Origin of the sequence: Kribbella sp. CCNWLW201 (genome assembly GCF_037203805.1) — a bacterium.
Classification (GTDB): Bacteria; Actinomycetota; Actinomycetes; order Propionibacteriales; family Kribbellaceae; genus Kribbella.
Genome location: NZ_JBBCBQ010000001.1, coordinates 1131138 through 1186056, shown reverse-complemented (window position 1 = coordinate 1186056; position 54919 = coordinate 1131138). Strand labels below are relative to the sequence as shown.

Genomic DNA, 54919 nt, shown 5'->3' with positions numbered 1-54919 from the left:
CCTGAATCCCGTTCTCTACTGATCAGAGCGTCCGCTTCTGCGGGTAGATCGTCTCGCCGCGAGCGAGTTGCTCGACCAACTGCGCGATCCGCCGCACCCTGGTCTCCGGGCGTTTCGGCGACGTCACCCGGTACACGACCGCGAACCGGTTGGCGCTGGTCAGGATGTCGAACATCGCCTGCGCTCTCGGTTCGGCGGCGAGTGCCTCGGCCAGGTCGGCCGGGACCTCGAGGTCACGGGAGCCGCCGTACGCTGCCTCCCACCGTCCGTCCGCCTTGGCGCGTTCGACCTGCTCGCGGCCGGCGGGAACCATCCGGCCCTCACTTTCCAGCCGCGCGATGATCCCCACGTTCCGTTTGGACCAGATACTGCGGGCGCGCCGCGGCGTGAAGCGCTGCAGGAAGGTGTGCTCGTCGCGCCCCATCCGCTGACCGTCGATCCAGCCGTGGCACAGCGCTTCGTCGAGAGCCTGGTCGTAGCTGAGGCTGGTCGGCGTCAGCACGTTCTTCTTCGCGAGCACCAGCCAGATCCCGTCGTTGGCCTGGTGATGCTCGCTGAGCCACGCGTGCCAGGCGTCCGCATCGGGGACGACGAGTTCGGCGGTCATGAGGCGGCTGTGCTGTAGCGGGTGGCCAGGTGGGCGGCGGCGGTTTTGAGTTCCTGGGGTCCGACGAATTCGAGGTCGCACTCGAACATGCCGAAGGTGGCGGCCAGGCCGGTCCAGGACCAGGCGGACAGGATGAGCCGGCAACTCGTCGGCGTGATCTCCTCGACGATCGCGCCGCGGCCGGCCCACTGGACGATGTCCGAGGCCTTCGCCTGCAGGATCGCCTCACCGCGGCACGCCAACTGCTGATCGGTCTTGAACTGGTTCGAGATGTACGTCGCCACATCCGGCGCCGGAAGCTCACGCGGGGTGAACCGCGGACCGGTCGGTGTCTTCGGCGTCATCCGGTCGACCCGGAACGTCCGCCAGTCCTTCCGATCGAGATCCCAGCCGACCAGGTACCACCTGCCGCCCCATGTCACCAGGTGGTGCGGCTCCACCTTCCGCGGCGGCAGCCACTCCTTCTCCTCGTCCGCCGGACGCGGTGACGCGTAGTCGAACCGCAGTACCTCCCGGGCCCGGACCGCCGTACCGATCGCGATCAGCTGGTTCGAATCCACCTTGGTACGACGGGTGTCGGCGTACCGGTCGACCGTCGTCACCTGGAGTGCGTCAACCCGTTGCCGCAGCCGGGCCGGCATCACCTGGCGGACCGTGGCGAGCGCGCGCAGCGCACCCTCCTCGATGCCGGTGACCGTGGTCGTCGCGGTCTGCAGGGCGACCGCGACCGCGATCGCCTGGTCGTCGTCGAACAGCAGCGGGGGCAGGTCCGCGCCCGCGTCGAGGCGGTAGCCGCCGTCCGGTCCCTTGGTCGCGCGCACGGGATAGCCGAGGTCGCGCAACCGGTCGACGTCGCGGCGGACGGTGCGCGGGCTGACCTCGAGTCGTTCGGCCAGCAGCGCGCCCGGCCAGTCGCGGCGGGCCTGCAACAGGGACAGCAGCGAGAGGAGTCGAGCCGAGGTTTCGGACATGAGTTCAGATTGCCATGAGTAACGGCCAGAACCTGTCCTCTTCTGCTGGAAATGTCTCAAGCATCAAGCCAACACCGAAGGAGACATCGTGATCAGCACCCGAGAGCTCACCAGGGACTTCGTGGTGAGCCGCACCGAGACCGTGCACGCAGTCCGCGGCATCAGCCTCGACGTCGAACCCGGCGAGCTGGTCGCCGTCCTCGGCCCGAACGGAGCCGGCAAGACCACCACGCTGCGGATGCTCACCACGCTCATCGCACCCACGTCCGGTACGGCGACGGTCGCCGGGTACGACGTGACCGCCCACCCCAGCCAGGTACGCCGCCGGATCGGGTACGTCGGCCAGGGCAACGGCGCCGGCCACAACCAGCGGGCCGGCGACGAACTGGTCGGCCAGGGCGTCATCTACGGACTCGACCGGCGTGCGGCCAAGCGTCGTACCGGCGAACTGATGGAGGCACTCGAGCTGACCGAGCTGGCCGGGCGCAAGGTGTCCGAACTGTCCGGTGGCCAGCGGCGCCGGCTCGATGTCGCGATGGGACTCGTGCACGCGCCGAAGCTGCTGTTCCTGGACGAGCCGTCGACCGGGCTCGACCCGCAGAACCGGGCGAACCTGTGGGACCACATCCTGCGGATGCGCGAGCAGTACGCGATGACGATCGTGCTGACCACGCACTACCTGGACGAGGCCGACTCGATGGCCGAGCGGGTGGTCGTCGTGGACCACGGTCAAGTGATCGCGGACGACACCGCCGACGCGCTGAAGACCAAGCTGGCCGGGGATCGGCTGGCCGTGACCGTTGCTCCGGGCAACCTGCCGAAGCTCGCCGAACTGGCCGAGAAGTTGCCCGGTGCCCGCGAAGTCGTTGCCGTCGGCGACGAGCTCAGCGTCCGGGTCGCGGACGGACCGACAGCCCTTCCTGCGTTGATCGCGGCCGCGCAGCAGAACGACGTACCGGTCGCGGCGGCCCAGGTGCACCGCCCGACCCTCGACGACGTGTTCCTCAACCTCACCGGCCGCAGCCTGCGCGAAGCCGAGACCAACGGAAAGGCAGCCTGAGATGACCACCCTCACTCTTTCGACCACGTCGGTGCAGGTAGCCGAGCAGCCGCGGCGGAGTCTGTTCCGCGACATCCGGATCGTGATGGCGCGCGAACTGAAGCCGGTGCTGCGGGATCCGTTCTCGCTGCTGTTCGGGATGATCCAGCCGCTGGTGTTCCTCGGCCTGTTCGGGCCGTTGCTGTCCGGGTCGATGGGCGGCACGTCCGGCGACGGCGTCTGGCAGTGGTTCGTGCCGTCGATCCTGGTGATGACCACGCTGTTCGGTACGTCGACCACCGGCGCGAACCTGCTGTTCGAGTTCCAGACCGGTGCCCACGAGCGGATGCTGGTGACGCCGCTGTCGCGGTCGTCGCTGCTGGTCGGCCGGGCGCTGAAGGAGATGGTGCCGCTGTTCGGCCAGGCGGTGGTCGTGATCGCGGTGATGACGCCGTTCGCGTTCGACCTGCATCTCGGCGGCGCAGTCGTCGGGCTGGTCCTGCTCGCGGTGTTCGGGGTCGGGCTCGGTGCGTTCAGCTACGCGCTGGCGATCGCGGTTCGCAAACAGGACTGGATGTTCTGGATGGTGCAGCAGACGTTCCTGTTCCCGCTGATGATCCTGTCCGGGATGCTGCTCCCGCTGGAGACCGGACCGGGCTGGATGAAGGTGGCGGCGAAGTTCAACCCGCTGTCGTACGTCGTCGACGCGGAGCGGACCCTGTTCTCCGGTGACGTGTTCTCCAGCGCGGCCCTGTGGGGCTGGGTCGCCGCGATCGTGACCGCGATCCTCGGCCTGACGGTCGGCATCCGGACCATGCTGCGCTCGGCGAACTGACCCAATTGAGCCAGTGGCTCTGCTGAGCCGCGCAAAGTGAGCCAGATCACCTACGGTAGCGGGCAGATCACCCACCGCCCACAAGGAGATCTGATGAGGCCCCGCCCTGCCTTGCTTTCAATGCTCGGTTCCCTGGCTGTCGCCGCGCTCGCCGCCACGAGCGCGGTGGCCGCCGTACCTCCGACCGATTTACCGTCGACGACCGCAGCACCGCTGGCGACCGACACCGACGGCGACTCGCTACCCGACACCTGGGAGACGAACGGGTACGACGCCAACGGTGACGGCACCATCGACGTCGACCTGCCCGCGATGGGTGCGTCGCCGACGAAGAAGGACCTGTTCGTCGAGATGGACTACATGTCCGGCCGACTCACCAGCACCGCCGCGCTGGACCGGATCGTCCAGGTCTTCGCCACCGCGCCGGTCAGCAACCCGAACGGTACCACCGGGATCAAGCTCCACCTCGACGCCGGCGCCGCCGCCGGTGCGGCGTACAACCTCGGCGGCGGCAACCAGGTCGCGTACGACGACAACCTGCAGCCGGCCGGCACGCAGACCACCGCGATCAAGAACGCGAACTTCGCCACCGCCCGGAAGGCCGTCTTCCACTACATGCTCTGGGCCGACAGCTACGACGGCGGCTGCAGCAGCGGTCAGGCCTTCGCGATCCCGAACGACACGTTCATCGTGACGGTTGGCCCGAAGTGCGGCTGGGCCGGTACCGACGACCAGGAAGTCGGCACCTTCATCCACGAGCTCGGCCACAACCTCGGCCTGAAGCACGGCGGCACCGACAACCTGAACTACAAGCCGAACTACCTGAGCGTGATGAACTACTTCTTCCAGCTCGGCGGCGTGCTGAAGTCCAACGGCACCCTCTACTGGGGCTACTCGAACGTCGCTCCGACGTCGATCAACGAGGCCCGCCCGAACGAGGCGGTCGGCCTCGGCAGTTCGGCGGCCGCGTTCAAGACGAAGTGGAAGTGCCCGGACGGCACCACGCGGACGACGGCCGGCACGGCCAACGCGCCGATCGACTGGAACTGTGACGGCGACACCGTGGACTCCACCACACCGGCGGACATCAACGACGACAACGTCACCTCCATCCTGATCGCGCAGAACAACTGGGCGAACATCGTCTTCGGCGGCGGCGCAGTCGGCCAGGGCACCACCATCCAGGCCAAGACCGCACCATCCGAACTCCAGGAGATGACCCACTCCGAGTACCAAGAGCTCCAGCACAGCCACCGCTGACGGACGCATCGCCCCGCATCCAGGTGGGCGCGGGGCGATGCGGACCTCCAGCACTCATCAATCGCCTCAGAGACGGTCGGCTGAGCGTGCTGCCGCCCGCGTGATGCTCATTGGTGAGTGCTGGCGGTCCGTCACCGGAGCTTCGCTGCGGTGATTTGGTGCAGGTGGATCAGGACGTCGTACGACTTGCCGAGGTTCACCGGGAGGTCGGGCCAGGGGTAGGCGGTGCCGATGTCACGGGTCGGGCGGGCGACGTCGAGCCAGTCCCTGGTCTGTCGGGGAAGGGTCCGAAGGTCGACCAGGTAGTCGCGGTACGGGACCCGGTCGAGGGTGTATTCGTTGTTGCCGGCCGGTGCGGACGAGATGGTGAAGGTGCGCAGCAGGCCCTGCGGGTCGTCGGTGTCGTTGGCGTTGAACGAGCCGCTGTCGAAGGTGAACCCCACGTTCACGTAGTCCTTGCCGAGCTGATCGCGGAGGAAGGCGCCCTGGATCCTCGGGTACTGCGACGGCATCGACGAGTCGTAGCCGACATGCCCGTTGTGCGCCGACAGCACCGCCTTGTCACCGGTGGTCCGGGTCCACCAGGCCGTGTTGTCGGCCATCGCCTGGTCCCGGAACAACATTGCCTTGGGCAACTCGTTGGGGTCCTGTACGTCGAAGGAGTACAGCTTCGCGGTCTGCCAGATCGCCCGTGCGTGCTGCGCTCGCCAACGATCCTCGGTCTGTTGCACCAGTTCCAGCGCTTGGCGGGTGGACGCTTCGATGGCTCGCCGCTCGCTGAGTGGTTTGGCGAAGTACGTCGTACTCCAGTCCTTGTACTCCGCGTTCGAGCGGATGCCGGCGTACAGGCGGGTGAGTCGTGGATCCGTCGTGGCCACTCGGTCGATCAGGGCAGGGCTCGCGTAGCCGACGTCGTCGCCGACGAAGCGGAGTTTGCGGGTGTGGGTGCGGTTGTAGTCGCGCATCCACTCGATCAGGTCGAGGTACTCCTGGGTGTTCCAGAATTTGTACGCGTCCTGGAACTCGCGGCGCATGATCTCGCGCGGGTCGCCGACACCGGTGACGACGTACCGGTCGAGTTCGAGGCCGGTGCTCCAGCTCGCCTCCAGGACGAACGCGCTGAAGCCCTTCTGCTCCACGAGCGTCTGGAAGATGCGGTGCTTGAGGGTGAAGAACTCGTGCGAGCTGTGCGTGGCCTCGCCGACGCCGACGATCTTCGCCGTACCGACCATCCTGGTCAGTGCGCGCAGGTCCCAGGCGTGCCCGGATGGTTCGGTGCTCGCGAGTGGATAGGCCGCTCGGGTCAGCGCCGGGATCGGGCTGGTTTCCTGCTGGACGGGCGGCGCCGCGGTCGCGGTGGACGCCGGCAGGGCGACTGCGGCGAGCAGAGCGACAGCGGCCGGAATTCTCTTCATCGAAGCCTCCTTGGTGGTTGCTTCAACCCTGTCCGGCTGCGCTGGCGCTCCCCATCCCGCAGACGCCCTGCTTGGGGGTGGTGCCTGCTCTACTTCGTCAGGTCCAGATGCCTGTCGCCGCGGTCTCGCGGGCCCAGTCGGTGAAGTCGTGCGGCGGGCGGCCGAGGACCTGCTGGACTCCGTCGGAGACGTACTCGGACCGGTGGTTGCGGATCACGGCGAACAGGTCGCGAACGGCCTCCGCGTCCTCTTGGTCGAGGCCCTGCTCGACGAGTTCGGTGACGTGGTCCTGCGGCGCGAGGTCGACGTACTGGATCGGCCGGCCGGTGGCGTTGGAGAGCTCGGCGGCGACCTCGGTCATGTTCAGGTGGCGGGGTCCGGAGATCGCGTACGTCGCGCCGGTGTGGGCCTCGTCGAGCAGTACGGCGGTCATCACATCGCCGACGTCGTTGGTGTCGATCCAGGCCTCGCCGCCGTCGCCGGCCGACACGCGGATCTCACCGGCGAGCACGTGGTACCGCAGGAAGTCCTCGCTGAAGCCCTGGGCGAACCAGGCCGGCTGAATGATCGTCCAGTCGGCGCCGCTCTCCTTGACCGCATGCTCGAGTGCGAGCCCTCCGTCGTACACGGCGAACTCGCGACCCGGGCTGCCCACGCCACGGCCGGACAGCAGCACGACCCGGCGGAGGCCTTCGGAGGCGGCCTGCTTGATGAACCGGCCGGCCTGGGCCAGTCCGGTCGGGCCGACCGGCGGTGCCAGGTACGCCGTCTCGGCGCCGGCGATCGTCGGGGACCAGGTGCTCTCGTCGTACCAGTCGAAGCGCAGCGCACTCGACCGGGAGGCCAGCCGGTAGGGGATGTCGCGCGCCTCGAGTTGCTCGACGACGCGGCGGCCGGTCTTGCCCTTACCACTCAGGATCAGAATCGGTGTCGTTGTCATGGCTTAACTTCATCGCGGTTTGGTGAGACAAACCATGGTTGTTCAGCGCAATTCGATGTTCGAGACGCTCAATCTGGCGTACTGTGGTTGCCATGGATGTGCTCGACGATCTGCTGGCCGGGACCCGTGCGCGCGGCGGGGTGTTCAACCTGACGATCATGGATCCGCCCTGGGCGCTCGACATCCGCGACGAGGCCGCGCTCTCCCTCGCGACGCTGGTCCGCGGTTCGGCCTGGGTACGACGCGACGGCGTCGAACCGATGCGGATGGAGCAGGGCGACGTCGCGGTCTTCACCGGTACGTCGCCGTACATCGTGGGTGACGCTTTGGAGACCGCGCCGCAGTTGCGGATCCATCCGGGCGGGTTGTGCGAACCGTTGCCTGGGGCACCTGTCGACTACAGCGCCCGGCTCGGGGTGCGCACGTACGGCGGTCGCGTCGAGGGCGAGGCGATGGTTGTCAGCGGCTCCTACCAGCTGGCGGGCGATGTCAGTCAGCGACTGCTCGCGGCGCTTCCGTCGGTGCTCGTCGTACCGGCTGCCGACGTGGCCGGCTCCGTGATGGACATCGTGCTCGGCGAAATCCAGCGCGACGAACCCGGTCAGCAGAGCGTGCTGGATCGGTGGCTGGACCTGGCCCTCATCACGACGCTGCGAGCGTGGTTCGCCCGGCCGGAGTCACACGCGCCGGGGTGGTACCAGGCACAGAGCGATCCCGTTGCCGGCCTGGCGTTGCGGCTGATCCACGAGAATCCGGCGCATCCGTGGAGCGTCACCGAACTCGCGTCGCGCGTCGGCGTCTCGCGCGCCAGCCTGGCCCGGCGCTTCACCGCCCTCGTCGGCGAGGCCCCGATGACCTACCTCACCGGCTGGCGCATCGCCCTCGCCGCCGACCTCCTCCGCGGCACCCGCGACACCGTCGAAACCATCGCCCGCCGCGTCGGCTACGCCAACGCCTTCGCCCTCAGCGTCGCCTTCAAACGAGTGCGAGGCACCACCCCCACAGCCCACCGCCGAACCACCACCGCCGCCTAACCTGCTCCACCCTCGCAGCCCCACCGTGGTCCCGCCGGGAGACCACCGGAGACCTAATGGCCGGCGGTTGTGGCTCGGATGAAGGCTAGGGCTTGGGGCCAGGCTAGGTGGTAGGCGTCGGCGTTGACCTTGTTTTCCTGGCGGCTGCGGTCCGTGAAGCCGTGTTCGGCGCCGGGGAAGTACTGCGTGAAGGTCGCGCCGCTCGGGCGTGACTGCAACGCGGTCTCCAGGGCCTCGAAGTCGGCGTTGGAGACGAGGGTGTCCGCGCTGGGGTAGCTCACCAGCACCGGCGCCGTGATCGCGCCGGCCTCCGCGATCGCGTCGTACGTGTGCTGCTTGGAGAGCTCCGACGGCACGGTCGGGTGGAACGCGACGACGTTCACCAGCCGGCGATCCCTCGCCGCCAGCAGGAACGCGAACCGCCCGCCGAGGCACCACCCGATCACGCCGACCTTGGTGCAACCAAGCTCGTCCGTCAGGTAGTCGAGCAACTCCGCCTGCTCGGCCAGCGCGGCGTCGTCATCCATCTCCTTCAGCAAGGCGCCGAGCTCCGCCCGGGTCGAGTTGTCGATGTTCCGCCCCTTGAACGGATCCCACACCAGCGCGGTGATCCCCTCACCGGCCAACTCATCCGCCCAGTCCCGGACCTGCTCCCCGATCCCGGTGATCATCGGCAACAACAACATCCCGGCCCGCCCCACCCGAGCCAGATAAGCCTCCTGCTCCCCAACCCGCACACTCACGCCCATACCCGAATCCTAGACAGCCGGCTTCATGGCGCGGAGCCAGAAGCGACGCTTGGTGAAGGTGACCGGTGTCGCCGCGTGGAGTTGCAGCAGGGTGTCGGCGTACGCGTCGACGCCGAAGTCTTCCGGGACGTCCCAGGGAACGAGCTTGAAGTAGTGGACGAGCGCACCGATGCCGTGGAAGGCCATGGTGCCGGCCCAGTCAGCCGACTCCTCGATGACAAACCCGGCGACCTTCAGCTGATCGGCGATGTTGACCAGCAGCTTTGAGCATTCGCGGGACGGCGGTGTTGACGAGGAGGAGGATGATCGCGGAGAAGATCAGGAGGGCTTGTTCGGCGGGGAGTAGGGCTATGCCGAGGCCGATCGCCAGGACTGGGATGGCCAGGCCGGCGTAGGCGATGAGGAAGAGGGCGGCCAGGACTTCGCCGCGGGAGGACGGGTCGGCGAGGGAGGCGGCGGTGGCGACGGCGCCGCGGAAGACCAGGCCGACGCCTGCACCGGCCACGACTCCGCCGATGACGAAGAGCGCGAGGCTCGGGAGCAGACCGCCGACGGCTACGCCGACAAGACCCGACGACATCAAGATGAGGCCTAGGCGGAGCTGGTGCCGACGGGAGACGCGCACGAAGATGACCTGACTCGCCGCCCCCGCGATGAAGACGGCGAAGGTCACCACGCCGGCGAGTAGCCGCGAGGTGTGGTGCAACGTCCCGGCCAGGAACGTCGGCGCCAGTGACGTGAACAGCCCGAAGATCGCAAACGCCGCGAACGCGCCGATCGCCGAGGCGAAGAACAGCGGCTTCGCGGACGACGGCAGCGCGACCCGCTGCGGCCGGTAGGCCGGCCGCTCCTCGAGCCGCTCGACCGTCTCCGGCACCAATGCGATCCCCAGCGCACTGAGCAACAGCAGCGCCAGGAAGATCTCGTACGGGCGCTCGAGCGGCGACGAGACGTACGACGCCAGCAGACCACCCACAAGCGGACCGAAAGCGAGCCCACCCAGGTTCACCATGCTGGAGATCAGCGCGGACCGACTCGGGTCCTCCCCCGGACGCGCGACCTGCCGCAGCTCGGACAGATGCGCCGTCGCAGTCGCGGTCAGCACGCCGACCCCGACTCCGCAGATGAAGCGTGCGATGAGGAGTCCGGGTACGTCCTGCCAGACCAGAAACACCAACGCCGACAGGGCTTCCGCAAGTACGGCGAGCAGCGCGACCCGCCGTCGGCCGAGCCAGTCGCTGACGTGGCCGGCCAGGTACAAGCTGGCCATTACGCCGACCGCGTAGCTGGCGAAGATGATGGTGATGACGTACGTCGGGAATCCGTCGCGGTGCTGGTAGATGGCATAGAGCGGTGTCGGGACGGTGGAGAACGCCATCGTGGTCAGGAAGGCCGCGGCGATCACCCAGAACCCCGGACCGTGGCTGAACCGCACCCGCTTCGATACGAGCGCGCGCGAGCTGGTCAAGGTGGACATACATCCAGGTTCGCGCGCTCGATCTATCGAGTCCAACGAAAGTTCTTGCATGCTCTTATCGAGAGATCCGATAATTGGCACTGTGGACAGTCGTCAACTGGAGTACTTCGTCGCCGTCGCCGAGGAGCTCAGCTTCACCCGCGCGGCCCAGCGACTGTTCACGGTCCAGTCCAGCGTGTCGGCCGCCGTACGCGCGCTCGAAACGGATCTGAAGACGACCCTGTTCGACCGGTCGACCCGGCGGGTGACGCTGTCCGCGGCCGGCGCCGCCTTGTTGCCGGAGGCAAAGGCTGCACTGGAGGCGCTCGACCGGGCCCGGGCCGTGGTCGAGGAGGCGTCGACCGGGCTTCGGGGCAACATCCGGATCGGCACGCTTGCCCGGCTTAGTCTGGTCAACCTGGCCGAGTTGCTCGGTACGTTCCACCGGAAGTACCCGCTGGTCGACGTACAGGTGGCCACGTCGCCGACCGGGTCGAGTGGGCTGGCGGACGACGTACGGCACGGCCGGCTGGATGTGGCGCTGGTCGGGCTGTCGAGGCCGGAGCTGCATGGACTGGAAATTCGCGATCTCGCGACAGTGCCTTTCGTCGTACTGCTGCCGTCGTCGCATCCGCTCGCCGACGCACCAGCGGTGAGGCTCGAGGAGCTGGCCGGGGAGCGGTTCGTCGACATGCCGCGCGGGTTCGGCAATCGCACCATGGTCGACCGGGCCTTCGACAACGCCGGGATCCCGCGGCGGATCCAGGTCGAGGTGCCGGAGCTGACGACGATCCCCGACTACGTCCGGGCCGGCCTCGGCGTGGCCGTCGTACCCGAGCTGGAGCCGGCCAAGGAGTCCGGCGTTGCTCAGCTGCCGATCGCGGAGTCCGACCTGAGCTGGACGTTGTCGGTGATCACGGTGAGCGGCAGGCGACCGAGCAGAGCGGTGACCGCTCTGCTCGATCTGATGGACGACTCGGTCCGACCCGGCGGACCATACTTCTAGGCGACCCAGATGGACTGCCAGTCCTTCTGCTCGTTGTAGCGGCGGAGCGAGGCGACGCCACTGAGCCAGCCGAGCCATGCGCCGTACGGCGGCTTGCCGTCGAAGCCGCTCATCGTGAACGTGAGCCGGGTCTTGCCACCCGACTCGGCCAGCTCCCAGGTGCTGATCCCGGCCAGCCCCCAGTCGATGGACATCTTCTGTCCCTCGACCAGGTCGATGATCTCCATCCCGGGCCCGGCCTCGAACCCGCCCATCGCGAACCGGCCGCCGACCCGCGCGTCGATGTCCACCGGGTACCCGAACCAGGCGGTCGCCTGCGCGGAGTCGGTGAGCGACGCGAAGACCTGAGCCGCCGGCGCGTCGATCAGTGCCTCACCGGACAACTCCGGCGAGGTGAAGTCCGGCCGGGTGGTGAGGTCACGGCCTTCCAGGTGATCGACCAGGTTCGCGAGCGCGAGCGACCAGAACGTCTGGAGTACGCCGCGGATCGTCGAATTGGTGACCGCCTCCGCCCACGTGAAGTGGCTCTGCGACAGCTTGATGATCGTGGACTCGTCACTCTCCTCGATCAGCGTGATCTCGGTGGTGGTCTCCACGCCGTCGAGGGTCCACCCCAGCTTCAGCGTCTGGCCGTCGTACTCGAGGACACGCTGGTGTGGGGCGTCGCCCTCGGGGATGTAGCGGCCCCAGAACTCGAAGGTGCCGGGCAGGTCGACGTTCGAGTGCTCGCCGAGCCAGAGGTTGAGGGTCTTGGGGTCGGTCAGCGCCTGGCGTACGTCGTCGATGCCGGCCTTGGCGCGGGCCTGGAGGATCAGCGGTTCAGTCATGGTCTTGGTCTCCCTTGGGATAGCAGGCCACAGCCAGCTTGAAGGCGTCACCCTCGGAGCCGCCGTAGCGCTCGAACAGGTCTTGCAATGTGCTCTGCAGGTCTTGGAAGAACTCCCGCCGCCGGTCCGGTGGGACCCGGATCTCACCGGACACCCCGATGGACGGCAGCTCCGGAGCTGTCCGGTCCAGCGCGGCGATGTCTGTCTGGACCTCTTCCATCAGGTCCAGCAGGTAGCCGAGGCTCAGCTCGTCCCGGGCCCGGCGCAGGCCGCCGATGCGGCCGACCAGCCTTGGCGACAGCCAGTACGAGCGGGCCGTCGCCTGGTAGATGCCCTCGTGGACGCCGCGCACCTTGCGCTCCTCCACCAGGGTCACCAGACCGGCCTCGACGAGGCGCTTGACGTGGTAGTAGACGCGCTGCGGAGTCTGCCCGAGCTGCTCGGCCACCTCACCGCAGGTGTGCGGCTCGGCCAGCCGCCGCAGCACCTCGATGCGCTGCGGCTTGAACAGCGCCTCGGCCTGCTCGAGCTGCTCCAGGTGCATCACGTCTCTCATCACACAAAAAAGTTTGTATATAAAAATCTCCTTTGTCAATGAGACCCGTCTGATGCGTCACAGATCCATTGGCGGGGAATGCAAATGGCCGGATCAATCGTTGGAAGGAGTGCTTCGGTGATGCACCACCGACCCAAGACCCTGAGGGCCTTTGCTACGGACCGTCCGGCACGTTCCTGCCGGCGAAGGAAGGAAGCGCGACATGGCAACTGTCTCGTTCAAGAGAGCCAGCCGGGTCTACCCGGGCACCGACACCCCCGCCGTGGACAAGCTCGACCTGGACATCCAGGACGGCGAGTTCATGGTGCTGGTCGGACCGTCGGGATCGGGTAAGTCGACCGCGTTGCGGATGCTGGCCGGCCTCGAAGAGGTCAACGACGGTTCCATCTACATCGGCGACCGGGACGTGACCGACCGTCCGCCGAAGGAGCGCGACATCGCGATGGTGTTCCAGAACTACGCGCTCTACCCCCATATGACGGTCGCGGACAACATGGGCTTCGCGCTCAAGATGCAGGGCATCCACAAGGACGAGCGGGCCAAGCGCGTCGCCGACGCGGCCAAGCTGCTGGGCCTGGAGGAGTACCTCGAGCGCAAGCCGAAGGCGCTGTCCGGTGGTCAGCGTCAGCGCGTCGCGATGGGCCGCGCGATCGTCCGTAACCCACAGGTGTTCCTGATGGACGAGCCGCTGTCGAACCTCGACGCCAAGCTCCGCGTCCAGACCCGGACCCAGATCGCCGAACTCCAGCACCGGCTCGGCGTGACCACGGTGTACGTCACCCACGACCAGGTCGAGGCGATGACGATGGGCGATCGGGTCGCCGTACTGCGCGATGGCCTGTTGCAGCAGGTGGACACTCCGCTGAACCTGTACGACCGGCCGAAGAACAAGTTCGTGGCCGGCTTCATCGGTTCGCCGGCTATGAACCTGATCGAGGCCGAGATCACCGACGGCGGCGCGAAGATCGGGGACTACGTGGTCCCGATCGAACGCAAACTGCTGGCCAAAGCCGGCGACGACAAGACGCTGACGCTGGGCATCCGGCCGGAGGCGTTCCACCTCGCCGACGAGGGGCTGCCGGTGAAGGTCGCGGTGATCGAGGAGCTCGGCTCGGACGCGTTCCTGTACGGCACCGCCGAACACACCAGCTTGAACCAGCAGATCATCGCCCGGATCGGCACCCGCCTGCACAACGACAAGGGCACGATCGTGCATCTCACCCCGGACCCGGACAAGCTGCACCTCTTCTCCACCTCAACCGAGGAGCGCCTCACCGCGTAATCCCGTTGACCACCGCCCACGCTGTCGCGTTTGCTCGGCTGCGTGACTATCGAGCGCACCAACCCCGTCGGCCTGCACACCACACCTGGCTACCACCACGTGACACGGGTGCAGGCCGACACCCTCATCTACCTGGCCGGCCAATGCCCGCTCCAGCCGTCGGGTGAACTGGCCGAAGGCGGACTCGAGGGTCAGACCGAGCAAGTGATCCGGAACATCCTCGTCGCGCTCGAAGCCGCGGGCGCTACGGCCGATGACGTCGTACGCACGGTCATCTACGTCGCCAGCCCGGTGCGCGAGGACCTCAGCGCGGTGTGGACACAGCTCAACGCGTCACCGCTCGCTCCCGCCTTCACCTCGGCCAGCACCCTTCTCGGCGTTGCCCAGCTGGGTTTCCCGGGCCAACTCGTCGAGATCGACGTCACCGCGGCCCGCTGATTTCGTGGTTCGGGGCCAACAGGCGGTTGGCGTCGTAGCGGTCCCTGAGCTCGGTGAGCCCGCGGTAGTCGGCCGAGTCGAACGCCTCGCGGACCTCGTCGGGAGTGAGTGGGCCGAAGCTGAAGTTGAGCGATCGGCCGATCGTTGCCGCGGTCCACGCCCCGAGGACCGTGCGATGCAGGTCTGTCACGTCGCCGTTTCCTGCGGATAGGACAGTCAGGGAGTACGACGCGTTGCGATGACCGATCGCGTTCGGGATCGACGGCGGGCGGCTGAGTGCGCCACCGAGGTGGCGGATGCCGACGATGCACCTCGATGCTTGCTTGGGCAGGGTCGCCAGCGCGTCGGGGTCGAGGTCGATGAGAAGGACGTTACGCGAGCGGTAGCTGTCGGGGCGTTCTGGTTCGGCGAAGATCTTGCCGGACTGTGCGTAGGGCAACTCACCGACCGTGTCGAGCACCGGCTCGCCTCTCAGCGGTTCGATCAAGTCCGCACCGTTCTCGCCGAGGATCGCGAGTTGGATCTGCGCGATGTGCCTGCCGCGCAGTGGGGCCGGCACCGGCGGGATGTCGGGGAACGGCACCAACCCGACCGCCGACGTCACCTCGTCGGGCACTGTCCGGGTCCACTCGCGCCAGACCTCCAAGATCGTCGGGTTCTCCGCGATGTCGAAGTACAGGCTGCCGCCGTACAGCGTCGGCACGTCGAACAGGTCCACCTCCATCCCGGTGACCACGCCGAAGTTGCCGCCACCACCGCGGAGCGCCCAGAACAGCTCCGGGTCGTCCTCGGCGTTCCGTCGTACGCCGTCCGCGGTGACGACCTCGATCCGTCGTACGTGATCTGCCGCGAACCCATACCGCCTGGCCATCAGACCGGTCCCGCCGCCGAGTGTGTAGGAGATGGCGCCGACGCCGGGGAAGCTGCCGGACAGCGGCGCCAGCCCGTACGGCGCGGTCGCGTCGATCACCTGTTGCCAGGTCGCACCCGCCTCGATCCAGGCCGTCTTCTGCTGGGCGTCGACCCGGACTCCGTTGAAATTGCGGGTCGCGATCAGCACGCCGCCGTTGTTACCGCGGGTAAGTCCGTGTCCGGAGGCTTGGACGCTCACGCGCGTGCCCTTGTCAGCGGCGTGCTTGACGGCTTCCTGGACCTCGGCCGCGCTGGTGACGTCGAAGATCACCTCGGGGCGGTGCGGGTCCAGCAGCTGGTAGCCGAGCCGCGCCTCGTCGTACCGGTTCGATTCCTTCGTCAGCATCATGCGGCCCACCCTAGGAACCCTTCCGGACACATCCTGTCCGCAAGGGGCATCCTGGATGGCATGAGTTCCCGGAAAGAGCTGCCCGGCCGGATGCTGCGGTTGCTGTCCTTGTTGCAGAGCCGCCGCGAGTGGTCCGGTCGCGAGCTGGCCGAGCGCCTCGGCGTCACCGAGCGGACAGTACGGCGCGACGTCGACCGACTGCGGTCCCTCGACTACCCGGTGACCGGGACGACCGGGACCGCCGGCGGCTACCGGCTCGGGTCCGGAACACAGTTGCCGCCGTTGCTGCTCGATGACGACGAGGCGATCGCAGTCGCGCTCGGTCTCGTCGGTGCAGCCGGCGGTGGCGTGACCGGGATCGCTTCGTCGGCATCGAGTGCACTCGCGAAGCTGGAGCAGGTGCTGCCGGCCCGGCTGCGTCCGCAACTGGCGGCGGTTTCGTCAGCTGAGGCGGTCCCGGTTGGCGGCGTTCCACAGGTCGATCCGGGAGTGCTCGCGACCCTGGCCCGGTGTTGCCGGAACCACGAGATCGTTGCCTTTGACTACCACAGCCGCCGGGGTGAGCAGACGCGTCGCCGGGTCGAGCCGCATCAACTGCTCACGGTCAGGTGGCACTGGTACCTGCTGGCCTTCGACCCGTCCCGCGACGACTGGCGGATCTTCCGGGTGGACCGGATCGACGACATCAGTCCGGCGCTGCATCGGTTCGTTCCGCGTCCGCTGCCCGCGGCGGACGCGGCGTCGTACCTGGTCGATTCGTTCAGCAATGCGCCGTACCGGCATTCCGTCCGACTCACGATCCAGCTGCCGGCTGAGGTTGTCGCGAGCAACTTCTACGGGTTCATCCCGGGGAGTGTCGAGCCGCTGGGTGCGGAGGCGTGCGTCGCGCGGTTCACCGCCGAGACGGCGTCGCTGGTGCTGCAGTACGTCGCCGGAGTCGTTGCCCTGGGCGCCGACTTCACCGTGGACGATGCGACTCCGGAGATCTCGGCGTTGATGGCCTCGGTGGGCGAGCGGCTCAAGCAGTCGGTTTCTGGTCTGCTTTCGGATTAGGCGACGATCAGGCCGATGCCCAAGGTGAGGACGCCGAGGGCGAGGGAGGCGGCGCCGGCCCAGAGGATCCAGAGGAACTGGTTCGGCTGGGTCCGGTCCTTGCCGGCGGACGAGGCGAAGAAGCCACCGGACATCAGGACCGCCGCGACCGGGATCGCCAGTCGCGCGACCCAGAGCAGGACACCGGTCAGCTCGGTCTGGTCGACGTACAGGAGCCCGACCAGGCTGAGGATGACCAGCACGCCGGCGTGCGCGTGACCGGCCCGCGCGAACGATTTCTGGAAGTCCGTCATCGGCACCTGGCCGCGGACGATCTTGGTCATGAAGTAGCCACCGAACTGGATCGTCACGATGGTGAGCAGAATCGCCCCGGCGATGATCCGTGAAGCGTCGGTCATGCGTGCACCTTCTCCTTGCTGTCTTGGCCGAGCAGCCGGCGGGTCGGCGTACTGTCGGACGTCCGGGCGACCCACAGCACCACGGCGATGTAGAGGATCTGTTCGGGAATGCGCTGCCACAGCGGCGTCGCCGGGTCACCGTTGAACGCGATGTCCGCGGTCGCCGCGTAGATGTTTGCCGGAAGCAACATCACGAACAGTGCGGCCAGCCCGAGCGCGGCCGGCCAGCGGGTCGCAGCCAGAACGAGCCCGGCCGCACCGAGGAACTCCAGTACGCCGGTCACGTAGACCAGCGCATCCGCGAACGGCAGGAACGGCGGCACCATCCGGGCCAGGTCGTCGCGGTTCGGCATCACCGTCACACTCGCCGGGACGAAGTGCGCGCTCGCGGTGAACAGCAGCATCACCGCCATCCCGTGCGCCGCGCTGACCGGCCAACTCGCGAACCGCCGGACCCCGAGCGCACCCAGCGCCCGGAACACCAGCGTCGCCAGCACCAGAACTGCGGGGATCATCAGGTACCTCCTTCTATGGATAGTCGCACTATCCGTTAATGGATACTGCTACTATCCATCACGTCGACAAGGAAGGCAAGTGAGATGCGAATCGGGGAACTGAGCCGAGCCACCGGCGTACCGGTGCCGACGATCAAGTACTACCTCCGCGAGGGCCTGCTCCCGCAGGGTGAACTGAGCAGCCCGAACCAGGCCTCGTACGGCGAACCACATCTGCGCCGGCTGCGACTGATCCGAGCCCTGGTCGAACTGGCCCAGGTCCCGGTGGCGCAGGTGAAAGAGATCCTCGAGTCACTCGACTCCGACGCCGTACCCCTGCACGAACAGATCGGCCGCGCCCACCGCGCCCTCACCCCGACCCGCAAACCGGCCGCCTCCGACGAGGCCCGCGCCGCCGCCACCACTCAGGTGACCGACCTGATCACCCGGCGCGGCTGGTCCGTCGAACCCGAGGCCCCCGCCCTCGGCACCCTGATCGAAACCGTCGCCGCCCTCCGCACCCTCGGCCAGGACAACCTGGTCAGCTTCCTCGACGCCTACGCCGAAGCCGTCGAACGCTTCACCGAACTGGAAATCGACGCCGTCTCCACCAACCCCACCCGAGACCAACTAGCCGAATCCGTAGTCATCGGCACCATCCTCGGCGAAACCCTCATCTCCTCCCTCCGCCTCCTAGCCCAAGAATCCATCTCAGCCCACCGCTGGAAGGCGTAACCCGCCACAGGTGTCACAGAACCCGGCCGGCTGGCGTCTTATGCCGACGTGTCGAAGCACCGATGGCGAGGAGACGACGATGACCAGCACCACGAGGATTCCGCCGACCGAGGTCACCGGCCTCTTCGGCATGGTCGCGAAGCGGATGAGCAAGAAGATGCTCGGCGAGGTGCCCGAACCGCTCGGGGTGATGTGGCACAACCAGCGGGTGCTCAAGGCGTTCTTCGGCTTCAGCGGCAAGGCCGAGAAGTGGGATGCCTGCGACCGGCAACTGAAGTCGTTCGCCCACATGGCCACGGCGTCCATGGTGGGGTGCAGCTTCTGTTTGGACCTCGGCTACTTCCAGGCGAACAACGAGCACCTCGATCTGGCCAAGGCCCGCGAAGTACCGCGGTGGCGGGAGTCCGACCTGTTCACTCCGCTGGAGCGCGACGTGATGGAGTACGCCGAGGCGATGACTCACACACCGCCGACCGTGACCGACGAACTGTCGGCGCGACTGCTGAAGCAGCTCGGCCCGAGCGGTCTGATCGAGCTCACCGCGTTCATCGCCGCCGCAAACCTGGCGAGCCGCACCAACGTCGCCCTCGGCATCACCTCGCAGGAGTTCTCAACCGCCTGCGGCCTACAACCCCTCGCCACCCCTCGCCAAACCTAGCCGCCAACCCGTCAGCCGTCGTGCGCCATATCCACAAACCGCGAGTAATGCCCCTGGAACGCCACAACCACATCAGCCGTCGGCCCGTTCCGATGCTTGGCCACAATAAAGTCAGCCTCGCCTGGACGAGTCGACTCGCGCTCGTACGCATCCTCGCGGTGGAGAAGGATGACAACGTCGGCATCTTGCTCCAGGCTGCCCGATTCGCGGAGGTCGGAGGCCATGGGGCGTTTGTCGGAGCGTTGTTCGGAGCCTCGGTTGAGCTGGCAGATGGCTACGACGGGGAGTTCGAGTTCCTTGGCCAGGAGCTTGATGGAGCGGGAGAACTCGGAGACTTCCAGCTGGCGGGACTCGACCTTCTTGCCCGACGTCATCAGCTGGAGGTAGTCGATCACGATGAGGCGGAGGTCGTGGCGCTGTTTGAGCCGGCGGGCCTTGGCGCGGATCTCCATCATGGTGAGGTTGGGCGAGTCGTCGATGAAGAGCGGGGCCTCGGAGACCTCGCCCATCTTGCGGGCCAGCCGGGCCCAGTCCTCGTCGGTCATCTTGCCGTTGCGCATGTGGTGCAGCGGCACCTTCGCCTCGGCCGAGAGCAGCCGCATGGTGATCTCGTTGCGGCTCATCTCCAGCGAGAAGATGCACGAGGTCAGGCCGTGCTTGATCGACGCGGACCGGGCGAAGTCCAGCCCGAGGGTGGAGTTGTGGGTCGGGATCATCGTCTTGCCGGCCAGGTACAGGTGGTCGGGGTTGTCCACCTCGACGCAGCGCACCGGCACACTCTCGACCCGCTCGAGCCACTCGAGCCGGCGGTCCCCCTCACCGGCCAGCGCGGCCGGGAAACCGTGCCCGGTGATCTGGCGCGGCGCCGACCCGGGGATCGGCGGTGTCAGCCCGGGACTCGCGGACATCGCCGTGTGCAGGTCGGCGGTCGTGCAGACCACCGGGCGGCCGCCGTCCTCGACCCGCCACTGGTGCTCGGCGTCGGCGACGATTGTGCTGCCGTCGGAGAAGAAGAGCCGGAAACACGGCCGGTCGACCATCACCTCGGTCGCCGCGACCACCGTGGTCGGCAGGCCGTCGGCGTCGAGGAGCTGGTCGCCGACCATCACCTCGGCCATCGTGGTCCAGCCGGTCGGGGTCGGCAGCGGGGTGTCGAGGGCGAGTGCCTTCCCCATCGCGGGACGGGCCGCGACGATGATCATCTGGCCCGGGTGCAGACCGTTGGTCAGCTCGTCCAGGTCGGTGAAGCCGGTCGGTACGCCGACCATCGCATCACCGCGGGAGTCGATCGCCTCGATCTCGTCGAGGGCGCCCTCCATGATGTCCTTCAGCGGCGCGTAGTCCTCGGTGGTCCGCTTCTCGGTGACCGAGTAGATCTCGGCCTGCGCCTCGTCGACGACATCGTCGACCTCGCCCTCACCGGCGTACCCGAGCTGGACGATCTTCGTGCCGGCCTCGACCAGGCGGCGCAGGATCGCCTTCTCCCGGACGATGTGCGCGTAGTAGCCGGCGTTCGCGGCGAGCGGGACGGAGGCGACCAGGGTGTGCACGTACGGCGCGCCGCCGATCCGGGCCATCTCGCCCCGGCGGTTCAGCTCGGCCGCGACCGTGATCGCGTCGGCCGGCTCGCCCCGCGCGTACAGGTCGGTGACGGCGTCGAAGACGATCTCGTGCGCCGGGCGGTAGAAGTCGGTGCCGCGCAGGGTCTCGATCACGTCGGCGATCGCGTCCTTGCTCAGCATCATCGCGCCGAGCACACACTGCTCGGCGGCCAGATCCTGCGGCGGCGTGCGGTCGAAGCCCATCTCCGGGTTGCGCTCTTCCTGACCGCCGCCCGGCCCCCCGCGGAACTCCGCCACGCTCACTTCGCCCGACCTCCTCGTCCGCCCACCGATTCACGCCAGGCCGAAACACTCCGCCCGGCCCGGAATCGAACACCTGATCGAACCGTAACCGAACCCGCCGACAATTTCCTCCCCCGCCCGACCACCCGATCGGACAGGATTCGCCGGCGCCATCCGCAGGCGGACTCGCCCCCGAGACTGCGGGCGGACAGCGTCAGTCACGCGACCGTACGCCGGTCCCGGCGCAGGGTGGTAGTCGGTCGTCCACACCCCCTGTGGACGAACTGTGGGAAACCCCGTGAGCAGGTGTGCACAGGTTGGGCATATACCTGTGGATATCTGGGGACAACGGTCCACAACAGGCCTCTGACCTGCGGATTCACCAATGCACAACTGTGGAGAAGAAAAAGTCTCACAACTTCTTCCGGACTTCCGGGTCCGCTGGTCTGTGCACAGCCTGAGTCAGGCACAATGAGCCTCATGCTCATGACAGGCCACCCGGCACGGTGAGGCCGGGGCTGCGACGACTCTTCGGCGAGCAGGACCGGGAGATCCTGCGCCTGGCCGTCCCGGCGTTCTTCGCCCTGGTGTCCGAGCCGCTCATGCTGCTGGCCGATTCGGCCATCGTCGGACATCTCGGTACGCCGCAACTCGCGGCGCTCGGTGTGGCCGGGACGATCCTGCAGACGCTGGTCGGGGTCTGCGTCTTCCTCGCCTACGGCACCACCTCGGCCGTCGCCCGCCGGATCGGGGCCGGTGATCACCGCGGTGCGCTGGCCCAGGGCATCGACGGACTGTGGCTGGCTCTGCTGCTGGGCGTCGTACTGGCTCTGGCCGGGCTCGTCCTCGCCCCGACCGCCATCGCGGCGTTCGATCCTTCGCCGGACGTCGCCGACTATGCGGTCACCTATCTGCGCATCTCCTGCTTCGGCATCCCGTCGATGCTCCTGCTGCTGGCTGCGACCGGCGTACTGCGTGGTCTGCAGGACACCAAGACGCCCATGGTCGTCGCGATCAGCGCCAACCTCGTCAACATCGGTCTGAACTTCCTGCTCGTCTACGGCCTCGACCTGGACATCGCCGGCTCCGCACTCGGTACGGCGCTCGCCCAGACCGCCGCCGGCGTCGCACTGGTCGTGGTGGTCGTCAGAGGCGCCAGACGCGACGGTGCCAAGCTGCGACCGGACCGCCCGGGCATCGTCGCGTCGGCACAGATGGGCGTGCCGCTGGTCGTCCGCACCCTGACGTTGCGCGTGGCAATCATCCTGCTCACCTTCGTCGCCACTGCCCTGGGTACGACGTCTGTCGCGGCACACCAGGTCGCCTTCACCCTCTGGTCGTTCCTGGCCCTCGCACTCGACGCGATCGCCATTGCCGGCCAGGCGCTGACCGGTCGCTCCCTGGGCGCCGGTGACGTGGCCGGAACACGGGCCATCACCCGCCGGATGATGTGGTGGGGTCTGTTCTCCGGAGTACTCGGCGGACTGGCGCTGTGGGGGCTGCGTGATGTCTACGTGCCGTGGTTCACCTCCGATCCAGAGGTACGACGCACGTTGGCCGCCGTACTCATCGTCGCAGCGCTCTGGCAACCGGTGAACGGTGTGGTGTTCGTGCTGGACGGCGTACTGATCGGAGCTGGTGACGGACCGTACCTGGCGGTTGCCGGCGTGATAGCCCTCGTACTGTACGCACCGCTGGCGTTGAGCGTGCTGTGGTTCGACGGTGGTGTGGTTGCCTTGTGGTGGGCGTTCGGCGGGTTCATGCTGTTGCGGCTGCTCACTCTGCTGACGCGTGAACGCCGCGACGCCTGGCTGGTGACGGGGGCTATCCGCTGACCCACCGGTGCGGCATCGTTTGGCAGGAACGGAAGGAGCCGCATGGCCGACGATGACGAGCAGACCGTTGCGCTAGAGCTCGACCAGCACGAGCAGGGCGACGACGGCAGCCCGGATGCGCTGAGCGAGCGACGCGGCAAGTGGGTACGCGAGGAGGTTGAGGACGCAGCGGTCCGCCGCGACGAAGACCGCGAGCAGCAACTCCGCGAGGAGGACGATCTCCTTCACGAGGAGAGGGTCGAGCGCGCCCGCCAGGACGAACGCGAGCTCGAGGAGATCCGTGAGCGGCACACCGTGACCGCCGAGACGGAGACCACCAGAGCCATGCGACTGGCCGAGGTCGACGAGGCGTCGCGCGATCTCCGCCGCCGCGACGCCGGCATCGAGCGACTGCACGGACGCATCGAGCGCGCCCGCGGAGACCATCTGCTTGACGAAGCGGCCGCACGCCCGGACGAGCCCGGAGCGAGCGCGACAGCGGCCGCGGGCCGCGCCCACCACCGAGCCGCGGCCGACGCGGACAGGCGGGCCGTGAACGACGAACGCGACGCCGACCGGTACGACGCGAGGGCGCGCGACCGGCGAAGCGAAGCGGCCCGGCAGCCCGGGCAGCCACCCGCCGGCGAGGCCGTCCGCAACCCTCCGAGTGAACCGCCGACCGCGCGCAAGTTCGACCGCAAGCGGGGCAAGAAGCAGCGGAAGACCCAGCCAGGCGAGCTGGGCGACATCGGCCTGGGCGACTAACGCTCTAGATGCCGCGCAGGTTGGGCTGGCGCTGGTCGAAGAACAGGCCGGCCGGGGGTTCCTCCACCGGAAGGGGCGGGATCGGGTAGTCGGTGTGCGCGCCCCGGCAGGCCGCGAACGGTCCGTCCGGGTCGAGCAGCGCCATCATGTGCGGGTCCGCGTGGTCGCGCCACCAGACCGACATGCCGGTGGCCGGGTCGAGCCGGAGGTGTTCCCAGGCGCGCCAGATCGAGTCCAGCCGGCTGAGTGCCTCCGCGTGGCGGTACCACTCCGGGCACCAGATGAACTGCTGCCCGATCCGCCGGGTGTAGAGGTAGATCAGCCGGTCCTCGACGAAGGCCGCGACATGCGGATAGAAGAGTTCTTGTTGTTCACCATCCACGGCGCTGCTCCTCACTCTGCTCCCAGACCGGGACGCCCGTCGGCCGCGCGGGTGGCTGCGGCTGCTGCGTGCCGGCCGCGACCCACGGGTTCGCGGCGGCGTGCGGGGACGTCGTACCGGATGCGCCCGGATCGTACTTCGCCAGCGACGCCTTCACCGCATCGGCGTCCGGCCGGGTGAACCACGGGACCGTCTTCACCATGGTGGCCGGGATACCGGACGGGAACACCACGGCCCGGCCCGGCGGCATCGACGCGAGGTCGGAGACCTCCATGATGTTGTGCCGCTGGGTCTGCTTGCTGGTGCCGCGCTCGCCCTTGTTGTACGACACCGAGCTGGACACGATGTCGTAGTCGCCGATCAGCTTGCTCAGTCGCTCGAGGAAGTTCGCGTCCGAGGCGCCACCGCCGTACACCCGGATGTTGGCCGCGGACCAGAGCTTCTCCATCCCGTGCTCGCCCCAGCACTCCTGGCCCTGCGCCCACGACTGCAGGATCGTCATCAAGACGATGCCGCGGGAGCCGAAGTGGCTGTAGAGGTCGGGCAGGTTCTTCCAGCGGCACACGTTCGCCGCCTCGTCCAGGACGCCGACCAGCGGGTTCGGCATCCGGCCCATCGGGCAGCCCTTGGCGTACTCCTCGGCCGCCTCCACGACGGCGACCGTCAACGCGGTGACGAGCGGTCCCGCCGTACCGGCGCCTTCCTTGGACAGGCTGTAGAGCGTGCCGCCCTTGCGGACGAACTCGTGCGGGTTGAACTGCGGGCGGGTGTCGTTCGGCCCCTGCGGGACGACCCAGCGGGTGACCTTGCGGTTGACCAGGAACTGCGCGCTCTGCTGCGCGGTGCCGTACACACCGGCGCGCTGCTTGTCCGGCGCGTTGATGACACCGGACAACGCGTCCGCGGACAGGTGCAGGCCCGGGGTGTTGCGCAGGATCCGCTCGGGCTCGTCGTTGCGCTGGTCCGCGAGCCAGCTGTAGACCTGGGTGATCGGGCGCTTCGCGACCGCCGCGGCGAGCAGCAGGCCGGCGAGCAGGTCGGTGCCGGCGGCATCGAAGAACGCGTCGGTCTGGGCGTTCACGTTGCGCTGCGAGGCGACGAAGTGCTCCGCCATTTCGCGCGCCTTCGTCTCGTCGGTGATGTAGCTGAGCGGGTTCCACCACCAGTTCGGCGGCTCCTCGCAGACCTCCTGCGGGTCGAAGACCCAGACCGGACCGCGTTCCGTCCGCGGCCCGCGGGTGGCGTCGACGATGTCCCGCTTGTTCGAGGTGGCGACCACCGCGCCGGGCGCGTCCAGGATCGCCGGTACGGCGCGGGACGTGGTCTTACCGGTTCGCGGACCCCAGATGTCGACGTGCATGTCCTCCCAGGACCCGAACACGTCGATGTTGTCGCGGACCGTCCGGCCGATCATGATGCCCGGACCGGCGTGCCCGGCACCGAGCCGGTTGGCGATCTGCTGGGCACCCTCCCGGGTGAGCTTGTGGATCTCCGACCGCTTCGACATCAGCTGCGCGGACCGGTCCACCCGGCCGACGCTGTGCTCGCGCCGGCGGATCAGGTACCACCCGGTGCCGACGAGCAGCAGCAGTACGACGAGCTCGAGGATGAACACCCCGGTGGCCTCGGGGGACCACTCGAGCCGGCCCTGGATCAGATCGGACACCGCCGCGATCGGATCGCCGACCGGGCGGGTGCCGTTGAGCCCGGCCGCGATCTTGAGCGCGCCCCACATGCCGCCGACGACGACCGCGAACAGTCCGACACCGACGAAGATGAGGATGGTCTCCGGGGACAGCCCGCCGGGACCGGTGCTTTTCCTACCCTGGGCCATTACTCGTCAACTCCCGTTCGGGCGACCACCCGGGTGGTCGGGTCGGGTGGCGGCAACAACGTCGGGTCGGCGAGGCTGTACTCCCCGACGACCTCCTCGGATCCGTCGGCGGCCACCTCGACCTTCAGCGGCGTACCGTCGGCGCCGGTCCTCCAGAGCTTGTTCGTGTCGTTGATCTCGCGCTCGACCGAGGTGAGGCCGACATGCACCGGGATGCCCGGGCGACCACCGACCTTGACCAGGAAGTTGCCCCGGCCGGGTGGCGCGGCCTCCTCGCCGGTGGCCGGGTCCCACGCGGGCGGGTCCTGCCAGCCGATGAGCATGTTCTGCTCCTCCTCGGACATCGGCACGACCTCGGTCAGGTTCTCCATCTCGGCCCGCGGCAGACCGCCGCAGATGACCATGCCGGACCGCTCGACGAAGCCCTTCGCCTTCATCCGGTCCTCCGGGTGCTCGAGCGCCAGCAGGTCGGACATGGTGTGCGAGATCATCGCCATCCCGACACCACGCTGCCGGTTCAGCCGGGTCAGCGCGTCGACGCGGTCGACCAGACCACGCCCGGCCCGCAGCACCCGCCACAGCTCGTCGAGGATGACGAAGTAGTGTCGCCGCGGTTCCAGGCCGGCGTCCGCGAGCGCCTGCGAGACCGCGACCGCGCCGAACCCGTAGGACCAGCAGGCCAGCAGTACGGCGGCCTGCAGATTCGTCTCGGAGTCGTCGATGTTGGACACGTCGAACACCACCGGACGGTCCATCTGCATCGGGTTGTCCGTCTGCTCGGAGAAGATCTCACCGAGCCGGCCACCACCGACCAGACCGATCAGCGAGGCCTCGAGCCCTTCGGTGATCTGCCGGTACCGGTCCAGGCTGCCGCGGTCCAGGGCAACGTTGCGGACCCGGTCCGGCGCGTCCTGGACGACTTGGAGCAGGTCGCGTAGTACCGGCGTACCTTCGTATCGCTCGTCGAGGACCTTGAGGGCCTCGTCGATGATGGTCTCCTCGCGATCCGTCGGCGGAGCGGAGCGCATGATCGAGATCAGCGCCGACACCATCGTCTGCCGACGCCCGTGCGCATCCGCCTGGATCGCCTGCCGGGCACTGCCGGTCAACCGAAGCGCAGCCTTCCGCGACTCCCCCGGATCGAGCACATTCAGATGCCCCCGCCCCCGCCCAAGCTCAATAACCTGCCCACCAAGCGCCTCGATCAGATCCTTGTAGTCAGGCTTCAAATCCCCAAGCACCAACGGCTGAATCCCATACCCAGCCAACCCCAACGCCATCCGCCGGGTGATCGTCGAGTTGTGAGTGGTGATGAACGTCCGCCCAGCCAGGTACAAGCCATCAGCATTCGCCACCTGGATGCACTTCACCGGCCGCGAAGGCACCGGACGAGCTGAGACGACGTAGCGGCGTGAGGTTCGGCCCGGCTGACCAACCGTCCGCTCCGCATGTGCATCGTGCTTTCGCCGGAGCCCGAACACCTCGTCCGTTGTAGTGAATCCGACGGTCCACTTCGGCCCGCAGTCCTTGCCGTCCAGAGTCGCCCGGCCCACACGAAGGGTGGGGCGATAGCCGAGGCTGGCGACGAGCTCGAGAACGTCCTCCGCCAGTCGCTGACTGGTCGACGTGTACTGGACCTGGCCACCGGCCGGCGAGGCGGTGCCGTCGGTGTCGAGTAGACCTGCGAGCAGATCCCGCCGCTGTCGGTCCGAGGCACGCAAGTACGACGCCGGGATGTGCTTGTCACCCAGTACGCCGAGCTGCCGCAGAATCTCCGTCAGACCTATGCCCTTTTGGCGATAGGTGCCCGGAATCGTCAGCCGATAGACCATCGGTCCGTTCGGCTCGCATTCGATGCCCGCGGCCCGGATCCGATCGACGACGCCCTGATCGATCGTAGTCAGTCGTGGCGCCGCACTGTGTCCGTCACCGAGCCATGCGCCGACAACGTACGGATCGAGAGGCAGACTTGCCTCACGCAGTACCAGACCCGGCATCACCCGGACGGCGTGGTTGGCCTTGCCACCCGCGACGAGGGTCGCGGCGATCTGCGCTGTCGTCACCGGTTCTTTCTCCGGTGTCCGGTCACGCTGGTCGTACTTTGTCCTCCGCAGCGCCTCCTCCATCCTACTGGTCAAGGTCACCGGGTCGTACCAGCGTCGACTGCGCTTGCTGCGGACCGGAGTCACGGTGCCTGCCCAGCGATAGACAGCGCTCTCGCGAGTGGTGCCGTTCCAGCCGAGCGTCCGGGTCAGATCTCGGACCGAGACTGGCTCGTTGCCGAGGCTCGTCCGTGCGGCACCCACAGCCGCTAGCTCCGCGTCGGTACCGGTCGTGAGCCGCTTGCGGGGAACGTTGCGCTCCACCCAGGCTCGCCGGCGATCTTCGACTGTCTCGGTCACCCAAAGATGCTCGGCATCGGCGACGATCGTCTCGCCGCTGGAGAAGGTCAGCTCCCAGCATTCGCGATCAGTCATCACCTCGGACACCGCGACGATCGGCGTCGGCAGTCCATCGGCGTCGAACACGTGATCGCCCGGCTGCAGGTCGCCCATCCGTCGCAACCCGTCCGGTGTCGGGATCAGGGTGTCGACGTCGAGCGCCTTCCCCAGGCCCGGTTTGCCGAGGACGAACATGGAGGGGTTGGAGATCAGTTTGGCGCGCATGAACCAGCTGATCGGGTCGCAGCACATGGTTGCGCCGGAGAGGATGTTCCGGCCGATCGGTACGCCGACCATCGGGCTGCCGGTGCCGGCCGAGAACGGCCACATACCGCAGACCTGGACCGTCGTACCGCGCCACTCGGCCGGAGCCTGGAGGTAGGTCGAGTAGCCGCCGCCCATCCCCGGCCAGCCCCGCGGCATCGGCCGCCGGCCACCACGCGACGGGTCGACCGGCTTCTTCGTCTTCTTGCTCATTGCGACTCCCCAGCGGTCATAGGGCTTCCCGGAGGCCCGCCGGCACCGACAGGTGGCTCTGCAGTACGACGCCCAGCGGCAGCGCGGCCACGAACGCGGAGTCCTGCGACCCGTACGCCGGACGGAGCAGGATGCGCGCGGTCGCGCCCAGATTGTCGATTGCGGCGATCATGTCCGGGATCTGCTCGGCCGACATCACCGTGCCGGTGACGACCATGCCGAAGTTGACCAGACCGGCGCCGCGGGCCTCTTCCTGGGCGGTCCGGTCGGCGGCCCGGGCCTCGGCGATCGTCCGGGCCGTCGGCCGGCTCGACGTGGTGGCCCGGAAGGACGCGTTGCGCTTGTCGGCCTCCACGATCCGGGCCGAGGTGGCCGCGTCCAGCGGGCGGTAGAGCAGGGTGACCCGCTTGCGGTCGATGTCGGCGTGCGGAGCGACCAGCTGGGACAGCACCGACGAGAAGACCTCACCACGCGGCGCCTGCGTCATCTGCCAGGTCACCGACCAGGCGGAGTCGTGCCGGTACTTGTCCCAGAACGCCTGTGCACCGGCCGGACCGACATCGGTCCACTGCAACTCCGGCGCCATCCCCTGGCCACGTGCCTCGTCGATCAGTACGGCGGCCGCCGGGTCGTACGCGATTCGCACGGTCTCGCACAGCTCCTGGGCGGTGACCGGCCGGGCCGCACCCGCACCGGTCGCGTTCAGGCTCTGGGTGAGCGCGGGCAGGCGGGACGCGAGCTCGCGGCCCATGTCGTCTTCCTTGCGCCGCTTGCCGTTGCGGTCAGTGCCTTTGAAGGTCAGCGCAACCCGCGCCGACACGAGGGCCGAACCCTCCGGGTAGGTCTGCACCACCTCGGTCAGCATCGCCCGGGCGATCGCCGGCGTACCGTCCATCATGTTGTTGCCGACCTCACGGCGCAGCCGGATGCCGGTGTCCGGCGCACTCTCCACCGTCACCGACGCGGCCACGATCCCCGGCTCGTGGCCGAGCGACGCGAGCCACTGTCCCCAGTGCGCGACCCACACGTCCACCTGCTCCTCGTCGACCAGCGAGGCGCCGTCGGGCTCCGCGTTGATGACGACGGTGAAGTGCCGGGTGCTCGGGTAGAACAGCAGCGCGAACGGCCGGCCGTACGAGTCCCTGAACTCGCTCAGCTGGGACGCGGCCGCCAAGCCGGGGAGCTGGAACTTGCCCCAGGGAGTCCGTCCGAGCGGACCGGAACGGTAGAGGTTGTGCTTCGCCATCTTTGCTCGTTGCCATCCAATGCGGGTCGAGAGCCGTTGCAGGGTGGACAGGCCGTGTTTGTCCTTGGTCACCAGCATCAGCAAGGTGATGCCGACGATCATCAGCGTGATGACCGCGGCGACCACACCGCCCGCCATCATCGCCATGATGGTCGCGATCAGGCCGCCCATCATGAGCATGGTGCCGAGAGTGCCCAGGCCGGCGATACCGGCCGAGGCGGGTGCTCGCCAGTTTCCGTAGGTGCGCGGGGCCCGCACGTTGTCAGCGGCTGCCACTTGGTCCGTCCGGGTCTCGTTGTGCGTTGTTTCGTTGTGCGTCGCGGCGGGACTGGTCGTCCTGCCTCTGCTGCTGCTGTTGTTGCTGGGCCCGGGCCCGGTCGTTGTCGCGGCTCGGGTCGCGGCGTGAGCCGCCACTGCCGGACGGGCCACCGCCACCGCCACCGCCTCCACCGCCTCCACCGCCGCCGGACGAGTCGTCCATGGCGTCGTTGTCGAAGGCTTCGGACGCCGCCGTCTGGCCGGCTTCCTTGGTCGCGTCGAGACCCTTCTTGACCGCGATCACCGCGGCTGCGGCAGGACCAGCCGCAGCAGCGGCACCACCACCGGCCGCCGCGGCCCCACCGCCGCCACCGGCCGCCGCAGCACCACCACCGCCGCCACCGCCAGCTGCCGCAGCACCACCGCCACCGCCACCGCCAGCTGCCCCGGCTCCACCGCCACCGCCACCGCCTGCGCCGGCACCTCCGCCTCCACCGCCGCCACCGCCACCGCCGCCCGAGCCTTGGTTCTGGCCGGCACGGCCGACGTTGCGGGCACCGCTCGGGCCTTGGCCGCCGCCGCCCCCGTCACCGCCGCCCTGGTCGACTCCTTGCTGGGCCTTGTCGGCCAGCTTGTCCATCCCGGTCATCCGGGCCGCGATCATGCCGGCCCCGGCCCCGCCCGCGGTGGCGGCGACCATCGGGACGAGGAACCGCATCAGCGCCGGCAGCGCGAACAGGGCGAGGATCAGCATGGTGAGGCCGGTGATCATGTTCATCACCTGGGTCGCGACGGATTCGCCGGTGTCGAAGTTCAGGCCCTCGCCGTTGTTCGAGGTGAGTCTGATCGCGGTCGCGTAGACGATCGCGGCCACCGGTTTGTACAGGATGAACGCGAGGATCCAGGCGATGATCCGCTTGAACCAGCTCCGGCCCATCTCGGTGTTGGTCGCCGCGGCCGCGATCGGCAGGACGCCGAGGAGCAGGATCAGCATCGCGCTGCGGACGACCATCAGCACGATCTGGATCACGCCGGCGACGATGGTGAGCAGGCCGATGGTGATCGCCAGGCCGATCCCGAGCCCACCGGCGGGCAAGGTCAGACCCATCATCGCGGTCATCGCCTCGCCGAAGCCCTTGCCGCCGCCGGTGTTGCCCATCCCGCAGCGCCAGCCTTCGCCGGAGTCGCTCAGCGCGGTGGTGACCAGGCAGTCGGAGAACTTGTCGCCGAACTCGATCAGCGCCTGTGCCATCGCGACCGCGAGCACCGACGCGATGGCCAGCGTGAGCAGTGACCGGAGGATCTCCCGGGCCGCCTCACCGCGATGGCTCCAGGCCATCTGCATCCCGCCCACCAGCAGGCCGATCATCGCGATGAAGGCGGCGATGAACTGGGTGTGTGCCCAGACCCAGCCGACCGTGTCGTTGGCCGGCTGGCCGGTCGTCGTACTGCCGACGTCCGGTGTGTCGACGTACACCCAGAAGGTCCCGATCGTGCCCATCAGCACGGTGACGCCCGCGGAGATGGCGTCGAGAATCGGCTGAAAGATCAACTCGATCACCCACATGATTTTTGGCGCGAGGAATTCTTTGACGACCGCCGTCAGGCATTCCAGCCAACCGTCACCACAGCCGAGCGGAATCATGTCAGGACGTCCTCGGGGAGACGAAGCGAAGAATGGCGGGGAGCGAGACCACCGCGATGATCATCATCGTCACGCCCATGACGAGCTTGAGCAGCTGCGGCGTTCCCTCCGGCGCTCCGTCAGGCGCCGCCGGACTTCCCATCAACTTGATCGCGGTGGCGTAGATCAGCGCCGCCACCGGTTTGTAGAGGATGAACCCGGCCAGCCAGGCCAGCGCCCGCTTGAACCACATCATCCCCATCTCGGTGTTCGTGGCCGAGGCGGTCAACGGGAGGATGCCGACCAGCAGCACGAGCATCCCGTACCGGACGATCATCAGCCCCAGCTGCATGATCGCGGTGATCACCATCAGGATGCCGACGAAGATCACCAGGACGAAGCTGAGCGCCTCTCCGGTGTCCTTGAGCGGATCGGTCATCAGCTCGGCCAGTTTGTTGCCGAAGGCATGGTCGTCCGCACCCAGCGCCCGGCTGATGATCCACGAGGCGAACTCGTCCGACGCCTGGATCAGGGTGGCCGCGAAGACCGTGCCGGCGCTCGACACGACCACCATGGTGAGCAAGGCCTTGAGGATCTCGCGCAACGGTTCGCCGCGGTGCGACACCGCCATCTGGATCCCGCCCACGATCACCGCCACCGTGGCCGCCGTACCCAGGATGTAGTTGGTGTGGACCTGGACGAAACCGACCGCGCCGTTGTTGGAGATGTCCGGGGTGTCGATCGAGATCCAGAGGAACGCGACCCCCTTCAGCACCGCCTCGACGGCGGCCACCACGACCTGCTGGATGGCCTCGAAGAGCAGCTTGAAGAACGGGCCGAAGGCCGCCTCGATCGCCTGGCCGAGGTACTTCTCGACGCAGTCGTCCCAGTCCCAGGGCGCCCAGGAACAGCCGAGGACGATCATCACGCCCCCCTGAACCGGACATAGCCGTCCAGCGACTGCAGCAGGTCCGGTGCGACCTCGCCGTTGAAGCTGCCGTCCTCCTTCAGGACCGCGTTCCAGTCACCGCGCAGCCAGGTCATCGTGACCGGTAGCGAGGCGACCTTGCTGTCGTCGATCTGGACCGCGATCGAGATGATCGCGCGGCCGGGCAGGTAGTCGATCACCTTGAAGCCGGTGAACTGCGCCTCGTCGCCTTCGTTCCGCGGTGTCCGGCTCACCCGGGCCTCGCTGATCGCCCGGTTCCGCCCGGGTCCGGGCGCGATCCGCGTGGCCAGCACGTCGTCGGTGAGGTCCGGGTTGCGGATCTGTCCCAGCAGCACCATCGCCGCGAGTACGGCGCCGGTCGGCGAGTGGGCGAAACAGGAGTGCACCCCGGTCCGGTCCGTCACGGCCGGACCACCCTCCTGCTGGAGCGGAATGAGCATGCCGGCCTCGAACTGCCAGCTGACCGCCGACGGAGCCACCCGCGGGGTCCTCTGGTCGGGGTTCTTGAGCTTGCAGCCGCCGACTCCGGGCGTGGGCGGCCCGGACCGGGTCGGCGTGGAGGTCGGTTCGTCAGTGGGCGTGGCGGGCGGAACGGACGGTTCGTCCGTGGCCTGTTCGGTCGGTACGACGACAGTCGGCGAACTCGTCGGCTGCGTGGTCGGCGTCCCTGTGTCCCGGGCGAAGAACCAGATCAGCAGGCAGACCACCACTGCACCGACGACGATCGCCGAGGCGACGAAACCTCGCTCCTGCCAGAAGCCGGTTGCCTCACCTCCGGCGTCGTCGTCTCCGGAACCCGAACCGCTGCTGAACAGACCCACGGCCGATCAGGCCCCGATGCCCCAGGCGAAGGAGCCTGAGGTCACGTCAGGCCGTTCACGAGCAGCGAGGCCGAGCCGATCACGATGCAGGCCGCGAGGACCCACCCGAGCCGGGCCGCGTGCTCGCCACCCTCGCCGCGCCGCTGGCCGACGGCCATCATGGCGCCGGCGATGACGACACCGAGCAGACAGATGCTGAATGCGATCCAGGTGATCCAGCCGATCACCTTGTTGAACTGCTCGGAACCGGGCGGCTCGATCCCCGTGCCAGGGTCGTCGACGAGCGGGATCTGGCTCGCGGCCTCCGAGATCAGGTGTACCAACATCATCGCGGTGAATGCCTTTCAGTACGGGGCGGGGTAGTCCGCAGAGTTTGACGCGCGAAGAGCGTAGATGGATTCAAGGACTTCGAAAACCTCGTCCGGGGTGTTGTCAGGGGTGGGTGCCTCCCCTCGGCGCCACTCCTCGATCCACGGAATGTCCCACACTCTCGGCACGCCGCCACCGACGATGTCGGCGAAGTCGTCGAGAACGCGGGGCAGCCGGCCCGGTGCATCCGCGATCAGCACCAGACCGAGTACGGCGACCCCCTGCACCACTCCGGACGCCCACTCGATCGCGGCCCGCTGGGCGGCCCGCAGACCGGACCCGTTGGTCCGGGCCACCAGGATGACCGGGGTCGGCACCGGTGGCGGCGGGATCGGCCAGCGATGGTTCGCCGCCCGGGTGCCCGGGAGCAGGAGCGACATGGTGGTCTCGCCGGAGCCGCCGTGCACGCCGACCCACCAGAGCGTGTCCGCGGCCGGAATCGCGAACTTCGGGAGTCGCTGATCCTCGGCCGGCGCGGGAACGCCGTGCTGTGGTGCGGACGGACCCCGCGGGGTCTGACCCGACTGTGGTGAGGGGCCCGGTTGCGCCGGTTGCGGACCCGGGGTCGGCGATTGCTGCCGAGTCCACGGGTTCTGCGTCATCGCCCCTCCTCTCGCGCTGTGTCACAGGCTGTCGCCCACCGTATTCTCTCGCTTTCCGGGTGTACTTGCGTGACCCATCCACAGGCGAGGATGTTTCTACCCCCTTGTCGGGGTCAGGCGAGCCGGGGGCTCGCGTCGTCGGGCCTGCCCGGGGTGCAGAGATGCCGTTGGTGCGCTGGACATGCTAATGGTCTACTTTGCCGGTGGCTCGGGTGGTGGCTCGCCGACGTAGCGGTCTGGACCACTGCTGCCGGCGAGGGGGAAGTCGGACGAGCGAGGGAGTCGGGTGGCGGTAATGAGAGGTCGGCGTGGCTGAGAAGATCCCTTCCTGGCCCAAGGTGACGATCCGGCTGTACGACGACCACAACGCCGAGGTGAAGATCGCCGGGCACAGCCACCCGGTCAACCACCACGATCCACGCCAGGCCGCGATCACGCTCGTCAGCGAGCGGGCAGCCCAACTCGGCCGGGCGGTGAAGGCGACGGCGGTGGAGTCCGACGGCGCCTCCTGGCCGCTGATCATCCACCCGGACGGCCGGGTCGAGGCGGTTGAACCGGAGACCGGCGGCCGGGGCAAGGGCAACGGCAAGCCGATCTGGCCGATCGTCGTCGCGGCCGCGCTGGCCTGCGTCCTGATCGCCGGTACGGCGCTCTACCTGGGGGTGTTCAGGAACCGCGGCGGCGTCCCGCAGACGACCACCTCACCGAAGCTGCCGGCGCTGCCCGAGCCGAAGGTCGGGCCGGACCAGTTCGTCGGCCGGCCGGTACCGCCGGGCTGGTCGGGCAAGGCGGGCTGGACGGTCGACATCGCGGAGAACTCGACTCCGGCGGTGTCACCGACCGGCACCGAGGTCGCCGTACTCCTGCCGGACGACAAGATCGCGGTGTTCGACAGCAACGGCAAGGTGCTCTGGCAGGACAAGGTGCCGAGGCAGGCATCGAGCCCGGTCTACACGATGGTCGACTCCCGGCCCGTGGTCGCGGTGGTCACCGAGGGAACCTTGATCTACTGGGCCGGCGACGGGGCCCGACCGACGGAGATCGAGCTTCCGAGCTCGTCCGACGTTCAGTTCTTCGGTACGTCGCCACTGGTGGAGCTGGGCGAGGACGCGGGGGCCGCCGTAGTCACCGGCGGGGATCTCAAGACCGTGCCGAACCAGCCCCGGGAGTCCACCATCCTCCTGGCCGAGGGCACCAAGGCACTGATCGCGAGGTACGCCGGTCAGATGTACTGGAGCGAGCCGGACAAGGACCTGGTGGATCTGGAGCTCAAGGCGCCGAAGGGGGCCAAGGGCATCGACCATGTGGTGGCCGCGAGTCCGGGCCGCGCGCTGGTGCTGTGGAAGACCGCGACGGCGAACATGGTGATCCCGGCCGTGCACTCGACCGCCAACGGAGCAGTCGAGGCCACCTGCAAGGACACCCGACGGGACATCGCGGCGAACTGGCAATGGGTTCCGGACACCGCCCGCAAGGTCGCCGCGTGGGGTGAGTGCCTGATCGACTTCACCACTCACACGTCGTACCGCTCCGCTGATTTCCAGCCGCTGTCCATCACCGCCGGGACGATCTACGGGACCGTCAACAACGACCCGGTCTCGACCCGGCCGGGGAAGCCGGTGTATCCGCTGACCAAGAACACCGCTCGTCCGTGGGGCATCGCCGGCGGTCATGCCATCGTCGTCCACAACTCCGTGCTGTACGCCTTGGACAAGAAGTGAACCGCCGGATGGCTTTGGTTCTGGGCTCGCTGCTGGTGTTGCTGCCTGCCGGGCAGGCGACGGCGGCCGACGATCCCGGCCCGGTGGAGTGGCCGAAGGTCGCACAACCAGGGGCCGGGGGCAACCAATCCGGACCGGTGCCGGCCGAGTGGCCGGTCGTCCAGCAGCCGAAGAGCCAGGGCACCGGCAACGACCCCCAGCCGGTCGAATGGCCGGCCCCGAAGCCGAACTGACCACCAGCGGCCGGGCAAACACAAGGCCCGCGTTCCCCATCGGGGAGCGCGGGCCTTGCGGTGGAAGCTGAGGTCAGCCGGCGGCTACCTCGAGGCGGACCGTGGCGGCCACCTCGGGGTGGAGCTGGACCGAGACCTGGTGCTTGCCGGTGGTCTTGATCGGCGAGGCGATCGCGATCGCCCGCTTCTCGACCAGCGGCCCGCCGGCGGCCTTGATCGCTCCGGCGATGTCGGCCGGGGTGACCGAGCCGAACAGGCGGCCGGTGTCACCCGCCTTCACCGACAGCGTCACGGTGAGCTGCTCGAGCTGGTTCTTGACCTCGCTCGCGTGCTCCTTGCCCTGGATCGCCCGGGCGTCACGCGCCCGCTTGATCGACTGGATCTGCTTCTCGGCGCCGCGGGTCCAGCCGATGGCCAGGCCGCGCGGGACCAGGTAGTTGCGGCCGTAGCCGTCCTTCACCTCGACGATGTCGCCGGGGGCTCCGAGGTTCTCGACCTCCTGCGCCAGGATGAGCTTCATGTCCCGGACCTCCCTCAGCGAGCCGTGCTCGTGTACGGCAGCAGGGCCACCTCACGAGCGTTCTTGATAGCGGTGGCCACGTCACGCTGGTGCTGCACGCAGTTCCCGGTCACCCGGCGGGCGCGGATCTTGCCGCGGTCCGAGATGAACTTGCGCAGCAGCGCGGTGTCCTTGTAATCGACGTACGTCGCCTTGTCCTTGCAGAAGCCGCAGACCTTCTTCTTCGGCTTCCGAATGATCTTGGCCATTGTGGTGCTCTCTTCCTTCCAGAGCCCGGCACGGGTGCCGGAATGGTCACTCTTGTCTCATGGTCACGACCCGGACCGGGTCAGAACGGAGGCTCCTCCATCGAGCCACCGCCGCCGCCCTGGCTGGCCCAGGGGTCGTTCTGTGGGGCGGACTGTCCGCCGCCGCCTTGCTGCGGGGTCGCCCAGGGGTCGTTCTGCGGAGCGGCGCCGCCTGGGCCGCCACCGAAGTTCCCGCCACCCTGGTTGGCACCGCCACCACCGAAGCCGCCGCCCTCGCCGCCGGGCCCGGAGCGCATCGCCCGGGTCACCTTCGCGGTGGCGCTGCGCAGGCTCGGCCCGACCTCGTCCACGTCGATCTCGAAGACCGTGCGCTTGTTGCCCTCACGGTCGTCGTACGAGCGGGACTTGAGCCGGCCCTGCACGATCACGCGCATGCCGCGCTGCAGCGACTCGGCCACGTTCTCCGCGGCCTGCCGCCAGACGGAACAACTGAGGAACAGCGACTCGCCGTCCTTCCATTCACCGGTCTGCCGGTCGTACGTCCGCGGCGTCGACGCGATCCGGAAGTTCGCGACGGCGGCACCGGACGGGGTGAACCGGAGCTCCGGATCGTCGACAAGGTTGCCGACCAGTGTGACGACGGTTTCGCCTGCCATTGCCGTTCCTCCTGCTATCGGGTGTGGCTGTGTCAACAACTACCAGTAGTACCGGCTGGCGCCGACAGTACCGATGGTTGCTGACGACCCCAGGTTCAGTGCTGGTCCGGCCGGATGACCTTGGTCCGGAGGATCGACTCGTTCAGCGTGAGCTGACGGTCGAGCTCCTTCACCACCGCGGGCTCCGCGGTCAGGTCGATGACGGCGTAGATGCCTTCGGCCTTCTTCTTCACGTCATAGGCGAGCTTGCGACGACCCCAGATGTCGAGCTTCTCGACCGTGCCACCTTCCTTGCGGACGATGTTCAGGTACTGGTCGATGGACGGCTCCACGGTGCGCTCATCGAGCTCCGGGTCGAGGATCACCATGACTTCATAACGACGCATGCGCGAACTCCACCTCCTTCGGACTTGGCGGCCACGGTCTCTCCGTGGCAGGAGGGCGATGCGAGAGCTTCACGCCGGCACTTGCCGCCGACGCCAAGCAACGAGCCCGGTCGATGGACCGGGCCACATCCAAAAGAATACCAGCGTCCGGACGCCCTCTTGACCATATCCACAGGGCAGTTCCAGGAACTCTTGTCACCGAGTGCTGATCAATCGTCACTCTCCGGGCCCACCACCAGCAGATCGATATGGACACCCAGAACCCGGCCATCGGCGGCGACCGTGCGCACGACTGGGTATGCGCCGTCGCCCCAGCCGGAGTGCGCGAGAACCACGTTCTCACCCTCCGTGGCCAGCGGCAGCACGATGTTCGCGCACCCCTCGCGAAGATGGTCGGCCGAGTCCATCAGCGAGAACCAACTGTCGTCGCGGCCGTTGTCGAACAGGTCGTCGTACCAGTCGCCCTCGGGCATCTTGGTCCGGGCGGCCCCGGCGTCGACGAAGGCGACCGTGCCCGCATCCACACCGACCATCCAGAACTCGTCCTCCCCCAGCGCCTCGTCGAGGCTGGTCGCCGCCTCCACCCGCGCGACCTCCCCATCCGCAAGCCGGAGCGACAGGAAAGCCTCACGCAGATGACTCCCGTCCTGGTCCTCTGACACGTCAGCGACCGTGACCTGGACCGGGTAGTCGCCAGCGGGTACGTCGAACACCGGCGCCTCGCCGAGCGTGACAAACGGGTCGCAGGCCTCGAGCCGCCCACTCGGCACCCGCAGTACGCCAAGGTCGTGCACAGTCAACGTCCACGTCCGCCCATCAACCTCGACAGGACCAGGACGAAGGGCACGAAAGTACTCAGGGCTGATCACAACCCAAGGCTAGAGCCGCTCCCGGACGTTGACCGCTGATGCGTGCCACAAGGTCGTCAGAAGAAGTGGGACCGCGAGCAGCCAGGCCAGACCGGCGAGGAGCGAGAAGCCGCCGAGGGTGAAGAGCCAGGGGGACGTGGCGGTGGCCAGTGCGGAGACTGTCCAGATGGACGACTCGACCTTGCTCTCCAGCTCCGCGGAGAGCAGGTGCGCGCTGCCACCCAGGTAGCACAGGTTCCAGGCGTAGCCGAGGAGGAACAAGGCCGACGTGAAGGCCGGGCCGGGCTGTGTGATCAGTACGCCGGAGACGAGCAACAGGACGAGTCCGGCGAGCATGACCGGCCGTGCGCCGAACCGGTCGATGCACCAACCAGTCAGCGGCGACAGGGCGAACATGCCGAGCGTGTGAGCGGACAGCATCACGCCCAGTAACCCCAGTCCGTTGCCGTGGTGGTGAGCGTGTACCGGGACCGCAGTCATCAGGGCCACCATCACCAGGTGGCCCACGACCATGACAGCGGCAGCTAGGACAACCTGAGTACGGCCTGGCGCCACGGCGTGCGCGCGTGGGGCAGGCGTTTCAGCCACTCGGGCACGCCGGATGTAGGTAGATGCGATCAGCGCAGCGAAGACGGCTGTCAGCGCAAGCAGGAACGGTCCGGCCAGCGCCGGTAGGCCGAGGGACTTGGCGAAGGACTGTGACGGTGCCATGAGGAACGGTCCGCCGACGGCACCCGCCGTACTCGCCCAGACGACTGTGCTCATGGCTGACGCGCGTCGAGCCGCAGGTACGGCGTCAGCCGCGGCGTACCGAGACAGGAGGCTCGCTGCGTTGCCGGCGCCGAGTAGGAACATGCCGACGAAGAGCAGGCCGACGTGAGCACCCACTGCGGTCATCACTGTCAGGGCTCCACCGGCGACACCAACGCCGTACCCGGTGCGGAGTGCCTGCGCGCGTCCGCGGCGGACGGTCCACCTGCCGACGGCCAGTGCGCCGGCTGCCGTGCCCAGTACGCCTGCTGTGTTGGGGAGACCAGCCAGACCAGGGCTCAGTTTGTCGGAGATGAGGATGGTGCTCACCGCGCTTGCTGCGACCATGGCGGCGTTCATCAGGGCGGCGGCCAGAACGACGGGGATCAGCATGCCTGCAACGCTAGGAAAGCAGCCGGCGCCGTTGAATGCCCGAAGTAAGGCGTTCGCCCTTGTGGAGCGGCGATGTCGAAGGTGTTCTGGGGAGATGACCTTTCAGGAGCGAAACCTGGACGCGACCGACTGGCAGATCCTCGCCGAACTGCAGGCCGACGGGCGACTGTCGTTCAACCAGCTGGGCAAGCGGGTCAATCTGTCGCCGCCCGCGGTGGCGGACCGGGTACGACGGCTGGAGGAGGCCGGCGTGATCGTCGGCTACCGGGCCCAGGTCGACCCGGCTCGGGCCGGCCAGCCGCTGTCCGCGTTCGTCCAGATGCGCTGCACGACCGGGCGGTGCCTACTGAAGACCACGCGGGCCGAGGACTTCCCCGAGGTGCTCGAGATCCACAAGCTCAGCGGCAACTCTTGCTCGATGCTCCGCGTCCGCGTCACCTCCATGCGACACCTCGAAGGCCTCTTCGAACGCCTCGGCGAACACGGCGAGATGAACACCCATGTGGTCCTCTCCACGGAGTTCGAGGGCCGCCCGGTCCAGCCCCCGACGCACGACTCGCGCCCGGTCACGCGTTCGGCGGGATGGGGCTCCTGAACTGTCGGCGGGCGGTCTTAGGGTGGGGGGCATGAGCTTGAAGTTGGGTGCGCATGTGGATCAGGAAGACCCGTTGGCCGAGGCGGCTGATCGGGGGGCCGACCTGGTGCAGTTCTTCCTGGGCAACCCGCAGGACTACAAGGCGCCGAAGCTCGCGTACGCCGACGGCGAGGAGGCGCTGCGGGAGCGGGCTGCCGCGGCGGGCGTGGATCTCTACGTGCACGCGCCGTACCGGCTGAACGTGGCGAACACGAACAACCGGATCCGGATCCCGAGCCGCAAGCTGCTCCAGCAGACGCTGGACAAGGCGGCCGAGATCGCGGTCAAGGGGGTCATCGTGCACGGCGGGCACGTCGGTGACGAGGACGACCCGGAGGCCGGGTTCGACAACTGGCGCAAGTGCATCGAGCGGGCCGAGCTGCCGGTCCCGCTGCTGATCGAGAACACGGCCGGCGGCGAGAACGCGATGGCGCGTCAGCTGGACCGGATCGCCCGGCTGTGGGACGCGGTGCAGTCGTCGGGCAACGACCGGCTGGAGAACGTCGGCTTCTGTCTCGACACCTGCCACTTCCACGCCGCCGGCGAGGAGTTGCCGACGATCGTGGAGAAGGTGCTGGCGATCACCGGGCGGATCGATCTGGTGCACGCGAACGGGTCGCGGGACGAGTTCGGATCAGGCGCCGACCGGCACAGCAACTTCGAAGAGGGCCACATCGACCCGGCGGACATCGTCGCCGTGGTGCAGGCGGCCGGCGCTCCGGTGGTCGTCGAGACGCCGAACGCGGAGAACGGTCAGAAGGCCGACATCGACTACCTCAGGGCTCATCTGAACTAGGCGGATCGGGCGTGACCGCGCCCAGACCGTGCACCCAGTAGGTGATGCCCCACGGCAGCAGCAGCGCCAGCGCGGTGGTGTTGCGGGTCGGGATGAGGACTCCGGCCGCGATGGCGACCAGTAGCAGTGCGGTCGCTACCTGGAAGAGGTCGAATCGGCCGATCAGGCGGCTGTGCAGCGTCGCCCGGTTCAGCGCGCACGCGCCGTACAGGGCGATCAGGGCGAGGATGGACAGCCCGGCGATGACCACGCCGAGCCAGGCCAGAGCGCCGTACCGGTCGACGCCGCCGAGGATCTCGCCGAGCTGGAAGACGCCGACCATCGCGGTCAGCGCGGTGCAGCCCACGAGCAGGCGCCCGGCGGTACGGCGAGCGCGGTCCGGATCCGGGGTCGGGTCGGGCGCCTCGTCAGGTGCCGGGTCGGGCGAGGGGTCCGATCCTGGGTCCGATCCTGGGTCCGATCCTGAGTCCGATGCTGGGGCCGCCATGTGAGGGACCGTAGCGCAGGCGGGAGAATGGCCGGCATGCAGACCTGGGCCGAGCGGTTTCCTGACCTGTTCGCGGCGGACTACTGGGCCTGGGGTGAGCTCGACGTCCGGTTCCAGACCGAACCGCCGCCCGACGAGTTGATCAGCAACGTGCACGTGATCGGCCGGACCGACGGCGGAATCGTTGTCTGTGGCAACGACCTTGGCTGGCGGTTCCTCCCCGGCGGCACCCGCGAACCCGGCGAGACGATCGAGCAGCTCGTCGACCGCGAACTCGTCGAGGAGGCCGGCGCCCGGCTCACCGGCCCGATGACCTGGCTCGGTGCGCACCGGGCCGAGCACCGCCGGCCGGGGCCGTACCGCCCGCATCTCCCGCACCCGATCTCCTACTGGGCGAACGTCGTCGCGGACGTCGTCATCGAGCAGGAGCCGACCAACCCCGACGACGGCGAGCAGGTGGTCGAGGTCCTGGTCCTGCCGCCGGACAAGGCGATCGCTTACCTGGATGCTCAGCCCGACGGGATCATGGGCAACGTGGTCAGACTGGCTCAGGCAATGGGGCTGGTCTAGTCGCCTTCCACGGCAGTACGAACGCACTGATCAAGCAGCACCCGCCGGCGACGTACAGCGCACCGCGGATGCCGATCACCGCGGCGAGCACACCGCCCAGCGCCATGAACAACGGCTGCACACATCGCGAGGTGATCGACCATGCGGTGAACACCCGCGCCATGTACCCGTCCTCTGTCACGTCCATCCGGTACGTCGCGAACGACGGGTTGAACGCACCGGCAGCCAGCAACATGCCGGTCTCAGAGAGGGTGATGACAACCAGACCGGCGATACCGGGCGGCGCCAATGGCAGCAGCAGCAGCCACGGCGCCCGCAGTACGCCGAACACCAGCAACATCCAGTGCAGTCCGTACCGGCGGGTGAGCCGCGGCGCCAACCGCGCACCCAGCACGGCTCCGAGACACGACACCCCGAGGGACAGGCCATAGCTCCACGGCGCGAGTCCCAGGTCGCGCAGCATGAGCACAGTGAGCAGCGGCGACGCCATCATCACCGGACCGCCGAAGATCTGCGAGTTCCAGAACAGCACGGCCAGGCCACGGTGCCGCAAGATGTACTTCCAGCCGGCCGTGATGTCCGCCTTCTCCGACCGGCGGATCGGCGCAGGCTCCCGCTGCCGGATCCGCCGGATGCCGATCGCCGACAGCAGGAACGACACCGCATCGACGGCCAGCGTCACGGTGGCGCCGACCAAACTCACCAGCGCGCCACCGATCGGCGGGCCGGCGCTCATGGTCAGCCAGGTCGTCTGCTCGAACTTGCTGTTCGCCTCGGCCCGCCCCTCGGCCGGGACCAACGCCTTCAGATGCGCACCGCTCGCGGCCGTGAACGCGATCAGCGCCGCCGCGTGGACGACGCCGACCACACACAACTGCGCATAGGTCAGTACGTCGAACGCCGCCGCGACCGGCACACTCAACAGAGCCACGAACCGGACGAGGTCCGAGGCGATCATCACCGGCCGCTTGCGGCGCTGCTCGATGAAATCGCCCATCGGAAGCGCGAACGCGGCACCGGCAAGCGCGGAGATCGCGGCGAGCAGCGAGACCTGGAACGTGCTGACCTCGAGAGTGAGCACCGCCACGAGTGCGAGGGCACCGGATCCGATGGCGGTCCCGACGGCGCTGACGGTGAAGGCGGTCCACAACCGCTGGAAGTCTCGACCCAAAGACATCCCGCGATCGTAGGGACCGGCACCGACAAGATTCAGCGCAGGTTGAGACCGCCGTCGAGCAGGATCACCTCACCGGTCAGGTACGAGTTGTGGACAACTGCCGAGATCAGATCGGCGACATCCTCGGGCTGGGCGGCACGGCGCATCGGGCTCGAGGTTTTCCACAGCTCCTGGGCCGCGGTCCAGTCGGCGGTCATCGGGGTGTCGACGAGCCCGGGCGCGACCGCGTTCACGCGGACGTCGGGGCCGAGGGCCGCGGCCAGCAACTTGGTCACGTGATTGAGCGCCGCCTTGCTGGCGGCGTACCCGATCGAGCTCCCCTTCGGCCGTACGCCGGCGTGACTGGTGACGTTCACGATGCAGCCGCCGGATTCGCGGAGCGCGGGCAAAGCCGCCGTACACAACAACCAGGGTGCGATCAGATTCACGTCGAGCAGCCGCCGCCAGTCGTCGGCACTCAACGACGAGAGCTCCGCATGCGGCACCGGCCAACTGATCCCCGCGTTGTTCACCAGTACGTCGAGCCGCCCATGCTCGGCCAGCACACTCGGGACCAGGCCCGCTGCCGCCGCGTCATCGGCCAGGTCGGCCTGGTGATAGGTCCCGCCGAGCTCGGTGGCCAACGCGATCCCGGCGTCCCGGCTCGACCGCGAATGCACCGCGACCGTCATGCCCTCGTCCGCCAGTCGCCGGGCAGTCGCTGCCCCGATCCCCGAAACCGACCCGGTCACCAACGCCACCTTGTGCACGGGCGCAAGCCTACGGAGCCCGGTAGCGCAGGCCGTCCATCAGGAGGTTGAGGGCTCTGTCCGCCTGGTCGCGGTTCTTGCCGGTGGCCAGGGCGACGCCGCTGATGCTGACCAGGACGTCGTCGGCCGAGACGTCGGTGCGGATCTCGCCGGACGCCGCGCCGGCCTCGAGCAGCGTTTTGATAGCGCCGACCAGGAGCTCGAAGCTCTGGGCGTACGGGTTGGCGCCGGACGCGATCACCGCGCGCAGCGCGTCGGCCATGCCGAGCTTGCGGGTCATGTAGTCGATGTAGCGGTCCATCCAGGCGCGCAGTGCCTCGGCGGGCGGCATCGAGTCGAGCAGCTCGGGTGCGGCGTCGCAGATGGTCGCCAGTTCGTTCCGGTACGCCGCCTCGATCAGCAGCTCACGGGTCGGGAAGTGCCGGTAGAGGGTGCCGATGCCGACACCGGCGTCCTTCGCGATCCCCTCCAGCGTCGCTTCGAGTCCGCAGGTCGAGAACGCGCGCGCCGCGGCGGCCAGAATCTGGTCCCGGTTCCGCTGCGCGTCCGCCCGCAGGGGTCGTTCGCCAGTGCCCATCTCCCCTCCCTTCCTGACCCCAGAACCTAGCGGACTTGATAACCGGAGGTCCCTCCAGTTAACTGGGTTTTACCGGAGGATCCTCCGGTTAAAGCCTAGCTCGCAGAACAGGACCGACCTGATGAGCAGAATCACCACCCCGTTCGACCACGACTCCACCGCCGCCCAGGTGATCGCCGGCGTCGACCTGTCCGGCCGCCGTGCGGTCGTCACCGGCGGCGCGTCCGGGATCGGCGTCGAGACCGCTCGCGCCCTCGCCTCGGCCGGTGCCGAAGTGACTCTCGCCGTCCGCAACACCGCCGCCGGGGAACGCACGGCGGCCGACATCATCGAGACGACCGGCAACAACCACGTCTTCGTCGCACCGCTCGAGCTCGCCGACCGCGAGTCGGTGCGGACGTTCGCGAAGAACTGGGACGGACCGCTCCACATCCTGGTGAACAACGCGGGTGTGATGGCCGAGCCGCTCAACCGCACGCCCGAGGGTTGGGAGCACCAGTTCGCCACCAACCACCTCGGCCACTTCGGGCTCGCCACCGGCCTGCACAGCGCGCTCGCCCAGGCGGGCGGTGCCCGGGTCGTCTCGGTCAGCTCGAGTGCGCACCTGCGCTCGGATGTCGTCTTCGACGACATCCACTTCGAGCACCGGCCGTACGACGAATGGGCGTCGTACGGGCAGTCGAAGACGGCCAACGTGTTGTTCGCCGTCGAGGCGGCCAAGCGCTGGGCGAGTGACGGGATCATCACCAACGCACTGATGCCGGGCGGGATCCGGACCGCGTTGCAGCGGCACGTGGACCCCGAGGCGCAGAAGGGTTGGGACAGGTTCCCGTGGAAGACCGTCGAGCAGGGTGCGTCGACGTCGGTGCTGTTGGCCGCCTCGCCGCTGACCGAGGGCGTCACCGGCCGGTACTTCGAGGACAACAACGAGGCCGTGCCCAACACTGGTGAGGAATTCAGTGGGGTCGCGGCGTACGCGCTCGATCCGGAGTCGGCCACTCGGTTGTGGGATCTCTCGGAGAAACTGCTGGCCCAGTAATCCACAGGTTTGATCAGGTGACCGGCTCGGCTACGGTTCAAAGCTTCGGGCCGGTAACCTGACCGACCGTGAGTGACTTGAGCATCCGGACCATCTCGGCCGACGAGCACGCTGCCTACATCGCGGCGCAACCGTCGGCGAGCTTCCTGCAGACCCCGGGGTGGGCGGCGGTGAAGAGTGAGTGGAAGGCGGAGTCACTCGGCTGGTTCGACCCGGCCAACCCGAGCGAGCTGGTCGGCGCCGGGCTGGTGCTCTACCGGCAGATGCCGAAGGTGAAGCGGTACCTGGCCTATCTGCCTGAGGGCCCGGTGATCGACTGGGACGCCATCGACCTCGGCCGGTACCTGCGCCCGCTGGCCGCGCACCTGCAGGAGCAGGGCGCGTTCGGCATCCGGATGGGTCCGCCGGTGGCGACCCGGCGGTGGGGTGCGAAGACGATCAAGGACGCGATCGCGGGCGGTCAGCAACCGAGGCTCGGCGACGTCCGGGCCGACGTGATCGAGCCGTCCGGTGCCACCGTCGCCAACCAGTTGCGCGCGCTCGGGTGGAAGGCGCCGCGCGTCGGTGAGGGTTTCGCTGCCGGACAGCCGCAGTACGTGTTCCAGGTTCCGCTGGCCGGACGCAGCCAGGACGACCTGCTCAAGGGCATGAACCAGCTCTGGCGGCGCAACATCAAGAAGGCGGACAAGGCCGGCGTCGAGGTGATGCAGGGCGGTCCCGAGGACCTCAAGGCCTTCCACGCTCTGTATGTCGAGACGGCCGAGCGGGACCACTTCACCCCGCGGCCGCTGCCGTACTTCGTGAAGATGCAGTCGGCGATGGCCAACCAGCCGGCCGACTGCTGTGACTTCCGGATCTACAACGCCTATCACGAGGGCGACCTGGTCGCGTCGACCATCTGGGTCCGGGTGGGCGGTCACTCCTGGTACTCCTACGGAGCCAGCTCGACCGCCAAGCGAGACGTGCGCGGATCGAACGCGATCCAGTGGCGCATGATGTCGGACGCGCTCGCGGCGGGTGCGTCCGTGTACGACCTACGGGGCATCACCGACACCTTGGACCCGAACGACCCGCATGTCGGGCTGATCCAGTTCAAGGTCGGCACCGGCGGCGAGGCCGTCGAGTACGTCGGTGAGTGGGATCTGCCGTTGAACAAGGCGCTCTACACCGCATTCGACCTCTACATGAGACGGCGTTGACACCATGCCCCTAGTCCTGCACGTCGATTCCGATCGATGGCGCGAACATCTACGTTCCACGTGGAACCCCGACATCATCCCGGTCGCCAAGGGCAACGGGTACGGCTTCGGCAACCAGCGGCTGCTGGCCGAGTCCCGCGCCCTCGGTGCCCGCACCGTCGCGGTCGGCACGTACTTCGAGGTGCCGCCGGACCCGCGTGAGGACATCGTCGTACTGTCGCCGTGGCGGCCGTTCCTCGAGATCCCGACCAGCAAGAACGTGATCCACACGGTCAGCCGGCTGGCCGACCTGGTCTCGATCCCGGCCGGCAGCCGGGTGCTGATCGAGGTGATGACCTCGATGCGGCGGCACGGTATCGGCGCCCGCGAACTGCGGCACACGATGCTGCTGAACGCGCTCGACCGGATCCGCTTCGAGGGCTGGTCCCTGCACTTCCCGATGGGTGCCGGCGGTACGTCGGCCAACGTGCGCGAAGCCGCGGAGCTGGGGAAGGCCGCCCAGGCGGTCCGGCGCGGACCGCTGTGGGTGTCGCACGTACCGGCGCAGAAACTCACTGACATCGGCGAGAACGTGCGGCTGCGGATGGGCACCGGGCTTTGGCTCGGTGACCGCGGCGCGCTGACCGTGCGGGCCACAGTGCTCGACGTGCACTCGGTCCGCCGCGGTGAACGGGTCGGCTACCGCCAGCGCCGGGTCAGCGGTGACGGCCACGTCCTGGTGGTGTCAGGCGGGACCGCGCACGGCGTTGGCCTGGAGGCGCCGACCGCGGCGGCGAGCGTACGTCAGCGCGCGATCGCGATGGCGAAGGGCAGCCTGGACGCGGCCGGGATGGCGCTCTCGCCGTTCACGATCGAAGGCAAGCAGCGGTGGTTCGCCGAGCCGCCGCACATGCAGGCCAGCATGCTGTTCCTGCCGTCGTCGGTGGCGCCCCCCGCGGTCGGCGACGAGGTCGGCGTCGACGTCCGCTACACCACCACCAACTTCGACAAGGTGTCGATGGACTAGGGTGCGTCTCTCAATTCCCTGCAGTAGCGAGCAGGTGCTCGGCGGAGTGCAGCGCAAGGCGGAGGGCGGGGCTCGGAGTGGGGTTCTCCGTGCCTCGTCCTCCAACGCGGCGATGTGCCCGCCGAGTGCCGCGCAGCACGCAGGGAACTGGGAGACGTGCCCTAGGCCGGCGACGCGAGGTCGATGACGGTGCCGTCGGGGCAGCGCAGGTAGGACGTGACCTGCCCCCACGGCGACTTCTCCGGCTCCTTCAGCGGGTCCGCGCCGGCCTCGACCGCCCGCCGGAAGTCGCCTTCGACGTCCTCGCTGGTGAACGCGATCTCGAAACCGACCGCACCGGGCGCGCCGATCGCGGTCAGGTGGCTCTGCCCGACCGCGTACGTCGCGAAGACGATCTTGGTCTCACCGGCGTCCACCTCGCCGGAGCCGTTGCCCCAGTAGGTGCCCTTCCAGCCGAACGCACGCTCGAAGAACGCGATCGAGGCCTCGGCGTCCTCGACGTACACGATGGTCTTCGTGAACTTCACGGCACTGCTCCTCTGCTGAGAATCCGGCGGGACCGTTCCGCCACCCAGCCTGACGTACCCGGGCCGGGAGATGTGACAGGTTGACTTCAGGTGGACCTGAAGTTTCAGCCTGGGTGCATGAGCTTTCTGGAGCGGATCGAGGAACGGCCCGGAGCAGCGGAGCTCCGGGCGGAGTCGTACCGGTTGCTGAACCTGGCGCAGGGCGCGACCTGCGTCGATGTCGGGTGCGGCGCCGGGCATGCGGTCGCCGAGCTGACGGCGGCCGGCCTGAAGGTGACCGGTGTGGACGCGGACCCGGAGGCGGTCGAGGCCGCCCGGGACCGGGTGCCCGAGGCGATGTTTCACGTGGCACATTCCGACGACCTGCCGCTGGAGAACGCGTCGGTGGACGGCTACCGGGCCGTCCGGCTCTTCCACCTGCTCGAGGACCCGGTGCCGACCGTGGCCGAGGCCAAGCGGGTGATCCGGCCGGGCGGGCGGATCGTGCTGGGCGGTCAGGACTACGGGTTCCTGTTGATCGACAGCTCCGACCAGGACCTGACCGATGTCGTCCTGCTCGGACTGGAGTCCCGATCGGCCGCTCCTCGGGCAGCCCGGAGCCTGCGCGACCTCCTGCTCGATGCGGGCTTCCGCGACGTGCAGGTCGTCGTACACAGCGAGGTGGTCACCGATCACCGCCTGATGGCACGGCAGTTGGAGGCTGCTGCCGCTGCGGCGGTCGAGAAGGCGCTCATCACGCAGGAGGACGCCGACGACTGGCTGGCCGAGCAGGCGGATCGTGGCCGACGCGACCGCTTCCTCGCCGTACTCCCGACGCTTCTTGTCGGTGCCCGCCGTTAACGTGCGAAAGATGATTCCACTCAAAGGCGTAGTGCTCGACGCGCCGGACCCGCGGCAGCTCGCGCGGTTCTACTGCGACCTGTTCGGCTGGAAGCTCGGCGACGACGACGAGACGTGGGCGACCGCGATCGGGCCGAACGACACCAAACTGTCGTTCCAGCTGGAGCCGAACTACCGTGCGCCGACCTGGCCGAGCGAAACCGGGCAGCAGCAGATGCAACTCCACCTGGACTTCAAGGTGGACGACCTGGAGGCCGCGCACGAACACGCGACCTCGCTGGGTGCCCGGCTACAGGAGTTCCAGCCGCAGGCCGACGTACGCGTGTACGCCGACCCGGTCGGCCACATCTTCTGCTTGTTCGTCTAGGTCGGGTCTGATGGTCCAGCGCCGTCGCGCAGTAGGCGGTGGACCATCAGACCCGGCCTACCGCTGCTTGAGGTGACCCTTCCACCGGACGGTGGGGAGGAGAGCTGCGTGGTCGACGCGGTCCTTGTTGGCGGCGACGATGTCGAACATCGAGTCGATCAGCGTGTCCGACAGCAGGTGCGGCTGCAGACCCAGGCCGACCAGTCCGGTGTGCTTCACGTTGTAGTAGTGCTCGGCCTGCTCAACCCGCGGATTCTCCAGGTGTTCGACCTGGACCGGGCCGGGGAAGCACTCCGCGACCTTGTCCGCGATCTGGCTGACCGAGTAGCTCTCGGTCATCTGGTTGAAGACCCGGAACTCACCGGCGTCGGCCGGGTTCTCCACCGCGAGCCGGATGCATTCGACGGTGTCCCGGATGTCGAGCAGCCCTCGAGTCTGCCCGCCGGTGCCGTACACGGTCAGCGGCTCGCCGAGCACGGCCTGGATGACGAACCGGTTGAGCACGGTGCCGAAGACGGCGTCGTAGTCGAACCGCGTCGCCAGCCGCGGGTCCTGCACGGTCTGGTCCGTCTGCTGCCCGTAGACCACGCCCTGGTTCAGGTCGGTGACCCGCAGCCCCCAGACCCGGCAGCCGAACTCCAGGTTGTGCGAGTCGTGCACCTTGCTCAGGTGGTAGAACGAGCCCGGCTTCTTCGGGTAGAGCATCCGGTCCTTGCGGCCGTTGTGCTCGACCTCCAGCCAGCCTTCCTCGATGTCGATGTTCGGCGTCCCGTACTCGCCCATCGTGCCGAGCTTGACCAGATGGATGTCCGGGTTGGTCTCGGCCATCGCGTACATCAGGTTCAGCGTGCCGACCACGTTGTTGTGCTGCGTGTACACCGCGTGCTCGCGGTCGATCATCGAGTACGGCGCCGCCCGCTGCTCGGCGAAGTGCACGATCGCATCGGGCTCGAACTCCTGGAGCACCCGGTAGACGAAGTCCGCGTCCAGCAGGTCACCGACGTACGACGCGATCCGCCGGCCGGACACCTCTTTCCACGCCGCGACCCGGGTGTCGAGGTCCTCGATCGGGACCAGGCTCTGCACCCCCAGCTCGCGGTCGTAGCCCCGGCGGGCGAAGTTGTCGAGGACGGCCGTGTCGTGGCCGCGGTCTGACAGATGCAGCGCTGTCGGCCACCCTAGGTAACCGTCACCGCCCAGGACGAGTACGCGCACGGCTCGGCCGCCTTCCTGTGGGGACGTTGGCTTTCACCTTCCTTCCTATCCCGAGTACCCGCTCCACTAACGTGACCAGCCCCACTCAGAAGCTGGCAATTGGCTATGAATCCGCGCGACCGGGGCGCCGTTGGGTGCGGAGGTGCACAATAGGCGCAATGGGCATTCTGGCCAAGGTAATCAACGGATCCGGCGCCCGCCGGACCCGAATGTTGCTGTGGGCGAAGTACTCGGCGACTTCGGTAGTCGCCACCGTGATCAGTCAGATCGCGTTCGCGCTGTGTTACTGGTTCGGTACGGCGCCGCTGGTGGCGACCCTCGTCGCCTTCGTGTCCGGCACCACCCCGAGCTACCTGATCAACCGCCACTGGACCTGGGGCCACAAGGGCCGGCCCGGCCGCGAACTGTTGCCCTATGCAATCATTGCGGTGACCAGCGCGGTCATCGCGGCGATCGTCACCACGGTGACCGACCGCCTCGTCCAGGACGACATCGACTCACATTTCTGGCAGACGGTCCTGGTCAGCGCTTCCTACCTGGGCACGTACGGCGTGCTGTTCATCCTGAAGTTCGTGCTGTTCGATCGCTACGTGTTCGCCAAGACCGCGACCGACGACCCCGCCGAACCACGTACTCCCGTAGCCACGTAGTCGTCATCACCCGCGCGTAGTTCGCGCCGTACACCAGCCCCGGACCCTTCTTGCTGGTCCCGTCGCCGCGGCGACGCATCGTCATCGGCAGCTCGACCACGCGCGCGCCGAGCGCGAGTGCCCCGAGCAACAATTCCGACGACTGGTACTGCGGCTCACGCAACGTCACCGCGGTCGCCAGCTCGGCCCGCATCGCGCGGAACCCGAACGACGTGTCGGTCAGCCTCCGCCGGGTCAGAATCGACGCCAGTACGGCGAAAACCCGCACTCCGACCCACCGCAGCCGGCTGTCCGCGTCCTCGGCCCCGAGCCGGCGCGACCCGGTGACGAAGTCGGCGCGATCGATCAGGATCGGCTCCAGCAGTACGTCGAGCTCGTCGTTGTCGTACTGCCCGTCCGCATCGGTCGTCACGACGTACTGGGCTCCGCCCTCAGCGGCGAGGTGGTAGCCCAGCCGCAGCGCGGCACCCTGACCACGGTTGCTCGGGGCAACACAAACGAAAGCCCCGTGCTGACGGGCAATGTCAGCGGTGTCGTCGGTCGAGCCGTCGACGACGACCAGGACGTCGACCGGCAGCCCGGCACAGATCCGAGGCATGTTGGTCAGCACCGGACCGATCCCGCCGGCTTCGTTGTAGGCGGCAATCACCACGACGATCGGAGCGAACGACGGCTTGCCGAAGTCCTTCACCGCCAGGGAATCCACGGTGTCCGGGTAGTCCGCCATCGCCGGCCGCGCCTGGTCCTTGCCGAGCAACGCACGCAACCCGATCGCCCCGGCCAGCGGGAAGAGCACCAGACCGGGCAGCTGATAGCGCCAGGAGAACTCAAAGGCAGCAGAGCCCAGCAGCAGGATCACACCCGTCGCCGCTGGTAGTAATGCAGCTGACCTGAGTCCAGACGTCTTGGCACGACCGAGACCGGCTACCGCAGCCAGTGCGATCAGTACGGCGATCCCCAGCGCCAGACCGGACGTGTAGCCGCCATTCAGTTGGTAGGCGCGCAGGACGACCGCAGGCACATGCGACACATGCGGCTCGGACCCGCCCCACTTCACCGCGGCCTCGGCGGTGTTGGGGTCGTCCAGGTTCGGATACGTGGTCTGGAACTGCCAGCGCTCCAGCGGTACGTCGTCCGGTGACGTGGTCCGTGTCGGCGCGAAGCCCTTGAAGAAGTCCTTCAGCGCTGCCCGGGTGACGTCGAGTGGCTGGTGCCTGATCACCAACCGTGCGAACTCTGTAGCCAACTCCTGCTTAGTGGTGCCGGGTGGTAGTGGTCCAGGCCAGTTGGGGTCGCCGTAGTGGTTGTGCGCGTACTTGTCGACGCCGAGACGCTGGCCGAGTGGCTCCTTGGGGCAGAACAGCCTGGTGCCCTCGTTGAGCGGCAGCTTGGAGCAGTCCGCGACCACAGCGGTCCGGCCATAGAGCACCTGGTTCTCCGCACCGGTGAAACCCCACCGCCCGGTCTCCGCATGGAAGTAGGCCGCATAGGCGCCGAACACCACAGCGAACCCGGCTATGGCTGCGGCAGTACGTCGTACCAGCTCAAGGCGGCGGTGACGCCAGGCGTTGCCCACCACGACCAGGTAGAGCACGACTCCGGCCAGCAGGGTCATGCCGATGGTGCGGACCGCGAAGGCAGCGCCCAGGAGGAGGCCTACCGCGAGTGCACGTTTCCAGCCGGGGACTCCCCAGCCGAGCAGCAGCCAGAGGACGCCGACGAGCAGTACGTCGAAGGTGGTCTCGGCCATGATGTTCTGCTCGATCTGCACCTGGTAGGCGTCGAGCATGAGCGGTGCGGCCGCTACGGCAGCCAGCCAGCGGTAAACGTTCAGCCGGCGGGCCAGTGCGTAGATGGCGATGCCCAGCAGCAGTCCGACCAGGTGCTGCACGATCACGACGAAGGTGAGACCGCCGATCGCCTCGAGAGGGCGCAGTACGAACTCGTAGCCGATCGGGTTGAGCGCGTCCGGCTTGAGCTCCTTCATGTTGTTCAGGTACTGCACCGAGTCGGTGTAGATGATCGCCGGCCGGTAGGCGATGGTCGCGAGAACACGCAGGACGGTGCCCGCCAGTAGGAAGAGGGCAAGCAGCCAATGCGTTCGGAGGACGCGCCTCACCGAGTGCGGAAGTACTGCCATGTGCGGGCGAGCCCATCGTTCAGCGACACCGTCGGCTCGTAGCCGAGGTCGTTGGTGATGTCGACGACGACCGCCGGCATCTCCCCGGCCGGCGCCTCGACGTGCTCGGCCGGGACCGGACGGCCGGTCACGGCCCGCACTGCCTCGACCATCTCCAGCACGGACACGGACCGACCCGATCCGATGATCGCGCGGCCGTCGTACCCCTTGTCGAGCGCGAGCAGGATGCCCGCGACGACGTCGTCGATGTAGACGAGATCGCGGCGCTGCTTGCCGTCGCCGTAGATCCGGACACCCTCGTCCTTGAGCGCCGCCTTCATCATCCGCGGCACGAAGCTGTCCTTGTGTGACATGCCGGGGCCGTAGACGTTGGTGAACCGCAGTGCGGCGGTCGCGAGACCGTAGCTGCCCGAGTACGCCGACAGCAGCATCTCGCAGGCGGCCTTGGTCGCGCCGTACGGCGTCAGTGGCCTGAGCGGGAGGTCCGCGGTGATGGTCGACGTACCCACGTTGCCGACGACGGCGTTGGTCGACGCGAGGATGAAGCGGTCCACACCGCTGCCGCGGGACAGCTCCAGCAGGACCTGGGTGATCGTCACGTTCTGGGCGAAGGTCTGCATCGGTGCGTCGACCGAACGCAGTACCGAGGTCAGCGCGGCCAGGTGGACCACAGCGGTCGGCCGGGTCTCGAAGGCGGAGATGCAGACCTCCTGGTCGGCCAGCTCGCCCG

The 54919-nt window shown here is 68.1% G+C and carries 60 protein-coding genes (2 of these 60 only partly in view); 24 read left to right on the top strand and 36 right to left on the bottom strand.

What is annotated here, in order from left to right; translation table 11 throughout:
- Window positions 1-22, top strand: partial view of a phytanoyl-CoA dioxygenase family protein gene (locus V9K99_RS05660; RefSeq protein WP_337000382.1) — the 3' portion only. Its footprint begins 788 nt before the window's first position; the window shows 22 of its 810 coding nt (coding positions 789-810); its start codon lies off the left edge, out of view; the stop codon is at window positions 20-22.
- On the opposite strand, the gene V9K99_RS05655 is transcribed toward V9K99_RS05660, so the two are convergent.
- Together V9K99_RS05655 and V9K99_RS05650 are read right to left on the bottom strand one after the other, a co-directional pair.
- Window positions 23-607: a YdeI/OmpD-associated family protein gene (locus V9K99_RS05655; protein ID WP_337000383.1), complete on the bottom strand. Its 585-nt coding sequence runs from the start codon at window positions 605-607 to the stop codon at window positions 23-25.
- Window positions 604-1578: a helix-turn-helix transcriptional regulator gene (locus tag V9K99_RS05650; protein ID WP_337000384.1), complete on the bottom strand. Its 975-nt coding sequence runs from the start codon at window positions 1576-1578 to the stop codon at window positions 604-606. The genes V9K99_RS05655 and V9K99_RS05650 overlap by 4 nt, the downstream gene beginning before the upstream one ends.
- A gap of 88 nt (window positions 1579-1666) precedes the next feature.
- Between V9K99_RS05650 and V9K99_RS05645 the strand changes: the two genes are divergently transcribed.
- The 3 genes from V9K99_RS05645 (at window position 1667) to V9K99_RS05635 (ending at window position 4712) form a co-directional block, all read left to right on the top strand.
- A complete protein-coding gene (locus V9K99_RS05645) occupies window positions 1667-2638 on the top strand; it encodes an ATP-binding cassette domain-containing protein (protein ID WP_337000385.1) in 972 nt (323 codons plus the stop codon).
- Between the two features lies 1 nt (window position 2639).
- Entirely contained in the window at window positions 2640-3452 is an 813-nt protein-coding gene (locus V9K99_RS05640) for an ABC transporter permease (protein ID WP_337000386.1), read from the top strand.
- Between the two features lie 93 nt (window positions 3453-3545).
- Window positions 3546-4712, top strand: coding sequence for a hypothetical protein (locus V9K99_RS05635; RefSeq protein WP_337000387.1), 1167 nt, complete (start codon window positions 3546-3548; stop codon window positions 4710-4712).
- A 131-nt stretch (window positions 4713-4843) separates the two neighbouring features.
- Here the strand turns inward: V9K99_RS05635 and V9K99_RS05630 are convergent, their stop codons facing one another.
- Window positions 4844-6127, bottom strand: a complete 1284-nt coding sequence (locus V9K99_RS05630; RefSeq protein ID WP_337000388.1) for an erythromycin esterase family protein — start codon at window positions 6125-6127, stop codon at window positions 4844-4846.
- A gap of 97 nt (window positions 6128-6224) precedes the next feature.
- The gene (locus V9K99_RS05625; RefSeq protein ID WP_337000389.1) at window positions 6225-7067 is read right to left on the bottom strand and encodes an NAD(P)H-binding protein; all 843 of its coding nucleotides are present in this window, start codon (window positions 7065-7067) and stop codon (window positions 6225-6227) included.
- A gap of 92 nt (window positions 7068-7159) precedes the next feature.
- On the opposite strand from V9K99_RS05625, the gene V9K99_RS05620 reads away from it, so the two are divergent.
- Complete coding sequence (locus V9K99_RS05620; RefSeq protein ID WP_337000390.1) at window positions 7160-8101, top strand: AraC family transcriptional regulator; 942 nt, start codon at window positions 7160-7162, stop codon at window positions 8099-8101.
- A gap of 53 nt (window positions 8102-8154) precedes the next feature.
- On the opposite strand, the gene V9K99_RS05615 is transcribed toward V9K99_RS05620, so the two are convergent.
- The 3 genes from V9K99_RS05615 to V9K99_RS05605 are packed head-to-tail and all read right to left on the bottom strand — an operon-like array spanning window position 8155 to window position 10327.
- Window positions 8155-8850 carry a dienelactone hydrolase family protein gene (locus V9K99_RS05615; protein WP_337000391.1) on the bottom strand — a complete coding sequence of 232 codons (696 nt, stop codon included), beginning with the start codon at window positions 8848-8850 and terminating at the stop codon, window positions 8155-8157.
- A gap of 9 nt (window positions 8851-8859) precedes the next feature.
- Window positions 8860-9036, bottom strand: coding sequence for a hypothetical protein (locus V9K99_RS05610; RefSeq protein ID WP_337000392.1), 177 nt, complete (start codon window positions 9034-9036; stop codon window positions 8860-8862).
- Between the two features lie 13 nt (window positions 9037-9049).
- On the bottom strand, window positions 9050-10327 hold the full coding sequence (locus tag V9K99_RS05605) for an MFS transporter (protein WP_337000393.1): 1278 nt from the start codon (window positions 10325-10327) through the stop codon (window positions 9050-9052).
- A gap of 82 nt (window positions 10328-10409) precedes the next feature.
- Between V9K99_RS05605 and V9K99_RS05600 the strand changes: the two genes are divergently transcribed.
- Complete coding sequence (locus tag V9K99_RS05600) at window positions 10410-11312, top strand: LysR family transcriptional regulator (protein ID WP_337000394.1); 903 nt, start codon at window positions 10410-10412, stop codon at window positions 11310-11312.
- Here the strand turns inward: V9K99_RS05600 and V9K99_RS05595 are convergent.
- The gene (locus V9K99_RS05595) at window positions 11309-12139 is read right to left on the bottom strand and encodes an SRPBCC family protein (RefSeq protein WP_337000395.1); all 831 of its coding nucleotides are present in this window, start codon (window positions 12137-12139) and stop codon (window positions 11309-11311) included. The two genes, V9K99_RS05600 and V9K99_RS05595, sit on opposite strands and share 4 nt — an antisense overlap.
- Window positions 12132-12695 carry a helix-turn-helix domain-containing protein gene (locus tag V9K99_RS05590; RefSeq protein WP_337001345.1) on the bottom strand — a complete coding sequence of 188 codons (564 nt, stop codon included), beginning with the start codon at window positions 12693-12695 and terminating at the stop codon, window positions 12132-12134. The genes V9K99_RS05595 and V9K99_RS05590 overlap by 8 nt, the downstream gene beginning before the upstream one ends.
- 202 nt (window positions 12696-12897) lie before the next feature.
- On the opposite strand from V9K99_RS05590, the gene V9K99_RS05585 reads away from it, so the two are divergent.
- A complete protein-coding gene (locus V9K99_RS05585; protein ID WP_337000396.1) occupies window positions 12898-13977 on the top strand; it encodes an ABC transporter ATP-binding protein in 1080 nt (359 codons plus the stop codon).
- 42 nt (window positions 13978-14019) lie between these two features.
- Window positions 14020-14415: a RidA family protein gene (locus V9K99_RS05580; protein ID WP_337000397.1), complete on the top strand. Its 396-nt coding sequence runs from the start codon at window positions 14020-14022 to the stop codon at window positions 14413-14415.
- Here V9K99_RS05580 and V9K99_RS05575 read toward each other — a convergent pair.
- Window positions 14399-15676: an FAD-binding oxidoreductase gene (locus V9K99_RS05575; protein ID WP_337000398.1), complete on the bottom strand. Its 1278-nt coding sequence runs from the start codon at window positions 15674-15676 to the stop codon at window positions 14399-14401. The genes V9K99_RS05580 and V9K99_RS05575 overlap by 17 nt on opposite strands.
- A 60-nt stretch (window positions 15677-15736) precedes the next feature.
- Between V9K99_RS05575 and V9K99_RS05570 the strand changes: the two genes are divergently transcribed.
- Window positions 15737-16729: a helix-turn-helix transcriptional regulator gene (locus V9K99_RS05570; RefSeq protein WP_337000399.1), complete on the top strand. Its 993-nt coding sequence runs from the start codon at window positions 15737-15739 to the stop codon at window positions 16727-16729.
- Here the strand turns inward: V9K99_RS05570 and V9K99_RS05565 are convergent.
- Window positions 16726-17127: a hypothetical protein gene (locus tag V9K99_RS05565; RefSeq protein ID WP_337000400.1), complete on the bottom strand. Its 402-nt coding sequence runs from the start codon at window positions 17125-17127 to the stop codon at window positions 16726-16728. The genes V9K99_RS05570 and V9K99_RS05565 overlap by 4 nt on opposite strands.
- A complete protein-coding gene (locus V9K99_RS05560) occupies window positions 17124-17642 on the bottom strand; it encodes a DoxX family protein (protein WP_337000401.1) in 519 nt (172 codons plus the stop codon). Before V9K99_RS05560 ends, V9K99_RS05565 begins: the two co-directional genes overlap by 4 nt.
- 84 nt (window positions 17643-17726) lie before the next feature.
- Between V9K99_RS05560 and V9K99_RS05555 the strand changes: the two genes are divergently transcribed.
- Complete coding sequence (locus tag V9K99_RS05555) at window positions 17727-18356, top strand: MerR family transcriptional regulator (protein WP_337000402.1); 630 nt, start codon at window positions 17727-17729, stop codon at window positions 18354-18356.
- A gap of 79 nt (window positions 18357-18435) precedes the next feature.
- Window positions 18436-19014: a carboxymuconolactone decarboxylase family protein gene (locus V9K99_RS05550; protein WP_337000403.1), complete on the top strand. Its 579-nt coding sequence runs from the start codon at window positions 18436-18438 to the stop codon at window positions 19012-19014.
- A gap of 11 nt (window positions 19015-19025) precedes the next feature.
- Here the strand turns inward: V9K99_RS05550 and dnaB are convergent, their stop codons facing one another.
- Entirely contained in the window at window positions 19026-20879 is a 1854-nt protein-coding gene (gene dnaB / locus V9K99_RS05545) for a replicative DNA helicase (protein WP_442914699.1), read from the bottom strand.
- A gap of 485 nt (window positions 20880-21364) precedes the next feature.
- Between dnaB and V9K99_RS05540 the strand changes: the two genes are divergently transcribed.
- Together V9K99_RS05540 and V9K99_RS05535 are read left to right on the top strand one after the other, a co-directional pair.
- Window positions 21365-22693 (top strand): MATE family efflux transporter, encoded by a 1329-nt coding sequence (locus V9K99_RS05540; protein ID WP_337000404.1) that lies wholly within the window; start codon window positions 21365-21367, stop codon window positions 22691-22693.
- 42 nt (window positions 22694-22735) lie between these two features.
- Window positions 22736-23437: a hypothetical protein gene (locus V9K99_RS05535; RefSeq protein ID WP_337000405.1), complete on the top strand. Its 702-nt coding sequence runs from the start codon at window positions 22736-22738 to the stop codon at window positions 23435-23437.
- Window positions 23438-23441: 4 nt separating this feature from the next.
- On the opposite strand, the gene V9K99_RS05530 is transcribed toward V9K99_RS05535, so the two are convergent.
- The 9 genes from V9K99_RS05530 to V9K99_RS05490 all read right to left on the bottom strand — a co-directional run bounded on the left by V9K99_RS05530 (window position 23442) and on the right by V9K99_RS05490 (window position 34440).
- Complete coding sequence (locus V9K99_RS05530; protein WP_337000406.1) at window positions 23442-23819, bottom strand: DUF4913 domain-containing protein; 378 nt, start codon at window positions 23817-23819, stop codon at window positions 23442-23444.
- Window positions 23809-25653, bottom strand: a complete 1845-nt coding sequence (locus tag V9K99_RS05525) for a type IV secretory system conjugative DNA transfer family protein (RefSeq protein ID WP_337000407.1) — start codon at window positions 25651-25653, stop codon at window positions 23809-23811. Before V9K99_RS05525 ends, V9K99_RS05530 begins: the two co-directional genes overlap by 11 nt.
- Window positions 25653-28571, bottom strand: a complete 2919-nt coding sequence (locus tag V9K99_RS05520; RefSeq protein WP_337000408.1) for an LAGLIDADG family homing endonuclease — start codon at window positions 28569-28571, stop codon at window positions 25653-25655. The genes V9K99_RS05525 and V9K99_RS05520 overlap by 1 nt, the downstream gene beginning before the upstream one ends.
- Window positions 28572-28587: 16 nt before the next feature.
- Window positions 28588-30093, bottom strand: a complete 1506-nt coding sequence (locus V9K99_RS05515) for an SCO6880 family protein (RefSeq protein WP_337000409.1) — start codon at window positions 30091-30093, stop codon at window positions 28588-28590.
- On the bottom strand, window positions 30080-31642 hold the full coding sequence (locus V9K99_RS05510) for a hypothetical protein (protein ID WP_337322882.1): 1563 nt from the start codon (window positions 31640-31642) through the stop codon (window positions 30080-30082). The genes V9K99_RS05515 and V9K99_RS05510 overlap by 14 nt, the downstream gene beginning before the upstream one ends.
- 79 nt (window positions 31643-31721) lie before the next feature.
- Window positions 31722-32624, bottom strand: a complete 903-nt coding sequence (locus tag V9K99_RS05505; protein ID WP_337000411.1) for a type IV secretion system protein — start codon at window positions 32622-32624, stop codon at window positions 31722-31724.
- Window positions 32624-33469: a hypothetical protein gene (locus V9K99_RS05500; RefSeq protein ID WP_337000412.1), complete on the bottom strand. Its 846-nt coding sequence runs from the start codon at window positions 33467-33469 to the stop codon at window positions 32624-32626. The genes V9K99_RS05505 and V9K99_RS05500 overlap by 1 nt, the downstream gene beginning before the upstream one ends.
- Window positions 33470-33510: 41 nt before the next feature.
- The gene (locus tag V9K99_RS05495; RefSeq protein WP_337000413.1) at window positions 33511-33798 is read right to left on the bottom strand and encodes a conjugal transfer protein TrbC; all 288 of its coding nucleotides are present in this window, start codon (window positions 33796-33798) and stop codon (window positions 33511-33513) included.
- A 15-nt stretch (window positions 33799-33813) separates the two neighbouring features.
- On the bottom strand, window positions 33814-34440 hold the full coding sequence (locus V9K99_RS05490) for a DUF6668 family protein (protein WP_337000415.1): 627 nt from the start codon (window positions 34438-34440) through the stop codon (window positions 33814-33816).
- Between the two features lie 308 nt (window positions 34441-34748).
- Here V9K99_RS05490 and V9K99_RS05485 point away from each other — a divergent pair, with 308 nt between their 5' ends.
- Together V9K99_RS05485 and V9K99_RS05480 are read left to right on the top strand one after the other, a co-directional pair.
- The gene (locus tag V9K99_RS05485; RefSeq protein WP_337000417.1) at window positions 34749-36161 is read left to right on the top strand and encodes a hypothetical protein; all 1413 of its coding nucleotides are present in this window, start codon (window positions 34749-34751) and stop codon (window positions 36159-36161) included.
- A gap of 8 nt (window positions 36162-36169) precedes the next feature.
- Entirely contained in the window at window positions 36170-36394 is a 225-nt protein-coding gene (locus tag V9K99_RS05480) for a hypothetical protein (RefSeq protein ID WP_337000419.1), read from the top strand.
- A gap of 73 nt (window positions 36395-36467) precedes the next feature.
- On the opposite strand, the gene rplI is transcribed toward V9K99_RS05480, so the two are convergent.
- From rplI to V9K99_RS05450, 6 genes are all read right to left on the bottom strand, one after another.
- Window positions 36468-36914, bottom strand: a complete 447-nt coding sequence (rplI, locus tag V9K99_RS05475; protein ID WP_337000421.1) for a 50S ribosomal protein L9 — start codon at window positions 36912-36914, stop codon at window positions 36468-36470.
- A gap of 14 nt (window positions 36915-36928) precedes the next feature.
- The gene (gene rpsR, locus V9K99_RS05470; protein WP_012924539.1) at window positions 36929-37162 is read right to left on the bottom strand and encodes a 30S ribosomal protein S18; all 234 of its coding nucleotides are present in this window, start codon (window positions 37160-37162) and stop codon (window positions 36929-36931) included.
- An 80-nt stretch (window positions 37163-37242) separates the two neighbouring features.
- Entirely contained in the window at window positions 37243-37818 is a 576-nt protein-coding gene (locus V9K99_RS05465) for a single-stranded DNA-binding protein (protein WP_337000453.1), read from the bottom strand.
- 95 nt (window positions 37819-37913) lie between these two features.
- Window positions 37914-38204: a 30S ribosomal protein S6 gene (gene rpsF, locus V9K99_RS05460; RefSeq protein WP_132211461.1), complete on the bottom strand. Its 291-nt coding sequence runs from the start codon at window positions 38202-38204 to the stop codon at window positions 37914-37916.
- A 209-nt stretch (window positions 38205-38413) separates the two neighbouring features.
- Window positions 38414-39073: a DUF4241 domain-containing protein gene (locus V9K99_RS05455; protein WP_337000457.1), complete on the bottom strand. Its 660-nt coding sequence runs from the start codon at window positions 39071-39073 to the stop codon at window positions 38414-38416.
- Window positions 39074-39082: 9 nt separating this feature from the next.
- Complete coding sequence (locus V9K99_RS05450; protein WP_337000459.1) at window positions 39083-40216, bottom strand: MFS transporter; 1134 nt, start codon at window positions 40214-40216, stop codon at window positions 39083-39085.
- 94 nt (window positions 40217-40310) lie between these two features.
- Between V9K99_RS05450 and V9K99_RS05445 the strand changes: the two genes are divergently transcribed.
- Together V9K99_RS05445 and V9K99_RS05440 are read left to right on the top strand one after the other, a co-directional pair.
- Window positions 40311-40811 carry an Lrp/AsnC family transcriptional regulator gene (locus V9K99_RS05445; RefSeq protein WP_337000461.1) on the top strand — a complete coding sequence of 167 codons (501 nt, stop codon included), beginning with the start codon at window positions 40311-40313 and terminating at the stop codon, window positions 40809-40811.
- Between the two features lie 31 nt (window positions 40812-40842).
- Window positions 40843-41646, top strand: coding sequence for a deoxyribonuclease IV (locus tag V9K99_RS05440; RefSeq protein ID WP_337000463.1), 804 nt, complete (start codon window positions 40843-40845; stop codon window positions 41644-41646).
- Here V9K99_RS05440 and V9K99_RS05435 read toward each other — a convergent pair.
- Window positions 41627-42133: a hypothetical protein gene (locus V9K99_RS05435; RefSeq protein ID WP_337000465.1), complete on the bottom strand. Its 507-nt coding sequence runs from the start codon at window positions 42131-42133 to the stop codon at window positions 41627-41629. The two genes, V9K99_RS05440 and V9K99_RS05435, sit on opposite strands and share 20 nt — an antisense overlap.
- Before the next feature lie 36 nt (window positions 42134-42169).
- Here V9K99_RS05435 and V9K99_RS05430 point away from each other — a divergent pair, with 36 nt between their 5' ends.
- Window positions 42170-42703 (top strand): NUDIX hydrolase, encoded by a 534-nt coding sequence (locus V9K99_RS05430; protein ID WP_337000467.1) that lies wholly within the window; start codon window positions 42170-42172, stop codon window positions 42701-42703.
- Here V9K99_RS05430 and V9K99_RS05425 read toward each other — a convergent pair.
- Genes V9K99_RS05425 through V9K99_RS05415 form a run of 3 tightly spaced genes read right to left on the bottom strand, consistent with a single transcriptional unit; the run spans window position 42672 to window position 45206 of the window.
- Window positions 42672-43880, bottom strand: a complete 1209-nt coding sequence (locus V9K99_RS05425; RefSeq protein ID WP_337000469.1) for an MFS transporter — start codon at window positions 43878-43880, stop codon at window positions 42672-42674. The two genes, V9K99_RS05430 and V9K99_RS05425, sit on opposite strands and share 32 nt — an antisense overlap.
- A 32-nt stretch (window positions 43881-43912) precedes the next feature.
- A complete protein-coding gene (locus V9K99_RS05420) occupies window positions 43913-44611 on the bottom strand; it encodes an SDR family NAD(P)-dependent oxidoreductase (RefSeq protein WP_337000471.1) in 699 nt (232 codons plus the stop codon).
- 28 nt (window positions 44612-44639) lie between these two features.
- Window positions 44640-45206, bottom strand: coding sequence for a TetR/AcrR family transcriptional regulator (locus V9K99_RS05415; RefSeq protein ID WP_337000473.1), 567 nt, complete (start codon window positions 45204-45206; stop codon window positions 44640-44642).
- Window positions 45207-45327: 121 nt separating this feature from the next.
- On the opposite strand from V9K99_RS05415, the gene V9K99_RS05410 reads away from it, so the two are divergent.
- The 3 genes from V9K99_RS05410 (at window position 45328) to V9K99_RS05400 (ending at window position 48450) form a co-directional block, all read left to right on the top strand.
- Entirely contained in the window at window positions 45328-46245 is a 918-nt protein-coding gene (locus tag V9K99_RS05410) for an SDR family NAD(P)-dependent oxidoreductase (RefSeq protein ID WP_337000475.1), read from the top strand.
- A gap of 68 nt (window positions 46246-46313) precedes the next feature.
- Window positions 46314-47444, top strand: coding sequence for a lipid II:glycine glycyltransferase FemX (locus V9K99_RS05405; RefSeq protein ID WP_337000477.1), 1131 nt, complete (start codon window positions 46314-46316; stop codon window positions 47442-47444).
- A 4-nt stretch (window positions 47445-47448) separates the two neighbouring features.
- Window positions 47449-48450: an alanine racemase gene (locus V9K99_RS05400; RefSeq protein WP_337000479.1), complete on the top strand. Its 1002-nt coding sequence runs from the start codon at window positions 47449-47451 to the stop codon at window positions 48448-48450.
- A 161-nt stretch (window positions 48451-48611) separates the two neighbouring features.
- On the opposite strand, the gene V9K99_RS05395 is transcribed toward V9K99_RS05400, so the two are convergent.
- The gene (locus tag V9K99_RS05395) at window positions 48612-48977 is read right to left on the bottom strand and encodes a VOC family protein (protein WP_337000481.1); all 366 of its coding nucleotides are present in this window, start codon (window positions 48975-48977) and stop codon (window positions 48612-48614) included.
- Between the two features lie 117 nt (window positions 48978-49094).
- Between V9K99_RS05395 and V9K99_RS05390 the strand changes: the two genes are divergently transcribed.
- Entirely contained in the window at window positions 49095-49817 is a 723-nt protein-coding gene (locus V9K99_RS05390; protein ID WP_337000483.1) for a methyltransferase domain-containing protein, read from the top strand.
- 10 nt (window positions 49818-49827) lie between these two features.
- Window positions 49828-50184, top strand: a complete 357-nt coding sequence (locus V9K99_RS05385) for a VOC family protein (protein ID WP_337000485.1) — start codon at window positions 49828-49830, stop codon at window positions 50182-50184.
- 57 nt (window positions 50185-50241) lie between these two features.
- Here V9K99_RS05385 and V9K99_RS05380 read toward each other — a convergent pair whose 3' ends face one another.
- Window positions 50242-51399: an NAD-dependent epimerase/dehydratase family protein gene (locus V9K99_RS05380; RefSeq protein WP_337000487.1), complete on the bottom strand. Its 1158-nt coding sequence runs from the start codon at window positions 51397-51399 to the stop codon at window positions 50242-50244.
- 158 nt (window positions 51400-51557) lie between these two features.
- Between V9K99_RS05380 and V9K99_RS05375 the strand changes: the two genes are divergently transcribed.
- Entirely contained in the window at window positions 51558-52049 is a 492-nt protein-coding gene (locus V9K99_RS05375) for a GtrA family protein (RefSeq protein WP_337000489.1), read from the top strand.
- Here the strand turns inward: V9K99_RS05375 and V9K99_RS05370 are convergent.
- Window positions 51958-54168 (bottom strand): glycosyltransferase family 2 protein, encoded by a 2211-nt coding sequence (locus tag V9K99_RS05370; protein WP_337000491.1) that lies wholly within the window; start codon window positions 54166-54168, stop codon window positions 51958-51960. The two genes, V9K99_RS05375 and V9K99_RS05370, sit on opposite strands and share 92 nt — an antisense overlap.
- Window positions 54165-54919 carry the 3' portion of an NAD-dependent epimerase/dehydratase family protein gene (locus V9K99_RS05365; protein ID WP_337000493.1) on the bottom strand. The gene runs 145 nt beyond the window's last position, so 755 of the gene's 900 nt are visible here — the last part of the coding sequence; its start codon lies beyond the right edge, outside the window; it ends in the stop codon at window positions 54165-54167. The genes V9K99_RS05370 and V9K99_RS05365 overlap by 4 nt, the downstream gene beginning before the upstream one ends.

Excerpts from the sequence above, each read along its gene's own strand:
- V9K99_RS05620 (WP_337000390.1), top strand. The coding sequence starts at position 7,160 with ATGGATGTGCTCGACGATCTGCTGGCCGGGACCCGTGCGCGCGGCGGG.
- V9K99_RS05650 (WP_337000384.1), bottom strand. The coding sequence starts at position 1,578 with ATGTCCGAAACCTCGGCTCGACTCCTCTCGCTGCTGTCCCTGTTGCAG.
- V9K99_RS05445 (WP_337000461.1), top strand. The coding sequence starts at position 40,311 with ATGACCTTTCAGGAGCGAAACCTGGACGCGACCGACTGGCAGATCCTC.
- rpsF (WP_132211461.1), bottom strand. The coding sequence starts at position 38,204 with ATGCGTCGTTATGAAGTCATGGTGATCCTCGACCCGGAGCTCGATGAG.
- V9K99_RS05490 (WP_337000415.1), bottom strand. The coding sequence starts at position 34,440 with ATGACGCAGAACCCGTGGACTCGGCAGCAATCGCCGACCCCGGGTCCG.
- V9K99_RS05565 (WP_337000400.1), bottom strand. The coding sequence starts at position 17,127 with ATGACCGACGCTTCACGGATCATCGCCGGGGCGATTCTGCTCACCATC.
- V9K99_RS05610 (WP_337000392.1), bottom strand. The coding sequence starts at position 9,036 with ATGGCCTTCCACGGCATCGGTGCGCTCGTCCACTACTTCAAGCTCGTT.
- V9K99_RS05555 (WP_337000402.1), top strand. The coding sequence starts at position 17,727 with ATGCGAATCGGGGAACTGAGCCGAGCCACCGGCGTACCGGTGCCGACG.
- V9K99_RS05630 (WP_337000388.1), bottom strand. The coding sequence starts at position 6,127 with ATGAAGAGAATTCCGGCCGCTGTCGCTCTGCTCGCCGCAGTCGCCCTG.
- V9K99_RS05655 (WP_337000383.1), bottom strand. The coding sequence starts at position 607 with ATGACCGCCGAACTCGTCGTCCCCGATGCGGACGCCTGGCACGCGTGG.
- V9K99_RS05640 (WP_337000386.1), top strand. The coding sequence starts at position 2,640 with ATGACCACCCTCACTCTTTCGACCACGTCGGTGCAGGTAGCCGAGCAG.
- V9K99_RS05585 (WP_337000396.1), top strand. The coding sequence starts at position 12,898 with ATGGCAACTGTCTCGTTCAAGAGAGCCAGCCGGGTCTACCCGGGCACC.
- V9K99_RS05570 (WP_337000399.1), top strand. The coding sequence starts at position 15,737 with ATGAGTTCCCGGAAAGAGCTGCCCGGCCGGATGCTGCGGTTGCTGTCC.
- V9K99_RS05535 (WP_337000405.1), top strand. The coding sequence starts at position 22,736 with ATGGCCGACGATGACGAGCAGACCGTTGCGCTAGAGCTCGACCAGCAC.
- V9K99_RS05425 (WP_337000469.1), bottom strand. The coding sequence starts at position 43,880 with ATGTCTTTGGGTCGAGACTTCCAGCGGTTGTGGACCGCCTTCACCGTC.
- V9K99_RS05495 (WP_337000413.1), bottom strand. The coding sequence starts at position 33,798 with ATGATGTTGGTACACCTGATCTCGGAGGCCGCGAGCCAGATCCCGCTC.
- V9K99_RS05605 (WP_337000393.1), bottom strand. The coding sequence starts at position 10,327 with ATGTCCACCTTGACCAGCTCGCGCGCGCTCGTATCGAAGCGGGTGCGG.
- V9K99_RS05375 (WP_337000489.1), top strand. The coding sequence starts at position 51,558 with ATGGGCATTCTGGCCAAGGTAATCAACGGATCCGGCGCCCGCCGGACC.
- V9K99_RS05400 (WP_337000479.1), top strand. The coding sequence starts at position 47,449 with ATGCCCCTAGTCCTGCACGTCGATTCCGATCGATGGCGCGAACATCTA.
- V9K99_RS05410 (WP_337000475.1), top strand. The coding sequence starts at position 45,328 with ATGAGCAGAATCACCACCCCGTTCGACCACGACTCCACCGCCGCCCAG.
- rplI (WP_337000421.1), bottom strand. The coding sequence starts at position 36,914 with ATGAAGCTCATCCTGGCGCAGGAGGTCGAGAACCTCGGAGCCCCCGGC.
- V9K99_RS05480 (WP_337000419.1), top strand. The coding sequence starts at position 36,170 with ATGGCTTTGGTTCTGGGCTCGCTGCTGGTGTTGCTGCCTGCCGGGCAG.
- V9K99_RS05520 (WP_337000408.1), bottom strand. The coding sequence starts at position 28,571 with ATGAGCAAGAAGACGAAGAAGCCGGTCGACCCGTCGCGTGGTGGCCGG.
- V9K99_RS05525 (WP_337000407.1), bottom strand. The coding sequence starts at position 25,653 with ATGGCCCAGGGTAGGAAAAGCACCGGTCCCGGCGGGCTGTCCCCGGAG.
- V9K99_RS05505 (WP_337000411.1), bottom strand. The coding sequence starts at position 32,624 with ATGATCGTCCTCGGCTGTTCCTGGGCGCCCTGGGACTGGGACGACTGC.
- V9K99_RS05635 (WP_337000387.1), top strand. The coding sequence starts at position 3,546 with ATGAGGCCCCGCCCTGCCTTGCTTTCAATGCTCGGTTCCCTGGCTGTC.
- V9K99_RS05465 (WP_337000453.1), bottom strand. The coding sequence starts at position 37,818 with ATGGCAGGCGAAACCGTCGTCACACTGGTCGGCAACCTTGTCGACGAT.
- V9K99_RS05385 (WP_337000485.1), top strand. The coding sequence starts at position 49,828 with ATGATTCCACTCAAAGGCGTAGTGCTCGACGCGCCGGACCCGCGGCAG.
- V9K99_RS05560 (WP_337000401.1), bottom strand. The coding sequence starts at position 17,642 with ATGATCCCCGCAGTTCTGGTGCTGGCGACGCTGGTGTTCCGGGCGCTG.
- V9K99_RS05415 (WP_337000473.1), bottom strand. The coding sequence starts at position 45,206 with ATGGGCACTGGCGAACGACCCCTGCGGGCGGACGCGCAGCGGAACCGG.
- V9K99_RS05440 (WP_337000463.1), top strand. The coding sequence starts at position 40,843 with ATGAGCTTGAAGTTGGGTGCGCATGTGGATCAGGAAGACCCGTTGGCC.
- V9K99_RS05435 (WP_337000465.1), bottom strand. The coding sequence starts at position 42,133 with ATGGCGGCCCCAGCATCGGACTCAGGATCGGACCCAGGATCGGACCCA.
- V9K99_RS05625 (WP_337000389.1), bottom strand. The coding sequence starts at position 7,067 with ATGACAACGACACCGATTCTGATCCTGAGTGGTAAGGGCAAGACCGGC.
- V9K99_RS05615 (WP_337000391.1), bottom strand. The coding sequence starts at position 8,850 with ATGGGCGTGAGTGTGCGGGTTGGGGAGCAGGAGGCTTATCTGGCTCGG.
- V9K99_RS05430 (WP_337000467.1), top strand. The coding sequence starts at position 42,170 with ATGCAGACCTGGGCCGAGCGGTTTCCTGACCTGTTCGCGGCGGACTAC.
- V9K99_RS05575 (WP_337000398.1), bottom strand. The coding sequence starts at position 15,676 with ATGATGCTGACGAAGGAATCGAACCGGTACGACGAGGCGCGGCTCGGC.
- rpsR (WP_012924539.1), bottom strand. The coding sequence starts at position 37,162 with ATGGCCAAGATCATTCGGAAGCCGAAGAAGAAGGTCTGCGGCTTCTGC.
- V9K99_RS05595 (WP_337000395.1), bottom strand. The coding sequence starts at position 12,139 with ATGACTGAACCGCTGATCCTCCAGGCCCGCGCCAAGGCCGGCATCGAC.
- V9K99_RS05390 (WP_337000483.1), top strand. The coding sequence starts at position 49,095 with ATGAGCTTTCTGGAGCGGATCGAGGAACGGCCCGGAGCAGCGGAGCTC.
- V9K99_RS05590 (WP_337001345.1), bottom strand. The coding sequence starts at position 12,695 with ATGAGAGACGTGATGCACCTGGAGCAGCTCGAGCAGGCCGAGGCGCTG.
- V9K99_RS05510 (WP_337322882.1), bottom strand. The coding sequence starts at position 31,642 with ATGTGGGTGATCGAGTTGATCTTTCAGCCGATTCTCGACGCCATCTCC.
- V9K99_RS05550 (WP_337000403.1), top strand. The coding sequence starts at position 18,436 with ATGACCAGCACCACGAGGATTCCGCCGACCGAGGTCACCGGCCTCTTC.
- V9K99_RS05450 (WP_337000459.1), bottom strand. The coding sequence starts at position 40,216 with ATGCTGATCCCCGTCGTTCTGGCCGCCGCCCTGATGAACGCCGCCATG.